The organism is Intestinicryptomonas porci, from assembly GCF_033971905.1.
GTDB classification, from domain to species: Bacteria; Verrucomicrobiota; Verrucomicrobiia; order Opitutales; family Intestinicryptomonadaceae; genus Intestinicryptomonas; species Intestinicryptomonas porci.
Genome location: NZ_JALBUT010000006.1, coordinates 57,672 through 115,166, shown reverse-complemented (window position 1 = coordinate 115,166; position 57,495 = coordinate 57,672). Strand labels below are relative to the sequence as shown.

General features: G+C 46.0%; 51 protein-coding genes, 2 tRNA genes, 1 other RNA gene and 1 pseudogene (2 of these 55 running past the window's edge). 26 read left to right on the top strand and 29 right to left on the bottom strand.

Annotation, left to right across the window (positions count from 1 at the left end; translation table 11 throughout):
* On the top strand, positions 1-602 hold the 3' end of the coding sequence (locus MOX91_RS06285) for an alkaline phosphatase (protein ID WP_370397229.1). 769 nt of this gene lie to the left of the window's left edge; only the last 602 of its 1,371 coding nucleotides appear in the window; its start codon lies off the left edge, out of view; its stop codon occupies positions 600-602.
* Positions 603-1,721, top strand: coding sequence for a YibE/F family protein (locus MOX91_RS06280; protein ID WP_370397228.1), 1,119 nt, complete (start codon positions 603-605; stop codon positions 1,719-1,721).
* Here MOX91_RS06280 and MOX91_RS06275 read toward each other — a convergent pair.
* From MOX91_RS06275 to MOX91_RS06265, 3 genes are read right to left on the bottom strand one after another with little or no spacing between them, the layout of a single operon-like run.
* Positions 1,718-1,843, bottom strand: a complete 126-nt coding sequence (locus MOX91_RS06275) for a hypothetical protein (protein ID WP_370397227.1) — start codon at positions 1,841-1,843, stop codon at positions 1,718-1,720. The genes MOX91_RS06280 and MOX91_RS06275 overlap by 4 nt on opposite strands.
* A gap of 19 nt (positions 1,844-1,862) precedes the next feature.
* On the bottom strand, positions 1,863-2,816 hold the full coding sequence (locus tag MOX91_RS06270; protein WP_370397226.1) for a phosphotransferase: 954 nt from the start codon (positions 2,814-2,816) through the stop codon (positions 1,863-1,865).
* The gene (locus tag MOX91_RS06265) at positions 2,813-3,508 is read right to left on the bottom strand and encodes a nucleotidyltransferase family protein (protein ID WP_370397225.1); all 696 of its coding nucleotides are present in this window, start codon (positions 3,506-3,508) and stop codon (positions 2,813-2,815) included. The genes MOX91_RS06270 and MOX91_RS06265 overlap by 4 nt, the downstream gene beginning before the upstream one ends.
* A gap of 122 nt (positions 3,509-3,630) precedes the next feature.
* Here MOX91_RS06265 and MOX91_RS06260 point away from each other — a divergent pair, with 122 nt between their 5' ends.
* From MOX91_RS06260 to MOX91_RS06235, 6 genes are all read left to right on the top strand, one after another.
* Positions 3,631-5,277 (top strand): peptidylprolyl isomerase, encoded by a 1,647-nt coding sequence (locus MOX91_RS06260; protein WP_370397224.1) that lies wholly within the window; start codon positions 3,631-3,633, stop codon positions 5,275-5,277.
* A 222-nt stretch (positions 5,278-5,499) separates the two neighbouring features.
* On the top strand, positions 5,500-8,745 hold the full coding sequence (carB, locus tag MOX91_RS06255; protein ID WP_370397223.1) for a carbamoyl-phosphate synthase large subunit: 3,246 nt from the start codon (positions 5,500-5,502) through the stop codon (positions 8,743-8,745).
* Between the two features lie 4 nt (positions 8,746-8,749).
* Positions 8,750-9,868, top strand: coding sequence for a carbamoyl phosphate synthase small subunit (locus tag MOX91_RS06250; protein ID WP_370397222.1), 1,119 nt, complete (start codon positions 8,750-8,752; stop codon positions 9,866-9,868).
* A gap of 147 nt (positions 9,869-10,015) precedes the next feature.
* A complete protein-coding gene (shc, locus tag MOX91_RS06245) occupies positions 10,016-12,004 on the top strand; it encodes a squalene--hopene cyclase (RefSeq protein ID WP_370397221.1) in 1,989 nt (662 codons plus the stop codon).
* Positions 12,001-12,570: a TetR/AcrR family transcriptional regulator gene (locus MOX91_RS06240; RefSeq protein WP_370397220.1), complete on the top strand. Its 570-nt coding sequence runs from the start codon at positions 12,001-12,003 to the stop codon at positions 12,568-12,570. The genes shc and MOX91_RS06240 overlap by 4 nt, the downstream gene beginning before the upstream one ends.
* A gap of 101 nt (positions 12,571-12,671) precedes the next feature.
* Positions 12,672-12,765, top strand: a tRNA-Ser gene (locus tag MOX91_RS06235).
* A 133-nt stretch (positions 12,766-12,898) separates the two neighbouring features.
* Here the strand turns inward: MOX91_RS06235 and MOX91_RS06230 are convergent.
* Complete coding sequence (locus MOX91_RS06230; protein WP_370397219.1) at positions 12,899-13,315, bottom strand: transposase; 417 nt, start codon at positions 13,313-13,315, stop codon at positions 12,899-12,901.
* 265 nt (positions 13,316-13,580) lie between these two features.
* Positions 13,581-13,657, bottom strand: a tRNA-Val gene (locus MOX91_RS06225).
* Positions 13,658-13,990: 333 nt separating this feature from the next.
* Here MOX91_RS06225 and MOX91_RS06220 point away from each other — a divergent pair.
* Together MOX91_RS06220 and MOX91_RS06215 are read left to right on the top strand one after the other, a co-directional pair.
* Positions 13,991-14,668, top strand: coding sequence for a glycosyltransferase family protein (locus MOX91_RS06220; protein WP_370397218.1), 678 nt, complete (start codon positions 13,991-13,993; stop codon positions 14,666-14,668).
* 164 nt (positions 14,669-14,832) lie between these two features.
* Complete coding sequence (locus tag MOX91_RS06215) at positions 14,833-15,891, top strand: acyltransferase (RefSeq protein WP_370397217.1); 1,059 nt, start codon at positions 14,833-14,835, stop codon at positions 15,889-15,891.
* Between the two features lie 434 nt (positions 15,892-16,325).
* On the opposite strand, the gene MOX91_RS06210 is transcribed toward MOX91_RS06215, so the two are convergent.
* Entirely contained in the window at positions 16,326-18,242 is a 1,917-nt protein-coding gene (locus MOX91_RS06210) for an autotransporter outer membrane beta-barrel domain-containing protein (RefSeq protein ID WP_370397216.1), read from the bottom strand.
* 211 nt (positions 18,243-18,453) lie between these two features.
* Here MOX91_RS06210 and MOX91_RS06205 point away from each other — a divergent pair, with 211 nt between their 5' ends.
* Positions 18,454-18,678, top strand: coding sequence for a hypothetical protein (locus tag MOX91_RS06205; RefSeq protein ID WP_370397215.1), 225 nt, complete (start codon positions 18,454-18,456; stop codon positions 18,676-18,678).
* Positions 18,679-18,692: 14 nt separating this feature from the next.
* Positions 18,693-19,007: a thioredoxin gene (gene trxA / locus MOX91_RS06200; RefSeq protein WP_370397214.1), complete on the top strand. Its 315-nt coding sequence runs from the start codon at positions 18,693-18,695 to the stop codon at positions 19,005-19,007.
* Between the two features lie 49 nt (positions 19,008-19,056).
* Here the strand turns inward: trxA and argA are convergent, their stop codons facing one another.
* The 4 genes from argA to MOX91_RS06180 all read right to left on the bottom strand — a co-directional run bounded on the left by argA (position 19,057) and on the right by MOX91_RS06180 (position 22,378).
* Entirely contained in the window at positions 19,057-20,364 is a 1,308-nt protein-coding gene (argA, locus tag MOX91_RS06195; protein WP_370397213.1) for an amino-acid N-acetyltransferase, read from the bottom strand.
* A 4-nt stretch (positions 20,365-20,368) separates the two neighbouring features.
* Positions 20,369-20,926 carry an elongation factor P gene (efp, locus tag MOX91_RS06190; RefSeq protein WP_370397212.1) on the bottom strand — a complete coding sequence of 186 codons (558 nt, stop codon included), beginning with the start codon at positions 20,924-20,926 and terminating at the stop codon, positions 20,369-20,371.
* A 70-nt stretch (positions 20,927-20,996) separates the two neighbouring features.
* Complete coding sequence (locus tag MOX91_RS06185; protein ID WP_370397211.1) at positions 20,997-21,893, bottom strand: EamA family transporter; 897 nt, start codon at positions 21,891-21,893, stop codon at positions 20,997-20,999.
* Between the two features lie 2 nt (positions 21,894-21,895).
* Positions 21,896-22,378, bottom strand: a complete 483-nt coding sequence (locus MOX91_RS06180; RefSeq protein WP_370397210.1) for a hypothetical protein — start codon at positions 22,376-22,378, stop codon at positions 21,896-21,898.
* Positions 22,379-22,602: 224 nt separating this feature from the next.
* Between MOX91_RS06180 and MOX91_RS06175 the strand changes: the two genes are divergently transcribed.
* Entirely contained in the window at positions 22,603-23,394 is a 792-nt protein-coding gene (locus MOX91_RS06175) for a TorF family putative porin (protein ID WP_370397209.1), read from the top strand.
* Between the two features lie 73 nt (positions 23,395-23,467).
* Here the strand turns inward: MOX91_RS06175 and MOX91_RS06170 are convergent, their stop codons facing one another.
* The 8 genes from MOX91_RS06170 to MOX91_RS06135 all read right to left on the bottom strand — a co-directional run bounded on the left by MOX91_RS06170 (position 23,468) and on the right by MOX91_RS06135 (position 32,807).
* Positions 23,468-25,105: a hypothetical protein gene (locus tag MOX91_RS06170; RefSeq protein ID WP_370397208.1), complete on the bottom strand. Its 1,638-nt coding sequence runs from the start codon at positions 25,103-25,105 to the stop codon at positions 23,468-23,470.
* Between the two features lie 84 nt (positions 25,106-25,189).
* The gene (prmC, locus tag MOX91_RS06165; RefSeq protein WP_370397207.1) at positions 25,190-26,032 is read right to left on the bottom strand and encodes a peptide chain release factor N(5)-glutamine methyltransferase; all 843 of its coding nucleotides are present in this window, start codon (positions 26,030-26,032) and stop codon (positions 25,190-25,192) included.
* A 6-nt stretch (positions 26,033-26,038) separates the two neighbouring features.
* Positions 26,039-27,127 carry a peptide chain release factor 1 gene (prfA, locus tag MOX91_RS06160; protein WP_370397206.1) on the bottom strand — a complete coding sequence of 363 codons (1,089 nt, stop codon included), beginning with the start codon at positions 27,125-27,127 and terminating at the stop codon, positions 26,039-26,041.
* Positions 27,128-27,211: 84 nt separating this feature from the next.
* On the bottom strand, positions 27,212-28,264 hold the full coding sequence (locus MOX91_RS06155) for a haloacid dehalogenase-like hydrolase (RefSeq protein ID WP_370397205.1): 1,053 nt from the start codon (positions 28,262-28,264) through the stop codon (positions 27,212-27,214).
* A gap of 110 nt (positions 28,265-28,374) precedes the next feature.
* Entirely contained in the window at positions 28,375-29,670 is a 1,296-nt protein-coding gene (locus MOX91_RS06150) for a PEP-CTERM sorting domain-containing protein (protein WP_370397204.1), read from the bottom strand.
* A 416-nt stretch (positions 29,671-30,086) separates the two neighbouring features.
* Entirely contained in the window at positions 30,087-30,257 is a 171-nt protein-coding gene (gene rpmG, locus MOX91_RS06145; protein ID WP_370397203.1) for a 50S ribosomal protein L33, read from the bottom strand.
* A 78-nt stretch (positions 30,258-30,335) separates the two neighbouring features.
* Complete coding sequence (locus MOX91_RS06140; RefSeq protein WP_370397202.1) at positions 30,336-31,319, bottom strand: hypothetical protein; 984 nt, start codon at positions 31,317-31,319, stop codon at positions 30,336-30,338.
* A 6-nt stretch (positions 31,320-31,325) separates the two neighbouring features.
* The gene (locus MOX91_RS06135; RefSeq protein WP_370397201.1) at positions 31,326-32,807 is read right to left on the bottom strand and encodes a butyryl-CoA:acetate CoA transferase; all 1,482 of its coding nucleotides are present in this window, start codon (positions 32,805-32,807) and stop codon (positions 31,326-31,328) included.
* 282 nt (positions 32,808-33,089) lie between these two features.
* Here MOX91_RS06135 and MOX91_RS06130 point away from each other — a divergent pair.
* Positions 33,090-33,470 (top strand): annotated as a pseudogene (locus tag MOX91_RS06130) (DpnI domain-containing protein); the annotation flags it as partial.
* 59 nt (positions 33,471-33,529) lie between these two features.
* Positions 33,530-33,763: a hypothetical protein gene (locus tag MOX91_RS06125; protein WP_370397200.1), complete on the top strand. Its 234-nt coding sequence runs from the start codon at positions 33,530-33,532 to the stop codon at positions 33,761-33,763.
* 78 nt (positions 33,764-33,841) lie between these two features.
* Here MOX91_RS06125 and MOX91_RS06120 read toward each other — a convergent pair whose 3' ends face one another.
* The 5 genes from MOX91_RS06120 to mce form a co-directional block, all read right to left on the bottom strand.
* On the bottom strand, positions 33,842-35,401 hold the full coding sequence (locus MOX91_RS06120; RefSeq protein ID WP_370397265.1) for a sodium ion-translocating decarboxylase subunit beta: 1,560 nt from the start codon (positions 35,399-35,401) through the stop codon (positions 33,842-33,844).
* Between the two features lie 181 nt (positions 35,402-35,582).
* Positions 35,583-35,978 (bottom strand): biotin/lipoyl-containing protein, encoded by a 396-nt coding sequence (locus MOX91_RS06115; protein WP_370397199.1) that lies wholly within the window; start codon positions 35,976-35,978, stop codon positions 35,583-35,585.
* 24 nt (positions 35,979-36,002) lie between these two features.
* A complete protein-coding gene (locus tag MOX91_RS06110) occupies positions 36,003-36,479 on the bottom strand; it encodes an OadG family transporter subunit (protein WP_370397198.1) in 477 nt (158 codons plus the stop codon).
* 21 nt (positions 36,480-36,500) lie between these two features.
* The gene (locus MOX91_RS06105; protein WP_370397197.1) at positions 36,501-38,054 is read right to left on the bottom strand and encodes an acyl-CoA carboxylase subunit beta; all 1,554 of its coding nucleotides are present in this window, start codon (positions 38,052-38,054) and stop codon (positions 36,501-36,503) included.
* 52 nt (positions 38,055-38,106) lie between these two features.
* Positions 38,107-38,538, bottom strand: coding sequence for a methylmalonyl-CoA epimerase (mce, locus tag MOX91_RS06100; protein ID WP_370397196.1), 432 nt, complete (start codon positions 38,536-38,538; stop codon positions 38,107-38,109).
* Between the two features lie 282 nt (positions 38,539-38,820).
* Between mce and MOX91_RS06095 the strand changes: the two genes are divergently transcribed.
* The 6 genes from MOX91_RS06095 to MOX91_RS06070 all read left to right on the top strand — a co-directional run bounded on the left by MOX91_RS06095 (position 38,821) and on the right by MOX91_RS06070 (position 45,308).
* Positions 38,821-39,861 carry a sugar phosphate isomerase/epimerase family protein gene (locus MOX91_RS06095; RefSeq protein WP_370397195.1) on the top strand — a complete coding sequence of 347 codons (1,041 nt, stop codon included), beginning with the start codon at positions 38,821-38,823 and terminating at the stop codon, positions 39,859-39,861.
* Between the two features lie 273 nt (positions 39,862-40,134).
* Positions 40,135-40,674 carry a hypothetical protein gene (locus tag MOX91_RS06090; protein ID WP_370397194.1) on the top strand — a complete coding sequence of 180 codons (540 nt, stop codon included), beginning with the start codon at positions 40,135-40,137 and terminating at the stop codon, positions 40,672-40,674.
* Positions 40,675-40,692: 18 nt separating this feature from the next.
* Positions 40,693-42,048, top strand: a complete 1,356-nt coding sequence (locus MOX91_RS06085; protein ID WP_370397193.1) for a Gfo/Idh/MocA family protein — start codon at positions 40,693-40,695, stop codon at positions 42,046-42,048.
* A 54-nt stretch (positions 42,049-42,102) separates the two neighbouring features.
* Positions 42,103-42,750, top strand: a complete 648-nt coding sequence (locus MOX91_RS06080) for a discoidin domain-containing protein (RefSeq protein ID WP_370397192.1) — start codon at positions 42,103-42,105, stop codon at positions 42,748-42,750.
* A gap of 117 nt (positions 42,751-42,867) precedes the next feature.
* Complete coding sequence (locus MOX91_RS06075) at positions 42,868-44,346, top strand: sialate O-acetylesterase (protein WP_370397191.1); 1,479 nt, start codon at positions 42,868-42,870, stop codon at positions 44,344-44,346.
* Between the two features lie 65 nt (positions 44,347-44,411).
* Positions 44,412-45,308, top strand: coding sequence for a DMT family transporter (locus tag MOX91_RS06070; protein WP_370397190.1), 897 nt, complete (start codon positions 44,412-44,414; stop codon positions 45,306-45,308).
* A gap of 49 nt (positions 45,309-45,357) precedes the next feature.
* On the opposite strand, the gene MOX91_RS06065 is transcribed toward MOX91_RS06070, so the two are convergent.
* From MOX91_RS06065 to malQ, 5 genes are all read right to left on the bottom strand, one after another.
* A complete protein-coding gene (locus MOX91_RS06065; protein ID WP_370397189.1) occupies positions 45,358-46,311 on the bottom strand; it encodes an N-acetylmuramoyl-L-alanine amidase family protein in 954 nt (317 codons plus the stop codon).
* Positions 46,312-46,483: 172 nt separating this feature from the next.
* Positions 46,484-47,125 (bottom strand): translation initiation factor IF-3, encoded by a 642-nt coding sequence (gene infC / locus MOX91_RS06060; protein ID WP_370397188.1) that lies wholly within the window; start codon positions 47,123-47,125, stop codon positions 46,484-46,486.
* Positions 47,126-47,250: 125 nt separating this feature from the next.
* Entirely contained in the window at positions 47,251-48,528 is a 1,278-nt protein-coding gene (gene lepB, locus MOX91_RS06055; RefSeq protein WP_370397187.1) for a signal peptidase I, read from the bottom strand.
* A 4-nt stretch (positions 48,529-48,532) separates the two neighbouring features.
* Positions 48,533-50,329: a translation elongation factor 4 gene (lepA, locus tag MOX91_RS06050; RefSeq protein WP_370397186.1), complete on the bottom strand. Its 1,797-nt coding sequence runs from the start codon at positions 50,327-50,329 to the stop codon at positions 48,533-48,535.
* A gap of 101 nt (positions 50,330-50,430) precedes the next feature.
* The gene (gene malQ, locus MOX91_RS06045; RefSeq protein WP_370397185.1) at positions 50,431-51,990 is read right to left on the bottom strand and encodes a 4-alpha-glucanotransferase; all 1,560 of its coding nucleotides are present in this window, start codon (positions 51,988-51,990) and stop codon (positions 50,431-50,433) included.
* Positions 51,991-52,083: 93 nt separating this feature from the next.
* On the opposite strand from malQ, the gene MOX91_RS06040 reads away from it, so the two are divergent.
* A complete protein-coding gene (locus MOX91_RS06040) occupies positions 52,084-53,601 on the top strand; it encodes a hypothetical protein (protein WP_370397184.1) in 1,518 nt (505 codons plus the stop codon).
* A 73-nt stretch (positions 53,602-53,674) separates the two neighbouring features.
* Here MOX91_RS06040 and ffs read toward each other — a convergent pair.
* Positions 53,675-53,774, bottom strand: an RNA gene (ffs, locus tag MOX91_RS06035) — signal recognition particle sRNA small type.
* An 82-nt stretch (positions 53,775-53,856) separates the two neighbouring features.
* On the opposite strand from ffs, the gene MOX91_RS06030 reads away from it, so the two are divergent.
* The 4 genes from MOX91_RS06030 to ppdK all read left to right on the top strand — a co-directional run.
* Positions 53,857-54,390, top strand: coding sequence for a nitroreductase family protein (locus MOX91_RS06030; RefSeq protein ID WP_370397183.1), 534 nt, complete (start codon positions 53,857-53,859; stop codon positions 54,388-54,390).
* Between the two features lie 3 nt (positions 54,391-54,393).
* Entirely contained in the window at positions 54,394-55,677 is a 1,284-nt protein-coding gene (locus MOX91_RS06025; RefSeq protein ID WP_370397182.1) for an SGNH/GDSL hydrolase family protein, read from the top strand.
* 81 nt (positions 55,678-55,758) lie between these two features.
* A complete protein-coding gene (locus MOX91_RS06020; RefSeq protein ID WP_370397181.1) occupies positions 55,759-56,061 on the top strand; it encodes a hypothetical protein in 303 nt (100 codons plus the stop codon).
* Between the two features lie 381 nt (positions 56,062-56,442).
* Positions 56,443-57,495: the 5' end (the start) of a pyruvate, phosphate dikinase gene (gene ppdK / locus MOX91_RS06015; protein ID WP_370397180.1), read on the top strand. Its footprint extends 1,740 nt past the window's final position; the window shows 1,053 of its 2,793 coding nt (coding positions 1-1,053); it begins with the start codon at positions 56,443-56,445; its stop codon lies off the right edge, out of view.

The following is a 57,495-nucleotide window of genomic DNA, read 5'->3' as shown; positions in this document are numbered from 1 at the left end:
AAATAGACTGGATGTGCCACGCAAACGATGTAGCAACCACCATTGGCGAAATCTTGGAGTTTGACAGGGCGGTTGGCGAAGCCTTTGCGTTTGCAAAAAAGCATCCTAATGAAACGCTGATTGTAATAACCGGAGACCACGAAACGGGCGGGCTTACTCTTGGCTTTGCGGGCACGGGCTACAAGCTCTATCCCGAAAGGCTGAAAAACCAGAGTTGCTCTTACGACTCTTTTAAAAACAAAATAAAAGATTTCGTAAAATCAAATTCCGAAGCGGTTTTTGACGATATTAAGCCGATAATTGAAAAAAGCTTCGCTTTAAAATTTGGCGCGCCCAAAGATGAGCCAATGCGTCTTTCGACTGCTGAAACGAACGAATTGAAGTCGGCTTTTGAGCGTTTGAAAAAAAATCCCGATTCCTCCGCGCTTGCCAATTCCGCCCTTAGAATTTTCAACAACAAGGCGGGAATTGCTTGGACTTCAAACGCGCACACAGCCCTGCCGGTCGCGACTTCCGCTTATGGGGTGAATTCATCAATTTTTAGCGGAATGTTCGACAATACCGACATCGCGAAAAATTTAAAGGCAGTCTTGGAAAAATAGATGTCGCGTAAGATAAAGGCGCATGATTTTATTTCCGTAATTATTTTTGCGGGAATTTGTGTTTTTCTGTATTTTTTGGATTTATATCCAAGCGTGGAAGACGGGCTTGGGCAGAAATGCAGTGCAAAGGTCGTTAAAGTTGACAATTCTTCGATTGACGAAATCGGGATTTTGAAGAAGGGCTACCAGTCGCTCAAAGTTGAAATTCTCGGCGGTTCCTTCAAGGGGGAAATTTTTGAGGCACGCAACATTTTGCGCGCTCAGATGGATCTTGACAAAATGTTCAAGGAGGGGGACGTAGTGTGGGTTTCGATTTTGAACGGCTCAGACCCCAAGGCTGACGTTATAAACGCGCAGGATTATTACAGGAAGGATTTGACAATATGGCTCTTTTTAATCTTTGCAGTGCTGCTTGTGATTTTCGGTGGATTTGTCGGGTTTAAGGCATTGGTTTCGTTTGTGCTTGCCTGCTTTGTCATTTGGAAGCTTGTTGTTCCGCTTTGCCTTATGGGGTACAGCGCGATATGGGTTTCGCTTTTTGCAGTGTTTATTTTGACGGGGGCGATTTTGTTTTTGGTTGCGGGATTTACGCGCAAAGGGCTTACTGCGTTTGTCGGGGCCATGGCGGGAATTTTTGCAAGTTGCGTGATGGCGTCAGTCTTTACAAAATTATTTTCGATAAACGGGGCGGTTATGCCGTTTTCGCAAGCCTTGCTTTATTCGGGCTTTGAGCATTTGAACTTGTCGGAGCTTTTTATTGGCGGGATATTCTTGTCGTCATCGGGGGCGGTGATGGATTTAAGCATGGACGTTGCCGCTGGAATGCAGGAAGTTTATTTGCGCGACAAAAGCATTTCTTTTAAGGAGCTTGTGTCGGCGGGGTTCCGCATGGGAAGAAGCGTTGTGGGCACGATGTCAACCACTCTTTTGCTGGCATACGCGGGTGGGTATTTGACGCTTATGATGGCTTTTTTGGCTCAGGGCACAAGCCCCGACGATTTCATAAACAATCCCTACGTGGCTTCCGAGTGCGTAAAAACGATAGTAGGCTCTTTCGGTCTGGTTTTGGTTGCGCCGCTTACCGCGCTTGCGGGCGGATTTTTTATAAGAAAGCTTTAGCTGAAAAATTCCATCCACGCGATAAGCGCAAACTGCATTATTGCCATAATCGCCACGAGCGTGTAGCAGAATATGAAAAAATAACTGCGGCGCATTTTGCGTTCTTTTACTGTTTGAGACATGGAATGGAAGTTTTGGCTTTTATTTCGTTTCTTCAAGCTTTTTTTGCGCAATTTCGGCGATTTCAAAAGTTTTGGCAAGATTTGCGTTTCTTGCGCATTCCTTTAAATTTTTCAGCGCAGGGGCGATGTAGTTTAAGTATTCGGGCTTGTTTTTGACGCCGCTTAGGTAGGCGTACGCTCCAAGAGCCTGCATGAGCCTTTGCGAAGACGCCGCATAAAAGGCGTTTTTGTCGAAAGCAATTTTACGCGTTTCGCAGTAGAAATTGGCAAGCTCCTCGCGGAGTTCGCCTGCCATCTTTTCGCAGTATGGGTCGAACAAAAGAGAGCCCAAGTCGTACCAAAACGAGCCTAAGCGCATTCCTTGAAAATCGATGAAAAACACATTTTCGCCATTTACAATCACGTTTTGCGACTGTAAATCGCGGTGTATCAAAGCCTGTTCTTTAAGTATTGGGCTGATTTTCTTCCACTCTTCAAGAGGCCTTTCCAAGTTCAGCTTTAATCGGTTTTCAATCAGGTTTTCAAAAAAATAATTTCTCTCCCATTCGTAAAGGCTTTCGTCAAAACCCGCCATGAGTTTTACGGGATTTTTTAAGTGCGCTTTTGTGGCTTCTTCGTGTAAGATTGCGGCGTTTAAAAGGGCTTTTTTGTAGAATTTCGATATGTCGGATTTTTCCGCGGTTTTGCAGAAATCGAGCAGGTCGGTTTTGCCAACGTCCTGCATTACAAGCATTCTTTTATGCTTGTCGTGAAAATGTATTTTGGGGACGCTCACACCGTTTCGGGATAGAAATTCGGCGATGTCGGCGTACAGAAAGTTTTCTTCTTTTTCTCCCGAATACTCGCAGAAAATGAGACTACCCAAATTCTTGTCGGAGAATCTGAAAAACGCGCGCGCGCTTCCCCCTTTTTGGATTTTTTCAAAACCGCCAAGCATCTCAAACCCAATAGACTTCAAAAAATCAGCGTTCATTTTATTTTTTCGTATTCCGACGGAGTGCCTATGTCTGTCCAGTTTGAATTGTCCTCGTATGCTTCGACGGAGTTTTCGTAAAGCTTTATCATTTCAAGAAGGGATTTTACTGTAGAAAACTTCTTTTGCGGTGTATTCTTTACGATGTCCAAAAATTCTTTTTTGCAGGCAAAAATTCCCGTAAACTGCATAAGTTTATCGTATCTTGCGCCGATTTCAAAACGCATATCCGAAACGCAGCCGTTTTTTACCGCCACGTTTTTGTTTGCGCCTTCGCTTCTTAAAATAAGAGAGGCGGATTTTTTGCTTTCTTCAAAATGCCTTATGAATTTTGAAATGTCGCCTTCCCAAAAAATGTCGCCGTTATAGACCAAAATTCCGCTTTCGCGACAAAAGAGCGGAAGTATGTTTTTTAAGCCTCCGCCCGTGTCGAGCAATTCAGGCTCGTTTACAAATGTAATTTTTGCTCCGCCGTAATATGGAGACGCAAAATATTCCAAATACTTTTGCGGGGCGTGGTGGGTGTTTATGATTATGTTTTTTATTCCCGCCGCCGTCAGCTTTTCAAAAATATGCTCGATTAGCGGCTTTCCCTTCACTTTGAGCATAGGCTTAGGGGTGTCTGCCGTGAGGGGGCGCAGGCGCGTTCCAAGCCCCGCTCCGAGAACAAATGCCGTTTCCAATTTTGCCATTTGGTAAGTCTTTTTTATAAAGGCGTTTTTTTCAAGCAATTTTAAACGATTATGATATTTTGTTTTGTTGACATATCTTAAAAAGCCTTTAAGTTTTACCGTTTAAAATTTATATTGCATTTATGATTACTTGGATACAGGTTTTACTTCAAAAGCACCATAAAGTTGTTTTTTCTGTGCTGCTTTTCGTGATTATCATAGCTTTCGTGTTTACGATTGGCTCTTCCATTCCGTTCTTCGGCGGCAACGAAGCGTCAGCGACGGTAAATAGAAAGAATTTTTACGGCTACAATCTCGACGACCAGTACCAGATGGCTCAGCTCCAACGCCAGGCTGTTTTGGATTTGCGCCTTTCGGACGCGAGGATTGACCAGAATTCGCTTACGGAAGCAATGCTTAAAAGCGCGTATTTGGGCTATGTCGCGAAAAAAATGTGCGTAAACCGCATTTCAAATTCAGAATTTGAAGCTTTTGTAAAGTCTTTGCCCAAGTTCCAAAAAGACGGCAAGTTTGACGCCGCCGCATGGAAGGAATTTTCAACCGCGTTTACAAAGAGCATGGCACTTGACGAAGACAAGTTCGCGGCGATGATGGCTTCTGTCGCGGTTGTGCGCTCGATGGAAAAGCTTTTTGCGGGTCCGGGTTATGTGTCCGACGTTGAAGTTTCGCGCTTTTACGAAGAGCAAAACGGCGTTTGGAATGTTTTGGTCGCGTCTTTAAATTACGAAAAATTCAATCCTAAGACAAAGGCGACAGAGGAAGAATTGCAGAAGTATTTTGAGCTTAACAAGGAGTCTTTCAGAGTTCCAGCCGCGGTTGCTTTGGATGTCGCGTTCATTCCCGCAAAGGATTTTGCGGTTGCAGATGAAAATTTCAGCGAAGAAGAAATCGAAAAGTTTTACCGTTCCACAATCCGCAAGTATTTGACGCAGGACGAGAAAGGCATTAAAGCCAAGGACTTGAAGGACGTAAAGGCGGAGGTCGTAAAGGACTTGAAAAATGCAAACGCAGTAAACCGCGCTCTTTCCAAGGCTGACGAAATTTTGACCGGTATTTACGATGCCGACGTCAAGTTTGCTTCGGCAGAGTTTAAGAAAATTCTGTCGGACGCCAAGCTCGGCTTGAAATCCCTGCCCTTGGTTCGCCCCGACGAAAAGAAGCCCGACGGCATTCCCGCCGAAGTGTTTGACGCAGGCTTTGAGCTTAACGAACAGAAGTTTTACTGCGATCCCGTTGCCGCCGAAGACGGGGCGTACTTGGTGTTCTTCCGCGAAAGCAAGGCGTCTTATCTGCCTGAATTTGCGCAGGTTAAAGCGGAAGTGGAGCGCGCTTATTTGGCTCAGAAAAAATCCGAATTGTTCTCCAAAAAAGGGCAGGATTTCGCCGAAAAAATGAAGGCTTCCAAAGCTGACGCCAAGGCATTTGAAGCGGCGGCGAAAGCGGACGGCTTTGAAGTAAAGGACATTGAAAAGTTCTCGTTTGCAAATCCGATGTCAATGGGCATGGAAAACGCGAAGTTTTACGGAGCATTGGCAAGAACTTTGCCCATGATGAAGGCGGGAGAAGTTTCGCCTATGGTTACTTTGTCGGGCGAAGGCTTTGTTGTTTTTGCAAAGTCTTTTGCCGCTCCCGATAAAAACGCTTCAAAAGCCGAAATCGAAAAACTTGCCCGTCGTGCCCGCGCGGAATTTTCGCAAGTCTCTTCGGGCTTTATCATAAACCACTACATAAATGCGGGAATGCCCAAAAGCGCGGTTCCCGAGGAATAGTTTTTTAGTTTTTTCAAGCCCCGTTTTTTTCGGGGCTTTTTTTGTGCCCGCATGTTTTTTCGCGAAGAAATTATTTTTTTTGCGTATAATTCCATTTTTGTAAAAACATTACAATTTTGTAAGTTTTTCAAAAAATTAAGACATATTTGTATTAGTGTGTTGACATTGTTTTAAAAAGCTTTCCAATACATTTTTCAACGGAATTATAAGCGTTGAAAAAATATGGCAAAACGTACAGATATTAAAAGTATATTGATTGTAGGCTCAGGGCCTATCGTAATCGGCCAAGCTTGCGAATTTGACTATTCGGGAAGCCAAGCCTGCAAAGCATTGAGAGAGGAAGGGTACAAGGTAATTCTTGTAAATTCAAATCCCGCCACAATTATGACCGACCCCCAGATGGCGGACGTAACCTACATTGAGCCTCTCACTCCCGAATCATTGGAAAAAATCATCGCAAAAGAACGCCCCGACGCGCTTTTGCCGACTTTGGGCGGGCAGACAGGCTTAAATCTTTCCACGGAACTCTACCGCATGGGCATTCTCGAAAAGTACGGCGTGGAAATGATTGGCGCAAAGGCGGAAGCCATCGAGAAGGGCGAAGACCGCGAAAAATTCCGCGAAGCGATGATAAAAATCGGTCTGGACGTGCCTAAGAGCGCAGTTGTCCACACTATGGAAGAGGCGGTAAGCTGGATTGAAGAGCACAAGCGTTATCCTGTAATTATAAGACCGAGTTTTACTTTGGGCGGCACGGGCAGCGGCATCGCCTACAACCGCGACGAATTTGAAAGAATGGTTGCATTCGGTTTGGAAGCCTCTCCCGTCACTGAAATTTTGATTGAAGAAAGCCTTATAGGCTGGAAGGAAATCGAAATCGAAGTAATGCGCGACAAAAAAGACCAGTGCATCGTAATTTGCTCCATTGAAAATTTCGACCCCATGGGCGTCCATACGGGCGACTCAATCACCATTGCTCCCGCGCTGACTTTGACGAACAAAGAATACCAGCTTATGCGCGACGCCTCTTTTGCAATCATTCGCGAAATCGGAGTTGAATCGGGCGGCTCGAACATCCAGTTTGCGGCTGATCCCAAGACGGGCAGGATTGTCATTATCGAAATGAATCCGCGCGTATCGCGCTCATCCGCGCTCGCTTCTAAGGCTACGGGTTTCCCCATCGCAAAGATGGCGGCAAAACTCGCGGTCGGCTACACGTTGGACGAGCTTAAAAACGACATTGTAAAGACAATTCCCGCAAGCTTTGAGCCTACGGTTGACTACATCGTAGCAAAATATCCGCGCTTTGCATTTGAAAAGTTCGTGGGCGCGGACGACACTTTGACAAGCTCCATGAAATCCGTCGGCGAAGTTATGTCGATTGGCAGGACTTTCAAGGAGGCTATTCAAAAGGCAATCCGCTCCTTGGAAATCGGCGCGCGCGGCTTGGGCGGCGGCGGAAAGTTCGGCGGCTTTGAAGTTTCGGACATTTCTGAAATCACAAAGAATTTGGTGCGCCCGACGGCAAACAGAATGTTTTATATCCGCTACGCGCTTTTGGCGGGAATGGCAGAGGAGCAAATTTGCGAGCTTACCAATATCGACCCGTGGTTCATACGCCAAATATCAGAAATTGTCGAAACCGAAAAGAATTTGCGTAAATCGGGTCTTTTGAACATGACAAAAGAGCTTTTGCAGGAGGCAAAATCTTCGGGCTTTACCGACTTGCAGATAGCCGACATCTGCTCCACGAAAATCCGCAACATCAAAAAATTGCGCGAAGAATGGGGTATCAACACTGTTTACAGGCTTGTTGACACTTGCGCAGGAGAATTTAGCGCGGTAAATCCGTATTACTATTCCACCTACGGCGCGGAAAGCGAAATCAAGCATTCCGACAAGAAGAAAATCATGATTATCGGCGGCGGTCCGAACAGAATAGGGCAGGGCATCGAGTTCGACTATTGCTGCGTCCACGCCTCGTTTGCGCTCCGCGAAGCGGGATACGAAACAATCATCGTAAATTCAAACCCCGAGACCGTTTCAACCGACTACGACACTTCCGACAAGCTCTTCTTCGAGCCTCTTACTCTTGAAGACGTTTTGGAAGTTTACAAGCAGACAAATTGCGACGGCGCAATCGTCCAGCTCGGCGGGCAGACTCCGCTAAACTTGGCGAGCGAGTTGAAGGCAAACGGCGTAAACATCATCGGAACTTCCCCTGAATCCATCGATGCCGCCGAAGACCGCGAAATATTCAAGGAAATTCTCGACAAGCTCCATTTGAAGCAGCCCGTAAACGCGACTGCAATGAATCCCGAGCAGGCTTACGAACTTGCGGGCAAGATAGGTTTCCCGATTTTGTTAAGGCCAAGCTTCGTTTTGGGCGGAAGAGGCATGTTCATCGTCTATAACATGGACGATATGAAAAAGGTAATCCGCGAGGCATTTGAAGCGGCGCCAGGCAAGCCGGTTCTTCTTGACAAATTCCTTGAAGACGCAATCGAGCTTGACGTTGACGCAATTTCAGACGGCGAAACAACCGTTGTTGGCGGAATGCTTGAACACATCGAGTACGCGGGCGTGCATTCGGGCGACGCGGCAATGGTGCTTCCCCCGCACACGCTCTCCGAAAAAATGCTTGAAGAGGTGCGGCAGGCAACTTACGCCCTCGCAAAGGAATTGAAGGTTGTCGGACTTATGAACATACAGTTTGCGATAAAGGACAACGAGCTTTATTTGCTTGAAGTAAATCCGAGGGCATCGCGCACTGTTCCGTTCTGCTCGAAAGTAATCGGCGTTCCGCTTGCGAAAATCGGCGCGCGCGTAATGGCCGGCGAAAAGCTGAAAGACTTGGGCTTTACAAAGGAAGTGAAAGTTCCTTTTGTCGCCGTAAAGGAATCGGTGTTCCCGTTTGTGCGTTTCAGGGGCGCGACTATTATGCTAAGCCCCGAAATGCGCTCCACAGGCGAAGTAATGGGCTTGGGCCCCGACTTGCTGACTGCCTTTGCAAAGAGCCAGGACGCCGCCCAGCCTTCTCTTCCAAAGTCGGGCAACGCATTCTTGTCGGTTAAAGACCACGATAAGCCTATGGCTTTGGAAATTGCAAAGAGGCTTGTTGCTCTCGGCTTTAAGCTTTTCTCGACTTCGGGAACTGCGAAGCTTCTTTCTGAAAACGGAATACCCGTAACCCGCACATACAAGTTGAACGAAGGGGCGCGCCCGAACGTCATCGACATGATTAAAAACGACGAAATGGATTTAATCATAAACACTCCGTCCGGAATGACTCCGCGCCTTGACGAAAACAAAATCCGCCAGGAGGCATTGCTTAAAAAAGTTTGCACAATGACTACAATGATGGCGGCAAACGTCGCGGTAAAGGGCATAGAGGCAATGCGCGAAAAGGAAATGAGCGTGCAGTCTTTGCAAGATTATATGAAAATGGTTAACGGTTCAAAGGAATAATTTTATGGGTAAGGCAATTTTGGCATTCGCCGACGGAACAGTGTTTACAGGCTCTTCGTTCGGCGCAAAGACAACCAGAGTGGGCAAGGCGACCTTCAACAGCGCGGTTATGGGCTATCAGGAGCTTATAAGCGACCCCGCAAGCGCAGGGCAAATCATGGTGCTTACCGCGGTTGAAGTCGGAAACTATGGCGTAAATTCAGCCGACGCGCAAAGCGGCAGGGTTTGGATTGAAGGCTTGGCTGTTATGCGCAACAGCTCCATTGTAAGCAACTGGAGAAGCGAAGGGTCATTGAACGATTATCTCGTTTCAAACGGCATTCCGGGCATTGAAGGCTTGGATACTCGTGCAATCGCAATGAAAATTGTGCGTGACGGCGCAATGGGTGCGTGCCTCTCAACCGAAGATATTTCGGAAGACAAGGCGGTTGAGCTTGCGAAGTCGTGGAATGGCTTTGGCGGCAAGGATTTTGGCGCGTCTTGCAAGTCTCAATACAAGTTTGACGATTCAAACATCGCTCCGTTTTCGGTAAGCGGCACCGATATTTACAAGTCTGTCCGTAAAACGCCCCTGAAAAAATGCGCAGTCATTGATTTGGGAGCGGCAAATTCAATTTTGCAGACGCTCGCGTACAATGGCTTTGACTTGCAGGTTTTCCCGTCAAGTGCGGAAGTTTCGGAAATCGAGGCGTCAAATCCCGACTGCGTGTTTGTTTCAAGCGGAGCGGGTTTGGTTTGCGCCTCTGTTTTGGAAAACATAAAGGCTCTTCAAAAGAAATATCCCGTTTTGGGCATCGGCTTGGGGCATTTGGCGATTGCCATGGCAAACGGCGCGAAAATCCGCGAACTGAAATTCGGGCGCAAAAACAGCCAGCCTGTAAAGAATGTCGCAACCGATTTAGTGAGGGTTTCGGCGCACAACATAGATTTTGTGGTTGATGAAAATTCGCTCGAAGGCACAGGTTTGGAAGTTTCATATGTCAATATAGACGACAATTCCATCGCGGGGCTTAAAAGCGAAAACACAATGTCGGTTATTTTCTATCCCGAAGGCACGAAAGGCCCTAAAAATTCAGATTCGGTTTACGAGGAATTTTATAAATTCGTTTCCGAAAGGCGTTAATTTTTTTATTGCAAATCAAAAACGCCCCCTGAATCGGGGGCGTTTTTTTTTGCATTAAAGCGGAAAATTTGCGGGTTAAAAAAAGTGAACGATTGTTCACTTTTTTATTTGACAAGTGAACAATCGTTCACTTTTATTTCCCGAATAATGGACAGTGTAAAATCAGAAAATTTAAAAGAATGTTTGAAACGCGCAATCGACTGGCTTTATAAGAACCAGTACGAAGAGGGATACTGGAACGCACCTCTTGAAACCAACTGTTGCATGGAAGCGCAGTGGATTATGGCTTCGGTTTTCTGCGGCTTTGAAAATCCCAAAAATGCCGCGATTTTGGAGTACATCAAAAACAACCAGAGGCAGGACGGCTCTTGGGACGTCTATTTCAACGCCAATAACGGCGACATAAACACGACCGTTGAATGCTATTACGCCCTGCGCATAACGGGGTCTTCTCCCGACGAGCCTTATATGAAGCGCGCGCGCGAATGGCTTTTGAAGCACGAATGGCAGAAGCACATAAGGGTTTTCACAAAATATTGGCTCGCGCTCTTTGGCGAGTGGGATTGGGACGAAACTCCCGAACTTCCTCCCGAAATAATATTTCTGCCGAAGTTTCTGCCGATTAACATTTACAGGTTTGCATGCTGGGCTCGCGCGACAATGATGCCGCTTACGATAGTCCTCTCGCAAAAGCCCGTAAAAATTCTCGATGAAAAATTAAGGTGCGACGAGCTTTTCCCGAACGGCAGAACATACAAGCAGTGGGGATTTTCAAACCGCGACACAAAATTCTTTTCATGGGAAAATTTCTTTTTGGCAAGCGACAAGCTTTTGCGCGCCTACAATAAATTTCTCGGGTGGAATCCGTTCAGAAAACAGGCAAAGCGCAAGGTTATGGAATGGATTTTGGAGCATCAGGACGAAGATGGTTACTGGGGCGGCATACAGCCTCCGTGGATTTACGGAATAATCGCAATGCACATAAGCGGGTTCGGCTTTACGCAGAAAAATATGGAGCTTGCCTTGAACGCCGTCAATTTGCACTGGTCGGAGCCGAATGAAAAGGGCATACGCATAAAGGCGAGCGAAAGCCCCGTTTGGGACACGATGCTTGCGCTGAACGCGCTTCTTGACGCGGGCGAAAGCTGGGAAAGCGAGGGAGTCGCAAAGGCGGTCGATTATCTTTTGAAAAAGGAAAACGACCATTACGGAGACTGGGCGGTGCTTGTCGGGAACCAAGTTAAGCCGAGCGGATGGTCTTTTGAAAGGGCAAACAAGTTCTACCCCGATATCGACGACACGGGAGTCGCGATTTGCGCGCTGAAAAAATTCCGCAACATACTGCCCGATGGCGACGCGCGGATTGAAAAAATTGATTCCGTCATTGAGCGCGCAATAGGCTGGATTTTGGCAATGCAGTCCGAAAACGGCGGCTGGGGCGCATTCGACAAGGACAACAACAAGGAAATCGTGATAAAAATCCCCTTTTGCGATTTCGGGGAAGTTTTGGACCCCCCAAGCGCGGACGTCACTGCGCATATTGTCGAGGCTCTTAGCATGTGCGGATATTCCAAGGAGCATACCGCAATGAAAAATGCCCTGAAATTTTTGTACGACGAACAGGAAAAAGACGGCTCTTGGTTCGGCAGATGGGGCGTCAACTACATCTACGGGACATGGTGTGTTTTGACCGCTTTGGCAAGAGTGGGAGAGACAGTCGAAAATCCGCGCGTAAAAAAGGCTCTCGACTGGATTTTATCAAAGCAAAACGAAGACGGCGGTTGGGGCGAAACCGCGGAAACTTATATGAGTCCGTCAAGCGCGGGAAAATCGGGTGTTTCAACGGCGTCGCAAACCGCTTGGGCTTTGATTGCGCTCGGATCGTTCGGCTATGGTGATGAAGCGTTCGCAAAAGGCATAAAATTTCTGGAAAATTCGCAGACAAAAGAAGGCACTTGGGAGGAATTTGAATTCACTGGGTCGGGCTTTCCAGGCTACGGCTTGGGGGCGAAAGTCGATTTGCAAAACGGCGCGCCCCTGCCGCAGGGCAAAGAGCTTTCGCGCGGATTTATGCTGCGTTACGGCTATTACTGCCATTACTTCCCGATTATGGCAATTTCAAAGGGCTTGAAATGAAAAACACGAAAGATTTAATACTCGCAAACACTTTCGTATTGCTCTTAAAAAAAGGCTATGACAGCGTTTCAATAAGCGACATTGCCGCAAAAATCGGTATATCGCGCGGCTTGATTTACAAGTATTTCGACGACAAGTCCGAATTGGTTTTCGAGTCGTGCAAGAAATTCTTTTTGGAGGAATTTTTAACGGACATCGGGGAAATTTCCTTGGAGCAGTGCATAGAGCAGTTCATAAAAAACTTGAAACGCGTCATTAAAATGCTTTCTGAAATCGCGGGCGAAAAGATAGACGTTCTGAAATATAACCTGCTTTACGCGGAAGTTCTCATGCGGGATTCAAGGCTGAAAAACTCCGCGCGAGAATGGTCGCTGTTTCTGAAAAAAAATGTGCTAAACAGGGCGAGAAAAAACGGAGAAATAAAAAATATTTCCGATGTGTTTATACAGAACGTGTTTTTGGACATACTTGGCAGGGTTTCATGCCTTCACGAAACTTTGCCTGAAAATTGCATAAACTCAATCATAAGCGACATTCGGACTTTTTATAAACTCATAAGGGCGTAGATTTTTTTGGAAAATCGAAAAATTTTGCTTGCGTAAAACGTCAATATATTGTTTTCTTTAATACTTTCAAATTTGCTAAAACAGATTTGGGAAATTAAGACGGAGAGGTGGCAGAGTGGCCGAATGCGCTGGTTTGCTAAACCGGTATAGGGCTTTAAAACCCTATCGTGAGTTCGAATCTCATCCTCTCCGCCATTTTTAAAAGCCGCAATTTTTTTGCGGCTTTTTTGTTTTCGGGCATGGGGCGCGAGAATTTTATCTGATAAAAAACAACAATGACAGATTGTAATTGAGAGAAAATATGGGTCAACACCAAAGAGAGTGGATTTTAGTGAAAGACGCCGCATAGAACCAAGACCCTCAATCTGTAATTTTGGAAGTTTCGATAACTATAAGCCATTCGTTGTATCAGTTTCATTTTCCTATGGAATCCCTCGGTTATTCCGTTATTTTTCGTAAATCTCCACATTCGGATTATTGGCGTAAACCACTCGCTTATCGTCCCTGCTAGCCGCTCAAACTCTTGTGTCGCTTCGTATTTCATCTGTTTCATCATTGTTTTCAGTTCTCTTATATTTCTCTTACATTCCTTTGCCGTTTGATGTTTCCTGTTCAGCAACTCGCACAACCTTTCCTTAAACTCGTAAGCCAGCTTTATCGCTGGGTTGTTCTCAAAAAACTTTTTCAATCGCTCAAGCTCTTCGGCTTTCAACCTATCTCCACGTTTTCGCAATGGGTATGTCAACTTTCTATTCCATTTTACTTCTTCTTGGGCAGCTTTGCAATTCAAGCGAAGTGCGAATGAGATTTTGCCGTAGGCAAAAGACCCGAAGGGCGAGACGGTTTGTGCATGCAAACGCGAGTCAAAACTATCGACTGAGAGTGCTCGTAGAATGCGGAGTCAAACTATGAAAAACAAATCGTCTAAAAATCGATATTCCACAACCTCTGGCGTTGACCCATAAAAAACCGTTGCTTGTGATAAGCAACGGTTCAATGCGGTTTTAAAATGGTGGGAGTACGCAGACTCGAACTGCGGACCCCTTGCGTGTCATGCAAGTGCTCTAACCAACTGAGCTATACCCCCTTGTATGTGCCACAATTTAAACTTTTAATGCGCTTTTCCTAACGAAAATCAAGCAACATCTCATTTAATTTTTTGTGGACCATCTTCAGGTTTTATCCCGTAGAATTTTTAAAGTGTTTTATTCAATGGATTTTTTTATTTCTTGCAAGCTCTTTTTGTTAAAATTTTCGATTTTTTGTATTTTCTCTTTTCGCCGCGGCTTTTCAGACGGGGCAGGGTGGTAGCGCGGCGATTATTTAACTTGCTTATCAGGCGGTTTTTTTACAGCATTTGATTATGGAAAAATATACTGTTGTCTGTATGAAGTGGGGGACAAAATATTCCCCTGATTATGTGAATAGGCTATACAATATGGTTGTGCGCAACTCCTCTTTGCCTTTCAGCTTTATTTGTTTTACGGACAACGACGAAGGTATAAATCCGCAAATAGAAATCCGCCCGCTCCCCGAAATGCCTTTGCCGCCCGACAAAGAGCGCGGCTGGCGCAAGCTGTCGCTTTTTAAAAAGGATGTCGGGCTTGAAGGGCGCATTTTGTTCTTGGATTTGGACACCGTGATTGTCGGCAACATAGACGAGTTTTTCACGATGGAAGGCGATTTCATTTATGTGAAACGCTATTGGAACAAGTCGAAAACGCAGGGAGTCGGGCTTACGAGCGTTTACAGATTTGAGGCGGGCAAGTTTTCGGATTTATACGATAATTTCATTGAACACATCGACGAAGTAAAGGCTAAGTACCGCCACGAGCAGGCTTATGTCGGCGGGGTTTTGGGCGCGCAGGGTAGGCTTAATTTCTTCCCTTCTGAATGGATGCCGAGCTTCAAACACGGCTGTATTTTGCCGTTTCCTCTCTGCTTTTTTAAAGAGCCTCGTTTGCCGAAAGGGGCTAAAATGATAGTTTTCCACGGCAATCCCACTCCGCAAGAGGCTATGGAAGGCAAGGTTACGGGATTTAAAAAATTTTTCAGGCATGTCATCCCTCCAAAGTGGTTGGCAGAGCATTGGCGTTAGTACTAATGCTGAAAAACAGGGTTTTTTGTCACGATTTTCGTTTGTTGAAATTCGTAAAATTATTGTTTTTGCGAAGTAAAACAAAATATTTATAATTATAGGAAATATCCATAAGTTCGCACATAAAATACATTGACGGTTTAAAGGCAATATCATCTATCTGGGTGACTTTGTTTCATTATGTTTTGGCGTTTTTCCCGATAGGGTATGTCGGCTGGGAGTGCGGAATTGCGGACTCCGATAAATCTGAATATTTTTTTAACCATTTCCCCTTGTCCGTTTTTACAAACAGTTCGTTTCCGCTATATACGTTTTTCGCCTTGATAGGCTTTATTGTGGCGACGGTTTATTTCAAGGGGGACAGCCCGAAACTGCTGATAAAACAGTCCGTAAAAAGATATTTCAGACTTATGCCGCCAGTGCTTGCTTGCACGATGATTTGCTATGTTTTCCTTGCATGCGGATTGTTTTTTAACGGCGAATTGGGAAGAATCGCCCCGTCGCATTGGTCGTCGGTTTATTATCAGGGCGGATATTCTTTTTTATCGGCGTTGAAGTCTTCTTTTTATACGGCGTTTATACATGGCGACAGATATTATTGCAGCATCCTCTGGTGTATGAACATAATTTTTATTGGCTCATATCTGACATATTCATTTTTGGCGTTGTTTGGAAATTCAAAATTTCGCTTTTTCGCATACGCCGCGGTATTTTTCCTGTCCATGGCAATAGATGGAAATTACGCGTCGTTTATCGCGGGAATTGCGGCGGCCGATGCCGCCTCATGCTGTTCAAAACTTAAAGCTTGCAATGCGCTTTCTTTGGCGTTGATTTTTGTTGGCGTTTTGATAGGTAATTTCATTCCCGTTGTTTCGCTACCTGTATGGCTTCATTTGGGCGTCGTCTATGCGGTTGGAAATTTTCTGATGATATTGGGATTTGCTCTAAATCCCGGCATGCAAAGGCTTGTAAGCTCCGATACTCTTTGCAAATTGGGCAAATGGTCGTTTTCTCTAATACTGATACATTTCCCGATAATGATGTCGTTTTCGGCATGGATATTCGTAAAGATGAGGGAAGCCGGTTTCGGATTTGGGTTTGGCACGACAGTTTCATGGATGCTTTCTTTGCCCGTTCTTGCCGCCGCAACAATGCTTTTCTACCGCTTCGTTGAAATCCCGTCTGAAAAATTTGCCGACTTAATCTGGCGCAAATTCCAATAAGCCCATGCAGGGTAGATGACTTATCTATTCTTTCAGTTTGTATATTTTGATAAGTTCGATTAGCTTTTGTAATAGCGGTATTTTTTAAGGTAAAATAAAAGTTCGAAGTGGAAATAAAAAAAAAAGATTTTCTTTAAGTAGAAAAGGGGCAATAAAAAGGGCTTCACTATTTTTTAGCGAAGCCCTGAAATTAAAGTTGAAAACTACCTTTTTATTGCCGTTCCTATTTTGATTTTAATGATGCTTTCGAGATGGAGGCTTGTGAGGTATAGGCGTAAAAAACGGGCAGGAAGCCCGATGCTCTTTTGCTTTACGAGGCGTAGCGACCTTGTGGTCGTGAGTCCGAAGTAAAACAAAGATGGAGGGCGAGGCAATAAAAAGGACTTCACTTGTTTTGAAGCGAAGCCCTGAAATTAAAGTAAAAAACTACCTTTTTATTGCCGTTCCTGCCCGTTTTTTTGGCGTTTGTAAATTGCAAGCCCCAAAACCAGCGCGCCGAAGATTGCCGCATATGTTGCGGGTTCCGGTACTGCGGTGTAGGCTATCATCAATGTGCCGTCTTCAAAGTAAATGTCCCAAGCGTCGCCTTCATTGCGTGTGATGACATCAACTTTTTCCAGTCCGCTTTCACTTGTTCCGATATATTCGTTAAACGTGAAAATGTCAGCAGTCGTGATGATGGCGGCGGTAAGCTCTTCACCCAGGAATCTTGAGAAGTCGAGGATGAGCATTCCGCTCATATCGGTTATTTCAGAGGTAACATTTACTGTTGAAATACCGGTTGTGTCTGCAACAAACGAAAGTGTGCCCGCGGAATTTAGGTTGTAAATAGAGACAGTGTTTTGCGAACCTTCAATTTTGAGTGTTGCGCCGCTTTCCATTGTAAATACGCCTGCCTTGAATGTATTTGCTCCGGTGCCGATATTTAAACTCGCAGTGCCGAGTATGTCAAATTTGCGATTATTTGCAGAGAAATCTAAAGTAGAGCCGCCTGTTAGGTTTACTTTTGCGCTTCCTTGAATGCCAAAGCCGAGATCTGCATATCCCCCGTTATGTTTGATTGTAGAACCGTTTTGGATATTCAATACAGAATTTTCCGAGAAGTTGAATGTATATTTATCTGAATTTTGGGTGTGAAATACTTTGCTAAAGTTTGAAGCGTCAACAGTCATAACTGCGTTTCCACTGAATATGAAGCTACCGTATGAACCACCGAGAGAGGCATTCTTAAATATTAGCTGTCCGTTTCCTTCGCCGCTAACTTTTGGGTATGTTGCAGTTTTAAGAGTTGAATTGTCAAATGTGACAATCGCATCTTCCGTTACGGCAAGGCTATGGTTGTGCTGACCGTTAAATGTTGCGCCGTTTATGAAATTTAATTTTGTGCTACCACTTACGGTAATTGGGGTTGCACCCGACAAATTGCGCGTCATTGTGGCGCCGTCAATATTGATTGTTGCGGATGCGCCGCTTGCCTTAATTCCCGTGTTTGAATAAGAAAAATCGCTCAAGAAATTAATGCTTGCACTGTCGTTGATTTCCACGTCTGCAAGACTTACGGTGCCGCCGTTTTTAACGTCGATTTTAGCACTGTTGTTTAATTGCATTGCGGAAAAGTTTAATGCGGAATTTGTGCCATCGACAGTGGCAACTGCATTATTTGACATAACAAGCTTAACACCGTTTTGACCTATAAAAGATGAGCCGCCTGAAATGTCAATGCTTGCATTTTGGTCGAACAGGACTTCGTTTAAGGCACCCCAGAAGTTAGTGTAATTTAAAGTAGCCGCATTTTTTAGAACCAACTTCGAGCTGTCGGTATATATATTCATGCTATTGGCATTTTGCCACATCGACTTGTTCCAAGTAATTCCGTCAAACGTGAGTGCAGATGAACCTGCCAAATTGATGTTGATAAAACCGCTATTTAAAACAGTGCCGGAGTTAAAGTTAATTTCAGAATCTCCACGTGCTTTTACAATTAAAAAATTGCCAAAAGTAAGAGTTGCTTTTGATGAGTTAAAAATACCGTCAACTACTTCGAGAGTCGGAGGGTTTTCGCCTGCACCGAAATTGTAAGTTGCAGGAGTTTCTGCCGTGCCTTGCATATTTACCGTTGCATTTGTAACAAGCAATTTATTCTCATTCGTTTGCGTGCCGGTGTAGTTTAGTATGCTCTTATCTGCGCTCACGCCGGTAACAGAAACCGTGCCGGCATTATTTGGGGCGGTGTCCCAAATTTCATCTGTCCAGTTATATGTACCTTCGCCGAGTGTTGCGTTATAATTTGCACCGTAAGCAGACATTGCAAACAATGCAAGTGGAGTTATCGGTAATATGATTTTTTTCATGATAGGGTAATTGGGTATAAATCTAAGATTTAACAAGTTATACAACTTTTTTATAGAAAGCTTTTTCCAAGTCAAGATGTTTTTTATAAAAGTAAAAATTTTTTACGGCGGCGGACTTTTATGCTTTTTTGTCTTGAAATGTTTATGTCTTTTTTATAACTTTTAAAAAATTTCAAATAAATTATTTAAATTGAATAAAAAGGAAGCAGAAATGTCCGAAGAAGTAAATATTCCCACAGCGTCAAATGTTCAAACCCCGCAGGCGTCGGCTCCGACAGTCAAAATAAGCGCGTCTTCGCGCCCTGTTGACTTCGGCGCACCTGTTGCTGAAAGTAAGGAAAGCTCGGTTATGGTGCTTTTGGACGCGGTAAGCGCGGTCGTAGCCATTTCCTTTGCGGCATTGGTTTACATAGACAACGCATTTAAGCTTTTTTAATCTAAAAAACAGATATGGCATTGGTTCATCTTAACAAGAGCAATTTTGACGAAACAATATCGGCAAACAAAGTTGTGCTGGTGGATTTTTGGGCGACTTGGTGCGGTCCTTGTAGAATGCTTGCGCCCATTCTCGACCAGGTTGCGGCGGAAGTTCCCGATGTTTGCATCGCGAAGGTCGATGTTGACGAAAATCAGGAATTGGCGCAGCGTTTCAACGTGGCGAGTATTCCGACCCTCGTATATTTCAAAAACGGAAAAGTTGTTGAAATGTCGCAGGGGTTGACGGGCAAAGACGCAATCAAGGCGGTTCTTGCAAAATTGAAGTAATCGGTTTGAAACAAAATTTTAAGGCGCGCTTATTTTTGGCGCGCCTTTTTTATTGCAAGACGTATTTGAAAACTTTTGAGTTGCGCTTTGACGCCTCATACTTTTTTTGCCGCAAAATCGGCAATTCGGAAGGCGGAACTTCTTCAAATTCGCATATATCTTTAAAAAACGGCGCACTTTTGGTTGACAGCGCAAACAGGGTCTTAAAGTTGCGCTCTTTTGCCGTTTTGCAAACGTATTCAACCATCGTCTTCCCTACATGGTGCCCTTGGTAAAACGGCTGTACATGTAAAGACGCAAGCTCTGCTGCACCCTCTGTAATGTCTAAGAGGCTTACAAAAGCGATTATGCTGCCGTCCATTTCATAGACGAAGTAAGTGTTTATTTTACTTCTGATTTCTTCAAGAGAACGTCGGACGAGGTTTTGCTCTTTCGTGGAATTTTGCGAAAGGTTGTAGATTATGTTTGCGTCGGCTTCGGTTGCGGGGCGTATTTTTTGGTATTCATCGGCATAAATCATTGTACCTGAGCCGACTTTTTCAAATACCTCGGTAAGGATTGCGGCAAATTCTCTGCCGTCCAAAATATGGGCGCGGGGGGTATTGCCGGAGCGCAGGGCTTTAACCGCGAATTTAACCTTGTCGAAAACCCTCGTGTCCAACTTGTTTTTGCGGAGCTCAAAAGTTTCCTCCGCCTTGTCGAGCGGAATAGAAACGGCTTTTTCGTTTTCAACGGCAAGACCTTTTGTTTCGGTCATATAAATCAGTTTTGACGCTTTCAAAGCGATGGCAGTTTCCGCCGCAAGCTCGTCGGAATTAAGCCTGAACACCTTGCCTTTTCTGTTTACCGCGATTGGGGATATTATCGGAATTATACCCAGACCTAAAAGTTGTTTTAAGGTGTCGAAATCTATTTTGTCTATTCTGCCCGCGTTTAAAAAATCGACTCCCGAAATTATGCCGACTTCGGTTGCGCGAATTGCATTTGTTGCCGCGGTTTTTATTTCTAAAACCGCGAACGCCTCTTGGATTTTCTGCATCGCGCTTGCGGAAACTTCGCGGGCAAGCTCCAAAGTGGCGTCATCAACGGGATTGTTGCCGTAAACGTCAGTCAGTTGTATCCCGCGCAGTGAGCCGAGCTGTTTTAGCTGTTTTCCTATGCCGTGGACTATCACGACGTTTATGTTCAGACTGCGCAAAACGGCGATGTCGGTTGCAAGGTTTGAGAAATTGCCGCAATCGACAACGCTGCCGTCAATGGATATTACGAATATCTGGTCGCGGTAAAGCGGGACGTATTCGAGAATTGACCTCAAATCCGCCGCCTTTATTTTACGGCTGCCCGATAGCGTTTGCATGTTTTTATGCGCGGCTTACGTAGGAATTGTCTTCGGTGCGGATTTTCAAAACATCGCCTGTCTTGATGAAAAGCGGAACCTGCACGACAATGCCGTTTGCCAATGTAACGGGTTTGGTCGGGGCTGAGGAGGTGTCGCCTCTCAAACCTTCGCTTGCTTCCGCGACTTCAATGTTGATGTTTGCAGGAAGCTCCAATGACACCGGTTCGTCGTTTACAAAAAGAATTGTGTATTCATGTCCTTCGACGAGCCATTTTTTGTCCTCGCCCAAAATCGATTCCTGAATTGAATAGTCTTCAAATGTTTCGGGGTGTATGAAGTGGTAAACATCGCCGTCTATGTATGAAAATTCCAGCCCTTTGTTCGTGGTGTGGCAAAATTCCACAGAGTCTGTCGAGCGGAATTTAACAGTTGTTGACGAGCCGTTTGCGAGGTTTCTTAAAACTGTCTGCACAAACCCCGCACCTCTTCCCTGCGTGCGGTGGAGCATGCTCATTACAACGTGCGGAACGTTGTTGTACATAATAACGTTGTTTTTTCTTATGTCTGTCGGATTTGCCATGGTGTTTATGTTATGTTGCGATTGAAATAATTTAAATATATGCTTTAAGAAACCGTTGTAGTCAATATTTTTATTGCCGCCAATAAAGCGCGGCGAATATTGCGGTTAAAATCATTATCGCCCCCAATGCCCTGCGAAGTGCGGAATTGCCGTCAAGCTCGCGGAGCTTCATTGATTTTGCCCCGAGAGCGTAGATTAGGGCAATGGCGATTATTCCGCGCGTGTTGAAAAGTATGTTGGACATGGCGGCTCCGACTTTTCCTGTTATGGAAATGAACATCAAAAAGCTTTCGCCAACTAACATAATCGACGATATTGCGCCGAATGCCACGGTTTCGGCGTTTGATTTTTTAAGCTCGGTGATTAGTTTAGGTATAAACGGAATTACGGAAACTGGCATCGCAACCGTCGTAAGCGCAATCATTGAGCGCGTTGAAAAATTCGGCGCGTATTTTTGCATAAGAACATCGCATGCGGCGTACGAGGCGCAGGCGCAGAGCGCGAGAAAAACCGTAAAGCGGAACTTTTGCCTGCCCGGTTTTCCCTTTGACTTTCCCATTAGAAAAACCGCCGCACAGCACATCGTACCCGCAAAGATAATCGAACTTGGCAGTTTTGCATGCAACATGATGTTTGAAAACATCAAGACAAAGAGTATTTTTACGCCCATAATCGGGGTCATCAGGCTGACTTCTCCGCGTTCGGCGCAAATGAAAGTAGCGAGGTTTCCCGCCGCGCAAAACACCCCCGCAAGCAGGGGTTGCCATATTATTGAAATTTCGGGAAGGGTGGGGGCAAAAAATATTTGAGGGATAAAAACCGCTCCTGAAAGCAGGTTGTTCATCGCAAGAAGCGACATTCCCGAAATCGTCTTGTTTTTTGAGGCGCACTTTACGGCTATTACTCCGAATGCGTAACATGCCGCCGCGAAAACGGGAAACAATATGTCGGGGAAGGGCGGTTGCATTGTCAGGCCATTTCAAGCGCGCGCATGAGCGTCAGGGCTACGTTCATATTGGGAACAAGCCTCGGATAGAAAAAGGAATTATAAAACTGCTTGAAATCTTCGGGATTGTTTTGAAGCACGCGGTTTGCGTAGTCGTTCAAGACTATGCCGATTGCCCCGCTTCTGCTTACACCCGCATGGCAGTGGATAATCAAGTCGCGCTTTTGGGTTAAAGTCAGCCTTGTGAAATCCCGAATTTGCAAGGCTTTTGTCTTGTCGAACAGGAAGCGGCTGTCGGAATTTTTGTCGAGGCTTGAAGCGTCGTCAAAATGCAAAATCAAAGTTTGGTTGTGGTATTTTTCAGGTATTGGAGACTCTGTAAAAATCGGCGGCTCCGCAAAGTGCATCACGTTGTTTATGGATATGAAGTTGCAAGTTTTCGCAATGCTTTCTATTTGCGGAAGCATATTTTCAATTTCCCGCCTGCTAAAAACAGATATTTTCATAAGAAATATAAAGCAATGTTTTATCTGTATTTTGTAAAGGCAAAAAAATATGGCATTCAAAAATGTGCGCAAAACAACAAATGCAAACAAATTTGTATCGGGAGATTTTTTTGTATTTTTGAAAAATCCTTTGTTTTAAAGGGAATTCGGACGCTTTCCCAACTGGCACGAAAATTGCTTACTATTTTTTATGGGCTAAAAACCCGAAAACCAAAACAAGCAATATGAAAACAAAATACATTACGCCGTTATTTTTATTAACTTCGATTTTTGCGTTCGCCGCAGAAATTTCCGCCGCCGAATGCGAAAAGCCTGCCGAACCTGTGTCGGTGCTTTTAAGCGAAGATTTTATGTCTTCGGTAAAAGACAAACTCTCCGTAGGGGTGGGCATCGCTTATGAATCCGAATACGTTTTCAGGGGCGCAAAATGTTCCGGAGCTTCCATAGTTCCCACCGTTGACTTGGGCTATGAACTTGGCGGAGGCTTAGGTTTGAGTGCGGGATTTTTCAACAATACGGAATTAAAGAACGACAACTTCATCGAAAACGATATTTCTGCGGGCATTACCTATTCGGTGATGTCGTTTAGTTTCGACTTGGGCTACTGCGCGTATCTTTATCCGCATTCCGAGGACACGCACGAGTTTTCTTTCGGAGTTTCCTACGACACTTCCGAACTTCTCGGCGATTTTGCAATTACTCCGTTTATAACGTACTATTACGATGTTGTTTTGTATGTAAACACACTGGAAGCGGGGCTTTCTTATTCCGCGCCCGTAACGAAGTGGATTATCGGCAGCGAATGGGGTTCTGTTGACTTGGCGGCAACATACGGGCATGTCTTTTCACACAATGCGAAAGACTACGACTATGTGATGTTTTCCGCCGACTTTTCAGTCGCGCTTACCGACATTGCATCAATTTCCGCCGGCGTTCGCTATTCAAACAAGAGCGCGGGCGGCGATAGAAGCGAGGACAACTGCTGGTTTGGAACAGGGCTTTCTTTATCTTTTTAAGCGGAACGCTTTATTCTTCTAAACAAAAAACAACGCCGGCAAATTTTGTTTGTCGGCGTTTTCTTTTATTTGGCTATTTTAATTCTTTTAGAATTTGAACCGCCTTTTCGTAATCAATATCTTGGACTGCTTCGCAATTTATTATCACGGCAAAATCTTCAATTTTAAGAGACATCGCCATTTGCGATTTTTTTGTGATGTCGTTCATAAATTCGTTCATCGCCAAGTAAGATTTTGCGGCGGAATTTATGTCCGAGTCCGAAAGCTCTTCGATTTGCTTCATTTGCATTTTGTTTATTTCTTGCAATAAATCTTTAAATTTATTGCCGTTTAAGTAGAGCTCTATTTGGTTGCCGCTTGCAAGCCTGCTTAGAATTTGCACCGCGTCTTTGTTGTCGGCGAGGCTTTCTCCCGAATTTTTTGCAAGCGACATGGTTTTTGAAAGGTCGGGAATTGTTGAAATAAATGCGCCCGTATTTGCAATGGGTGCGAATTTTATATTAGCCATTGTTGTATAAATCGAATTTTCACCGAATTGCATTTGCGATATGAAAGGCGTGTTTAGCATTTGAGAAACCATCGGATTTTTGAAGAATGCGTCCGCATTTTCGCAGTCGATTTTAAGGAACATTTCCGGCGGCTGCATTGTTTCTTGGATTTTTAAAATTTGCTCCGCTTTCAATTCTCCGCAAGAAAAGCAGACGCTTTTTAATCCGATGGATTTTAACATTTGAATTGCAATTTTGGAAGCTTCTAAATTGTCCGCCATCATGAGGCTTGCCAGCTCTGATACTTTGTCGGAGATTTCGGGAATTGCCGCCGCGAATGCAACGGAAGAGTCTTTTACGGAATTTTTAAGAAGGAAGTTGTTTGGAAGCGTTCTTTGCGCAAACATTTTGAATGTGTCTTTTACTTCCGCGATTGCGTCTTTGCCAAGCTCAATTTTAAAAGTCATTCCGAATTCGCTCGGCGAATAATATTTTGCAGATATAAATATTTCCGAAAAAGATTTTTCTTCTTCTTTTGCGTCAATGAAGCATATAAAGTTTGCGTCTTTTTTTATCGAAGTTAACTTTGCAAATTTCGGCGTTTTTGCGAAAGGTTTTTCCGCGGGAGTTTTAATGTTTTTGATTAAGGCAATCGCGGTTTCTTCGTTTTTTGCAACTGAAATGATATTGCCTTTTACGATAATCGCGACATCATCTGTTTTATATACGGAAATGCCGTCTTTTTGGCTTTTTTGAAGTTTTAATTCGTCTTTTGCGCTTTCAACAAAATCTTCAAAAAGCTCCACTGCCAAGGGCGAGTCGATTATGAGCTTCATGTTTGCATTTTCTGAAAGCTCGTCAATGCTTGCGCCAAAAAAGAAAGCTTCTTTCGCGTTTGCGGATTTAAGAAGGATTTTGTTTATGAAGTCGATTTTTATGAAATTTTGACCGGTTTCTTGCGTAATTGCGCCTATACATTCATTGAGGGCTTCCTGAATTTTTTTGTTTTTTGAAAGCTCTTCAAAAAATTCTTTCACGCCTTTTTGATCTGTGGTTTCCTTTACAAATTCGGCGTCCATGCTGTATGTTGCAAAAAGGGCGACATTTTCGGAAGTTGCATTTGCAAAATCTTCCGTTGAAATTTTACATTCGTTTTGCTGTTTTGAACAGCCGAAAGCAAAAAGCATAAACGCGGCGAGCGCGGACATTAAAATCTTTTTCATAATTGCTCCTTTATTTTGTATTATTTACGCAAAGTTTAATTTAATTTGGATTTCTTGTAAAGAAATAAAATATTTTTATCGGATTTAGGCGCGGGTCAGCATCAAAAATCTGTCGCGTCCCGAAAAATCTTTGATGATTTCAATGCTTGAAAAATCTTTGTTTTCGCGATTTTCGTCTTTTAGCATTGTGGGGTGGTCGATGCCGCATTCAAGCGCAAGAATACCGTTTTTTTTCAAAAACTTCGGAGCTTCTTTTATGATTTTTCGCAAGTCTTTGGTTCCGCCTTCGGGGCTTGAAAGCGCGGCGGGCGGGTCAAATTCTCGAACTTCTGCTTCGGCGTTCGAGACTTCTTTTTCTGTCAAATAGGGCGGGTTTGACACAATGAGGTCGAAAATTCCGCCGATATTTTCAAACCAGTCCGATTTAAAAAAACTTGCGTTTAGGTTTGCAAGCTCCGCGTTTTCTTTGGCGAGGGCAAGCGATTTTTCTGAAATGTCGCATGCTGTGCATTCCGCGTCTTGAAATGCGTTTTTAAGCGACAAAATTATTGCGCCCGACCCCGTTCCCAAGTCCAAAATTTTTTTTGGAGGATTTTCTTTCAGGCGCGAGATAATGATGTCGCAAAGCTCTTCTGTTTCGGGGCGGGGAATAAGGGCGCGGGCGTCGCATTTCAAGTTAAGCCCGCAAAAATCAACGGAGCCTAAAATGTGCTGCAGCGGCTCTCTCTTTGCCCTGCGCTTTACGTCTTCCCTGAATTCGTCCAAAACTTCTTTTTTTAAAGGCTCGTCAAAGCGCAGGAACAAATCGAGCCTCTTGCATTTCATCGCCTTTGCAAGCAGAAGCTGGGCGTCGATTTTCGGGTTCGGAACGCCTTTTTTTGCGAAAAATTCTTCGCATTTGCCTAAAATCTCAATGACGCTTTGCACGTTTTTTTACGCGCCTTCCGCAATGAGGGTTTCAATGCGCTTGTTGTAGTAAGCCTCTTCGAGTGCGCGCACGATTTCCTCTATTTCGCCGTCCATAACCTGCGTGAGGGAGTGGACGGTAAGCCCTATGCGGTGGTCTGTCAGGCGGCTTTGCGGGAAGTTGTAGGTGCGTATGCGCTCCGAGCGGTCTCCGCTTCCGATTTGTTCGCGGCGGTTTTGCGCGTACTTTTCTCGCTCTTCGTTTTGCTTGTGTTCGAGCAGGCGCGAGCGCAATACTTTCATCGCCTTTTGCTTGTTTTTAAGCTGGGAGCGTTCGTCTGCGCATTTTACAATCATTCCCGTGGGTTTATGCAGAATTTGCACGGCGGAGTCTGTGGTGTTGACTCCCTGTCCGCCCGGGCCGCTTGCGCGCGCGATTGAAATTTCAATGTCGTTAGGGTCGATGTGAATATCGACTTCCTCTGCTTCGGGGAGAACCGCGACGGTTGCCGCCGATGTGTGTATTCTTCCGCTTGCTTCCGTGACGGGCACGCGCTGGACGCGGTGCGTCCCGCTTTCGTATTTCATTGAGCGGTAAACGTCCGTTCCGCTTAGAAGAAAGCAGACTTCCTTAAATCCGCCGGCGGGTGATTCGCTTGAGCTTAGCTGTTCAACTTTCCAGCCCTTGCGGTCGGCATATCTCGAATACATTCTGTAAAGGTCGGCGGCAAAGAGCGACGCTTCGTCTCCGCCCGTTCCCGCGCGGATTTCAACCACCGTGTTGCGCGAATCCGTCTCTTCGGGCGGAATCATGTAGCGCAAAATTTCTTTTTTCAGCGGTTCCACGCTTGATTCGAGGCTTTGCAAATCCTCTTTGGCAAGCTCCTTGAATTCTGCGTCGGCTGATTCGTCTTCGATTATCGCCTTATTTTCTTCAATTTGTGCGAACAGCTTTTCAAGCTCTTCATATTTCGCCTTTAAATCCGCAAGCTGTTGATGCTCGCGCGAGACTGCCGAGGCGGTGCGCTGGTCGTTGTAAAAATCGGGCGCGTTCATTTTTTCGGTAAGCGCGTCGAGCCTTTGTAAAAATGGTGCGATGGGTGGAATTCCGTCCATATTGCTGATTTATTATTATTTTTTTTTTTTTTTTTTTTTTTTTTTGTAGTTAAATGATTGAAATATAGGGCTTTAAAAAATCGTCTATTTCAAGTCGAGGGGCATATTTTCGTCTTCTGTTTTCGAAGAGTCCGTGAAAGTGGGCAGGTGGATTTTGTCGCGTTTTCTGATGTGTTTGGGAACTCCTCCCACGCGGTTTAAAATCATGCTTTCGTTTTCCGATACAATGCGTTCGCAGAGTTTTCTAACGTGCATTTTAAGCCATGTGTGTGTAGGGCTTTTTTTAGTATAGTCGGCCGGACCGTAAGAGTCTATTCTGCCCGACTGCAAAAGCATATCGTTTTGCTCGAATTCCTCTTCGCTTTCTGGACCGTACACCGCGAAAGTCTTTCCGCCGCCGTTTCTTACGACTGAAAAAACGGGGACATCGCTCGGGCCGTCCGCAATGTAAATCATATTTTTTATTGGAATTCGCCTGTCTTGGGGCGACATTTGCGCGTTTACGTCTATGCTTGAATTTATGTTGACGCCCTTGTTGATTTCAAAAATAAAACGGGTTTTTATGGTGTTATCGACAATCGCGCCGATTTGGTTTATTTGGTTTGAGAGCGAATTTAAGTCGAATTCGGGCTGTTTTGTGAAATTCGGCGGGAACGGCTCTTCGATAAATTCGCAGGCAAAAATACCGTCAACTTTTTTTGCGACTTTGCTGCCCCTTATCATTTCGGCAATGCCTGTGCTTATTATGTAGTGCTCAAGCTTTATGTCGAGCTTGCGGTATTTTTCCTCTGAAAGAGGGATTGCGCGAAGTTCGTCCAAAAAATCGAGTATTCCGTCGCAAAACTCTATTTTTCCGCCGAGCTCGCGGAGTTTTGCGTTGCCAAGCCCGCGCATAAGCCCTGATTTCACAAAGCTTAGCAGGTGGTTTAGGTAAACGGTTTCGGGCGAGACCCTTATGCCTTTTTTTGCGTATAGCTCCGGAAGCATATTGACTTCCGTCCAAAACAGGTTTTCGTCTATTCCGTATTCTTCAAAAATCGGACGCTGCATATAGCTTGGTATCAGCGTCTTGTCGAAATCCCAAATACAGGCGATAACATATTTGCTGCGCAGAGAATCTTGGCTTTGCCCTTTCATAATTTTTAAATGTGTTATTTTTAGCAAAAAAAATTTTTTCGTCAACACTTGTGTAAAAATAAAAAAGGCGCGAAAATGAATTCCGCGCCAAATTTTAAACTTTATGGCTTTTAGCGTTTGTGCCTGCGGTACGCCGCGAATGCGATGGCGAGCGCGCCGAAAATTGCGGCGTAAGTAGAAGGTTCCGGAATAGACACGCCTTGAACCGTTACCCACCATGTGTTGTTTTCATGGACAAGGCTTCCTTCGACAAAGTCCGCAACTGCGGAGTCGTCAACCAAATTAAATATGCTTTCCCAACCCGAAATGTTCGCGTGTTGAGAGCAAATCAGCGCGATTTTATATTGTTCGCCGTCAACAAAATCTTCGCCCAAGACAAAATCGCTCAGATATACATTGATTTTTGCGCCTTCGCCCGTCTGTCCCTCGCCCGCTTTCCCATAGAGCGTAAAAACAAGGGCTTTGAAACGGTCGTTTACCGCCGCAAGAGAGTTGTTTCCAAGATGAATGTTTAAAGTCGAATCGGCGTCAAACCAATAATCCACGCCCGTAGAAATCGCCTTTGTGCCGGCGTTATTGAGAGTTATGGTATTCTTCTGGTGGAAATAGTCTGCAATCTTTACAGATGCGCCGCTGTTTACGGTAAGCGAATTTGTGTAGCTTATGTTTCCGCTGATTGCCGCGCCCTTGTTTATTATAAGGTCGGTTGCTTGCAGGTTGCCGTTGATTGTCGTGCTCTGGCCGACTTCAAACGTATTTAAGATATTTAAGTTCGCGTTGATTGTGTTGTTGTTGCCGAGCGTAAAATTCTTTACCTTAATGGTTTGGCCGCTTGCGTTGATTTTTGCGCCGTCGCCCATTGTGAACGAAAAGCCTGTTTCTTTTTCGTACAAGGCTTGGAACGCGGACACGTTGAGCGTAGAGTTTGCGCCCATATTTACGGACGCCGTAAAGTGCATTTCAAGCCTGTTGCCGGCGTTTAAAGTTGCGTTTTCGTCCAAAGTAAGCTTGCCGCCCGATTGGAAAATCCATTTGCCCGAGCCGTTTTGCGACGATGTTCCCGTAACGAAAATTTCGCCAGGAGCGTACATTGTATTGATGTCGCCTGTAACATTCAAATTTGCATTGTCAAGCGTTGTTCTGCCATAGATGGTTTCCATTTTGCCGCCAACAACCAAATTGTTTGCGCCTGTTATAGAAATGCTCGACCCGTTGCCGTAGTTTTGCATATTACCCGTGACAGTCAATACGCCGCCGGTAGTGTCTATGGAGTAGTTTACAAACTGCAGCTTAAGCTCTTCTTTTGTGTTCGCGCTTGTATCGACAGGGTCGTATTCCCAGCTCGCCGCAAACGCAAGCGGAGATGCAATTACCGAGGATATAATGAGATAGGATAGCTTTTTCATGGCTGATATTTTTTTAAATTTGCGGAAATCCTAGCGGAAAGTTTTTACATGTCAAATAGTTTTTTAATTCTGTATAAAAAACTGTCGAAAGCGCGGGCAGGAAAAAAACGTTTTAACTTCGCATAGTTCCGGGATCAAAAAAGCCTGCGTGGTCGAGTATGTTCAATACACTCCCGTGCAGGCTTTTTTGCTGTCCTCACCTGCCTTGTTAAAACGTTTTTTTAACCTCGCGCGTCTCCATGTTTATATTGTTGGCAGTTGGCGCACAGAAAGCTCTCAAATTGGGCGAGATGCGAGCACAAAAAAGGGAAAGGCGAACGGAGTGTATTAAAACATACTCGACTGAGCCTTTCCCTTTTTTCGCGGAGCAGATTGCCCCATTTCAGAGCTTTATGCTGCCAACATCCCCATGTCGCTTACTTTTTGATTTCGCGGTGCAATGTGCGGCGCTTGAGCGAGGGGTTGTACTTCATTTTTTCAACCTTTTCAAGCTGTTTGCGCGGATTGCGTGAAGTTAGATAGCGGGAAGGAGACTTGCCTTCTTTGCGTGCTTCTGTGCATTCTAAAATTACTGTTTCTCTTGGCATAATATATCTTGTTAAATTGTTAAAGCTTAAAAGTATGACAGGGGCGTTTCAAAAAGCAATACATTTTTTTGCGTATTTTTATTTGAAAAGCGCATTCCAATTTTTGTCAAAATCGGACGTTTGGTAAACCTTGTATTTTATCGGGGCTAAAATCCGCTTGTCTTTCGGCGGATTTTTGTCTTCAAAATACTTTTCAGCAACGGCGATGGCGGACAAATATCCGTAGCCGAAGTAGTCCCCGCCTATGCACATTGAAATTTCCTTGTTGCGCAGGTATTGACCAAGATGCGGGCGAAGAGACATCACAATTATGAAGTCCCTGTCGGAATCGCGCTTTATCGGCACTGAATTTATAAGGGGAGAGGCGCTCAAAAATATGATGCCGTAGTTGTCCAAATCTTCAATTTCCTGCTGAAATTTCTTTGCAAATTCGGAAAAGTAAACAGACGAGGCGTATTGGACGTATGGCTTGCCTTTAAACGCGTCGAGCAGGGCTTTTTGTGAAACCATCGACGGTTTTGGCTCTGGCGCGTTAAAAATATCTTCCTTCCCCGAATAAATAACCAAAAGCTTAAAATTATTTTCCCTTAAATGCGGATTTATTTCGTCTAATATTGTTTTAACGATTGCGCTGGTGTCGCTTTCAACAAAGAAAATTCGCTTGCTTTCCGGAATGTCGGTGGAAATTAGCGCGACGGGCTTTTCCTTTTCGGCAAGAGCATTTATTGCCTCGGAAAGCTTTTCATTTTTGGAAAGATTTGGAATTACTATTGCGCCGATGTTTTCCGATGACTGCAATGCGCTTGAAAGAATGTCGGCTTGGTTTTCTATTCCCGTGGAATCCGCCGTGAGGGGAGTTATGTTTTTTATGGCAAATTCCGTGTTGTAGCGCGCCCCCAAATCTTTAAAGGCTTCGCGCGCTCCGTTTGAAATGGCGTTTTGAACCATGCTTTCATGGTTGTTTGCCAGAAATACAATATTCTTTGCAGGCAAGGGCTCTGCATTGGCGCAAATTTGCGCCAATGCAAAAACCGTTATAGCAAAAATCAGTTTCTTAAACATTATTTGTTAGAAAACAGCTTTATGCATATCGCCTTCTTTTACGAAAGCTTCGTGCATTGCATACGCCTTTGAGAGCGTCTGCGGAGTGTGCCCTTTGGCGACGCTTGCCATGTACGCGCGGAGCAAGTCGCGGTATTCGGGAGCGGCGCAGTTGTTTATGATAAGCTCAGCTCTCTGCATCGGGGTTTTGCAGCGCAAGTCGGCGACGCCGTATTCCGAGACAACAACGTTTACGGAGTGTTCGCTGTGGTCGGCGTGCGAAACAAGCGGAACAAAAGCGGAAATCAAGCCGCCTTTTGCAACCGCGGGAGTCGTGAAAATCGAGATGTACGCGCTTCTTGTGAAGTCTCCCGAGCCGCCGATGCCGTTCATCAAGTTTTTGCCCATGATGTGCGAGGAATTTACGTTGCCGAACAAGTCCACTTCAATCGCGGTGTTGATTGAAATAATGCCGAGTCTGCGCACCAATTCAGGATTATTTGAGATTTCCTGCGGGCGGAGAACGATTTTATCGTGGAAGAATTTGATGTTGTCGTAAATTTCTTTGAGCTTGGGCGAGGTAACCGTAAGCGATGTCGCGCTCGCAAATTTCATGTGCCCGTTTTCAAGCATGTCGATTACGGAGTCCTGCAAGACTTCGCTGAACATTGAAAACTGCGGAATGTCGGGATTTGAACCCATTGCGCCCAAGACAGCGTTTGCGATGTTGCCCACGCCGCTTTGAATTGGCAGAAATTCCGCGGGAATTCTGCCCGCCTTCATTTCAGCGGCAAGGAAATTCGATACGTTTTCGCCTACTTTTGTCGTGATTGCATCGGCTTCTTTAAATCCGCCGACTTCGTCGGGGCGGTTTGTGAGTACAATGCCGACAATTTTTGACGGATCGACTTTTACCGTTTCCGTGCCGCAACGGTCGGAGCAGGTGTAAATCGGAATTTCGCGGCGGTAGGGCGGGTTTGCCGTTTCGTAAATATCGTGCATTCCGCGCAGCTTCGGCGAATGGTATTCATTAAGCTCGATGATTATTTTATCGGCGAGCTTCAATCCCGTCGGAGAAATGCCTACGGAAGTAGTAAGCAGGATTTCGCCGTTTTCGGAAACTTCCGCGGCTTCGACAATCGCCCAGTCGAACTTGCCCAAAAAGCCGTAGTTCATGTACTGCGGGGTCATCGAAAGGTGCATGTCTGTAAAGTTTATAGAACCTGCATTGATGCCCTTTCGCATGTCGGCATTCGACTGATAGGGGGCGCGGTATTCGAGTGCGTCTGCCTGAGCCAATACGCCGTCCAAAGAAGGGCCGCCGGATGCGCCCGTGATTGCCTTTATCTTAAATTCCCTGCCTGCCGCATGTTCTGATTTTGCTCTTTCTGCGATAGCTGTTGGGATTGCCTTTGCCGCACCCGCAGGGGTGAAACCGCTGAAAGCAATGTTGTCGCCGTTTTTGATGAGGCTTGCCGCCTCTTCCGCTGTCATTGTTTTGTAAGCCATAGCTGTTTTGTGTTTTTGAGAAAATTACGAATAATTCAATACCTAACTTTTTTTTTCTCAATTAAAAAACGCAGAAAAAATCAATTTTTTCGCAAAGAAGGCTTTGCTCAAACGATTGATTCCATTTTTCTTTCCATTTCGATTTTCTTTGAAAAAGACCAAAAAAACATTTTCATTAAACCCGAAAAAATGGTTTTATGATTTTAAAATTTAACACATCGCTTGCGGAGAATTACCATTCAAATTCGCAGAAAATAAGAGTAATGAGCGAAGTGGGTCGGTAGGTTTTGTTTTTGCACAAAGTGCGGAAGTTCTTTTTCCAAATTTAAGGACAATATACCAAACAGGGATTTTTGTTGCCCTGAATGCGGAAGTGTTTTTGAGCTTAAAAGCAAGATGGGCGGATTTTCAAGGACTATTGTTGACGGCAGTTATTGCGCGATGATGGAAAATATTCGAAAGGGGCTTGCCCCGAATATTATGCTGTTGGAATACGGCAAATTTTTTGAAGTTCGCAATTTGATTGTTATTCTGAAATTTTATATTACAGAAAATATAATAATAAAAAGATCTTCTTTGAGGGAAGACGCGTGCAGAACGGGGTGGATTGGGTGCAACATCCGCTACGGGGAATTCCGAAGAGCGGAAAGCTTTTTGTTGTGAGAAACGGAGAATTGTAAAACAAAAGCCAAATTATCGGAAGTTTCAACAAAATGTCATTTTTGGGAGAAATCGCATGCGCTAAGAAAAAATGGCTTATGGATATTTTAAAATGTCTTGAAAAATTGAATATGAAAAACTTTTCATTAAATGACATTTATTCATTTGAAAATTTTTTGCGCGAAAGACATCCTTTAAATAAAAACATAAAAGCAAAAATAAGACAACAACTGCAAATTCTAAGGGATTTTAATTATTTGAAATTTGTCGGAAGCGGAAACTATGAGATTTTATAATTGTTTTTTGCGAAAATTTTAAACAACAAAAAAAGGGACGCCGTTTGAGCGTCCCTTTTGGTTTTGTGAAATTTTGTATTACAGCCCTTTCAAGGTCGAGATGAAGTAGCCCGCGACAACCGCTGTTCCGATGACGCCCGCGACGTTTGGTCCCATTGCGTGCATCAGGAGGAAGTTGCTTGGGTCTGCCTTCTGTCCTTCGACGTGCGAAACGCGTGCCGCCATAGGAACTGCCGATACGCCCGCAGAGCCGATTAGCGGATTTATCTTGTCTTTTAAGAACAAGTTCATTGTTTTCGCCATCAGTATGCCTGCCGCTGTCGAAATCGCGAATGCGACAACGCCCAGTCCGAGAATGAACAGCGTTTTTGAGTTCAAGAAGCGGTCTGCCGTCATTGTAAGACCTACGGAAGAGCCCAAGAATATCGTTACGATGTTTATGAGTTCGTTTTGGGCGCACTTGCTTAGTCTTTCGCAAACGCCGGATTCTTTGATGAAGTTGCCGAACATGAGCATACCTATCAAAGCCGAGCAGTCGGGAACGAGCATGATTACGAAAATTGTGACGAACACGCAGAATATGAGCTTTTCAAGCTTGCTTACCTTGCGCAAACTCGTCATCTTGATTTTACGTTCTGTTTCCGTTGTCAAAGCCCTCATGATAGGGGGCTGAATAACGGGAACAAGAGCCATGTAGGAATATGCCGCAACGGCAATCGGAGCCATCAAATGCGGGGCGAGTTTGTTCGACGTGAAAATCGAAGTCGGACCGTCCGCGCCTCCGATAATGCCGATAGAGGCGGCTTCGGGGGCTGAAAAGCCTATTGCGATTGCACATGACAAGGTTGCCAAAACGCCGAATTGCGCCGCGCCGCCCAAAAGAAGTTTTTTCGGGTTTGCGATAAGCGGGCCGAAGTCCGTGAGAGCGCCGACGCCCAAGAAGATTATCGGCGGGAAGAGCTCAAGAAGAACGCCCATCGAGATGTAGTGGTACAAGCCGCCCGCGTGGGTGTTTGTAAGCTCGATTATTGTTTGGTTCTTTGCAACTTTGTCGCCTTCCTTGAAGTTTATCTTATCGACAGTTCCGCCCGCGTTAAGCCAAATGAGCTTGTCGTTTGGCATAATTGTGAGCTTTCTGCCTTGGAATTCGACTTGGCATGATTTGTTCATCCATTCGCGTTCGCCTTCCATGGGCTTGTCGGGGCGCACGATTGCCAAAAGTTTCGGCGTTCCCGTACCCTTGTAGGACAAGTCCACCTTGCCTTCTTCCTTTACTTTGGGAGCGGTTTCCCTTTCGATTTTTGCGAGATATTCTTTTACTTTTGTTTCAAATTCCGCAAACTTTGCATTTTTCGCCTCGGCAGTGTTTTCCCTTACTTTTTCGTCGGAGAAAATGCGCCACAGGGTATCGTACTGGTCTTTTATCACTCTCGAAGTGGAAAGGTTTTCCTGCTCCGATGTGAAGATGTATTCCACGATGCCTGTTTCGGGAGACAAGATGGGACCTGCCGGCTTGTTAACAACGCCGAAAGTCGGCAAGTTTGCAAGCAATGCGCCAAATGCGATTGGAATGAGGAGCAGTGGTTCAAACTGGTGTTTTACCGCCAGATAGAACAAAACTCCAACCACAACCCACATCACAATCATCTTCCAGTCCGTATAAAACAGCCCCGAGTCTGTGAGAAGTTCTAATAATTGGTTTAACATTTGCATTTAAATTTTTTTGACACGCAATGCGCATCAAGTTGTTGTCTTGCTTTTTTCGATAAAAAGCGTTGATTTCCGAAACCGCCGCTTTCAGCGGTTTCGGAAGCGAAACTTACGCCAATGTCACCAAAACGTCGCCTTCCGCAACGCTCTGACCCGCGCTTACGTGGATTTCTCCGACGGTGCCTGCCTTGGGGGCAAAAACAAAAGTATTCATTTTCATGGCTTCCAAAGTCAAGAGCTTGTCGCCTTCCTTGACCTGTTGACCCTGCTTTACGTCAACAGATACAACGACTGCCGCGAGCGCGCTTGTGACTGCGTTGCCGCCTGCGGGGGCAGCCTTTGGAGCCGCGGGCTTGGGTGCCGCAACGGGAGCTGGAGCCGCAACAGGAGCGGAAACAGCCGCAACCGGAGCTGCCGCTGAAGCGGATGATTTTGATACTTCGCCGAGAACTTCTACTTCTACGTCGTATGCGTTGCCGTTAATTGTGATGCGTAATTTTTTCATATGTGTGTCTTTCTTTTTTAAATTTTATCTTTTTGGTGATTTTGATGAGAATATTGCGTTTCTGCCCGAGCTTGCCCAGTTGAAGTCGGGAGCGGCTCTTTTTATTGAGGAGACGGCGCATTCCGAGCCTGCCGCCACTGCTGCCGCCGCGCTTATTACTGCCAAAAGTTCGGGTGTCAAACCTTCCGCAGGCTTTACCGAAACCACCCTGTGGGGTGCTCCGTCCAACGCGGCATAAACCGCGGAACTTATGACGCCCGCAATTTCGCGGGATTTTTCCTTTTCGAGCCGAGCTTGCTCTTCCGCTTCAAGGCGAGCCTTTTCTTTGGCTTGCGCCGCTTTTTTTGCGGCTTTTTCGTCTGCCATTTTAAAGGGCATGCCCATCAGTGTTGTGGCAAGCATCAAACATGCAAGCACCCCGACTACCACAATAAAACCTATCAGCATGAACGATACGGTTTCAGAGGCATTGGGATACAGTGCTATTGCCAGTGTATTCATATGTCGTCTTTCTATAAAATCTTACAGCGGAATGTTGCCGTGCTTCTTGGGCAGGCGCGTCTGGCGTTTTGAAAGCGTTGCGCGGAATGCCTGTGCCAATACGCCGCGGGTTTCGGCAGGTTCTATTACGTCTGTAATCATGCCCTTGGTTGCCGCCTGGTAGGGGCTTGCGAACTTTTCCCTGTAGTCTTCGCGAAGCTCTGCTTCCTTTGCCTTCGGGTCGGCGGCTTCTGCAATTTCCTTCTTGTAAAGAACCTTGCAAGCTCCTTCCGCGCCCATGACGGCGATTTCTGCTGTCGGCCATGCAAATACCATGTCTGCGCCCATTTCGGTGTTGCACATTCCGATGTACGCGCCACCGTAAGCCTTGCGCATTATGAGCGTGATTTTCGGGACTGTCGCCGAAGCGTAGGCAAAGAGCATTTTTGCGCCGTGCCTTATTATGCCGCCCTGTTCCTGCGCCAAGCCCGGCATAAATCCCGGAACGTCAACCAAGTTCAAAATCGGAACATTGAAAGCGTTGCAGGTGCGGATGAAGCGCGCCGCCTTGTCAGCTGCGTTGATGTCGAGGCATCCCGCCTTGAATGTCGGCTGGTTTGCGATAATGCCGATAACGACGCCTTGGATTTTCGCAAATCCCGTCACCATGTTCTTTGCCCACATGTTCTGGATTTCAAAGAATGAATCCGCGTCAACGATGCGTTCAATCACCTTGTAAACGTCGAGGGCGATTTTTGAAGATTCGGGGACGATTTCGTTTAAAGTTTCGTCGTAGATTTTTTCAACGGGCATCGACAAGTCGTGCGGAGCTTCCTGCATATTGTTTGAAGGAAGGTAGGAAAGCAGCTTTTCGGAAAGCTCGATTGCGTGCTTGTCGTCTTCCGCTACAAGATGGATATTGCCCGAAATTGTTGCGTGCGCCGCCGCAGAGGCGAACGATTCGGGGTCTGCCTTTTCGCCCGTTGCCGCCGCAATAACCTGAGGACCGCAGATGAAGAGGTTTGAGTTGGACTTTGTCATGATGATGAAGTCCATCAAAGCGGGGCTGTAAGCCGCGCCGCCCGCGCATGGACCCGCGATTATCGCAATTTGCGGAACGACGCCCGAAAGGTTTACGTTTTGCCAGAAAATTTTTCCGTATCCGCCCAAAGCTTCGACGCCTTCTTGAATTCTCGCGCCGCCGGAGTCGTTTATTCCGATTACGGGCATGCCGTTTTCGGACGCGAATTTCATGAGCTTGCAGATTTTTTCCGCGTGGGCGGAGCCGAGAGAGCCGCCGCTTACCATGAAGTCTTGCGCAAACGCCGCAACGGGTCTGCCATTAACAAGACCTATGCCGCTTACCAAGCCGTCGGCGGGGCAGCTTTTGCCCAAGCCGTCAAAGAGGTTGTAATTTTGCGTCACATGCATCCCGAACTCTTGGAAAGAGCCTTCGTCGAAGAGTGCTTCCAAGCGTTCGCGCGCCGACATCAAGCCTTTTGCATGGCGTTTTTCAAGCTTTGCATCGCCTCCTGATGCGATGATTTTCTTGCGCCTTGCTTTCAGGTCGTCCAATAATTTTTGTGATATTGCCATTTGTATTCCTTAAAAAAGAGTTGGAATTTAAGAAAGTTTGCAAATTTGTCAATTATTTGCAACCGCAACCGCATCCGCCTTTTGCGTCTTGGCAGAATTCAGTGAGAATGCCCGCCGTGGATTTCGGGTGCAGGAATGCGATTTCCTTGTGGTGTGCGCCCGGGCGCGGAGTCTGGTCTATGAGCTGTGCGCCTTCCGCCTTGACGCGTTCAAGCTCTTCGGGAACGGAGTCGGTAAAGAATGCCAGGTGGTGGATTCCTCCGCGCGGATTTTTTTCGAGAAATTTTGCAATGGGGCTGTCTTCGGAAGTCGGCTCCAAGAGTTCCAAATGCACGCCGCCAATAGTAAAGAAAGCCGTTTTCACCTTTTGGCTAGGTACTTCTTCAACGCCTTCGCATTTGAGCCCCAATATTTTTTCGTAATAAGGCAGAGCCTCTTCTATTGATTTTACCGCTATGCCCAGATGGTCGATTTTCTTTAACATAATTTTCCTTTTCTTGTTTCTTTGCTTTTTAAAAATATGCAGAAAATAATTCAATTAACTTTATACAGGGAAAAAATCCTGTCAAGATTTTATAAAAATAAAACGGAGGCTTGGTGTTGCGCGGTTTTCGCCGTTTAAAAAAGCTTGTTTTTTATTGACAGGCTGTTGGTTTTCGTATTTTGTTAAATTTGTTATTTGACCCGTTTATTTCGGCTTTTGCTTGTGCTTTGCCGCGAAACGGCGGAATTTTTTGTAAAATTAAACTTAAAAAAAGGAAATTATATGGGAAGACCTGTAACAATCTTCACAGGGCAATGGGCGGACATTCCGTTTGAAAAACTTGCGCCGATGATTAAGTCGATGGGCTACGACGGCGTTGAAATCGCCTGCTGGGGCGACCACTTTGACGTCGATAAGTTTGACGACGAGGAGTATTTGAAAGGTCGTTGGGCGATTTTGGAAAAGAACGGCTTGAACTGCTTTGCAATTTCAAACCACTTGATGGGGCAGTGCGTTTGCGACAACATCGACGTCCGCCACAAAGGCATTTTGTCTGCCGAAGTTTGGGGCGACGGCGAGCCCGAAGGCGTGCGCAGGCGCGCGGCTGAGCAGATGGTGAAAACAGCAAAAGCTTGCGCAAACTTCATGAAACTGCGTCCCGCTTCAATGGCGAAATCTCCGATTGAGCCGACCGTCAACGGCTTTACAGGCTCTTCAATCTGGCAGTGGCTTTACTCTTTCCCGCCGGTTCCGCCGTCGGCAATAGAGGAAGGCTACAAGGATTTCGCCGCGCGCTGGACTCCGATTTTGGACGAATTTGACAAGGTTGGCGTAAACTTCGCGTTGGAAGTCCACCCGACTGAAATTGCGTTTGACATTGCTTCTGCCGAAAGAGCGCTCTCTGCAATCAAGGGGCATAAGCGTTTCGGCTTTAACTACGACCCGAGCCACTTCGGCTATCAGGGCGTTGACTACGTTAAGTTCATCCGCAAGTTCGCCGACCGCATTTACCATGTCCATGTCAAGGACGCATGGTGGGGGCACGGCAACGGCGAAGCGGGCGTATTCGGCGGACATACCGAATTTACCGATCCGCGCCGCTATTGGGACTTCCGCTCTCCCGGACATGGCGATGTAAACTTTGAGGAAATCATAGTCGCTCTAAACGACATCAAGTACAAGGGTCCGCTTTCTGTTGAATGGGAAGATGGAAGAATGGACAGGGTTCACGGCGGCACGGAAGCTTGCGCATTTACTCGTAAGATAGATTTCCCGACTTCAGACGTCGTTTTTGACTCCGCGTTCGACAAGTCAAATCAGTAATTGTTTAAAAAAATCCCGAAAATCCGCGTAAAGTCCGATTGTTTTTTTGGATGGGCGCGGAAATTTCGGGATTTTATGTTTTTTTTGCAACATTCTAATAAAAACATATTTAACAGCATGCCTTGTTCGTGCGTATATTTGAATGTTTTTGGGCGTCCGCAAACCGGGCATTTTTTGCTTGAAAAATAAAAAAATTTAAAAAGAATATAAATCACAAATCTTAAAGAAAATATTATGCAAGAAGAAAATTGTAAATCATCATTCACACATACAATGGCGTTCTGGCTTTTGCGTTTTTGGCTCGCTGCCAGGGCAATCGGTACGGGGTTGGTAAAATTCCAGGGCGAAGGACAGACGGTCAAGGCGGAATATGCCGACCTTGATGCTGAAACATTGCAGGCAATGGGCGCGGAAGCTTTTGACAAGGCTCAAACTTTGGGCTTCCAGTTTTATCACGGCTTGCCGGCAAAAGGCCCTATGAGCATTGAAGGCTTTACTGCAAGCCCTCTTATGCCGTCATTTATGGTAGAGCCTTACGCCTATGTTTTGGGCTATGCGCTAATAGCTCTCGGCGTTGCTCTCTTGCTTGGCGTCTGCACACGAGTAACTCTTTTCTTGATGGGCTTGCTTTACATTTCTTTGACATACGGATTCATCATCTTGGAACCCACTTTGCGCGACGCTTCCGCGGCGGGCATCGCATATTTGGGCGTCCACATGATTATGATTGTTGCGGCTCTGCTTCTTGCAAAGCACAACAAGTTTGAACTTTTGCCCTGCGGCAAGCTTCCTTGCTGCAAGTGCAACAAATAACAAAAAGGGGGATAAAATATGGAATATAACAGACGTGACTTCTTGAAGCTCGCAGGTCTTGCGGGCGGCGGTCTTATGATGTCTTCGAGCGTTGCTCGCGCACAGGAGAAAAAGGTCGCACCAAGCGAAGAATTAAACATTGCGCTCGTCGGCATGGGTGCGGAAGGCGAAGTTCTTTTGAACAGCCTTATTAAAATTCCCGGAATTCGCTTCCGCGCGGTTTGCGACATTTGGGAATGCCGTCGCCGTTATGCACGCGGCCGCATCTTGGGCGCGACTGCAAAGGCAGGCAAGAAAACAGATCTTAAAGACCACCTTTACGAAGACTACAAAGATCTCATCGCAAATGAAAAGGACTTGGACGGTGTAATCATCGCAACTCCGGACTTCTGGCATGCTCCGCAGACGGTTGACTTCTTGAAGGCAGGCGTAAACGTTTACTGCGAAAAGATGATGTCAAACACTGTCGAAGGTGCACGCTCAATGGTTCGCGCGGCTCGCGAAACAGGCAAGCTTTTGCAGATTGGGCACCAGCGCAAGTCAAGCCCGCGCTATCATTATGTTCGCGACGTGCTTTTGCGCAAATTGAACCTTTGCGGTCAGATTACAGGCGCGAACGCCCAGTGGAACAGAGCTGTAACTAAGGACTTGACTGTCCCCGAAGGCAAGGCATTCGCAATTTCTGACGAAACTTTGCAAAAGTACGGCTTTGAAAACAAGCAGAAGTTCCGCAACTGGCGTTGGTACAAGGGCTTGGGCGGCGGTCCAATCTCCGACCTCGGCGCGCACCAAATCGACATCTTCGCCTATATGTTCGGCGGACGTCCCAAGAGCGTAATGGCAGGCGGCGGCAACAACTTCTACAAGAAGGATTGGTATGACGACGTAATGTGCATTTACGAGTTTGAAAAGACTTATCAGGGTTTCCCAGCGCGCGCTTTCTATCAGGTTCTCACAACCACGAGCGTAGGCGGATACTTTGAACAGTTCTTCGGTACGGACGGCTCCATCAAGATGTCCGAAAATCCTGCGCTCACAAAAATCTTCAAGGAACGCGGTCGCCCAGAACTCGACGCAAAGTGGGAGAAGTACGTTGCAGACGGATTGCTCGTCAAGAAGGCGGCAGTCGAAGTCAAGACGGAAGACGTACGCGAATCCAAGCCGCCGGAAGAATACGGCTTTGAAGTTGACTTCAAGGGCAAATTCATCCACCAGCCGCACTTGGAAAACTTCTTCAACGCTATTCGCGGTCAGGAAAAACTGAATTGCGACGGCGAGCATGCGTTTGAAGCGGAAGCCGCAGTTTACAAGGTAAACGAAGCGGTTGCCGCAAAGAAAATGCTGGAATTTACAGACGAAGATTTTAAGGCTTAACCGCCTTAAAGTCGGACTCGAATTTCCGTTAACATAAAAGAAAGGATTTTTATCATGAAAAAAACATCTATTATTCTTGGTATCTTGGCGTTTGCTTTTGCACAAAGTTTCGCTGAAATGAAGCCTCTTAAACTCGATGTTCCTCCCTCTCAGTTGGAAGGCACTCCCGTTCCCGTAAAACTCGCGGGGCAAAATCCCGTTGAAGAACCGAATCCGACGGTTATGGTTCCGGACGGCGTTAAGAACATCGCGCTTAAAAAAGCGGTGACAGCTTCCGACGACTTCCCCCTCTCGGGCGAGCTTGAATTCATTACCGACGGCGACAAGGGCGGTTCAATGGGTTCTGTCGTTTCCATTTCCGGCGGTTTGCAGTGGGTTCAGATTGACCTTGGCAAGGAATCGGAAATCTATGCCATCGCGGTTTGGCACTTCCATTCCCAGAAGAGGGCTTACAATGACGTTGTAATCCAAATTTCAAACGATGCCGAATTCAAGAAGGACGTTGTAACAGTTTACAACAACGACCACGACAACTCCGCAAAGATGGGCAAGGGTTCCGACAAGGCTTGGATTGAAACAAACGAAGGCAAACTCATCGACTTGAAGGGCGCGAAGAAGGCTCGCTATGTCCGCCTCTATTCAGACGGCAGCAGCACTGACGAAACCAACACCTACATCGAAGTTGAAGTTTTCGGCAAATAATCCGAATTGAGTTTATTTTGAAGCGGCGTTTAGGATTTTCTTGGACGCCGCTTTTTTATGCGTATTTTATTTTTTTTTGATTGAATGGAAGTTGTTTTGCGTAAATAATTTTTTATTATGAAATTAAAAATAATTGCAATGATTTTGGGGGCAATCTCCGCAATTACAACTTTTGCCGACGTCAGGTGCGCGGACATATTTTCAGACCATATGGTCTTGCAGGTGAACATGCCTATAAGAATTTGGGGTTCGGCAGATGCGGGCGAAAAGATAAATGTAAAATTTATGAATTTGAAAGGCTCTGCGGTTGCGGGTGCCGACGGCAAGTGGAGGGTCGATTTGCCCGCCCCAAAAAAGTACGTCAAAGAGGGTCAGGAGCTTGTTGTTGAAGGAAAAAACAAACTGGTTTTTAAGGACGTGCTGGTTGGCGAAGTATGGGTTTGCTTGGGGCAGAGCAATATGGACGTCAACATAACTTCGATGAATGACGCAAAGGAGTTTTTGGACAAAAATTCAAACCTGCCGCTAATCCGCTACTATTTCATACCGAAAGCCACTTCTGCAACTCCGAGGGGCGCGCATGATTTGAAAGACGCACAAAAATGGTTGCCCGTAACACCCGAAAACCGCAAACAGTTCAGCAGGGCGTCTGCGGTCGGCTCGAAGTTTGCGGTGGAGCTATTTGAAAATCTTAACGTCCCTATCGGCTACATCAGCGCGGCGGTTGGCGGTTCAAGGCTTGAATCATGGATGACGCGCGAAGCGGCTGCGGCTGCGGGCGAAACGGCGTATGTCGAACGCATGGAAAAGCTCTTTGACGAATGGCAGGCGCGGGACATCGCAAAGTGGGAAGCCTTGCCTGCGGAAGAAAAGGCAAAGAGAAACAAGCCCGACAACCGTTGCGGCGTGATTTCTTGGTGCCACAATGCGATGGTTGCGCCCCTTATGCCGCTTTCAATGCGTGGCGAGATTTGGTATCAAGGCGAAATGAACAATGGCACGCACGACAACTATATAAATCTATTCCCCGAATACGCAAAGATGATGAGAAAGTTCTTTGAAAATGAAAATCTTTACATCTTTACGGTTCAGCTTCCCGATTCCACCGACAAGGGTTGGGCGCCGCTTCGCAACGTGCAGCGCAAGCTTGGCGACATGGTTGAAAAGAGCGGGGTTGCGATAATCATTGACGGCGGCGAAACCGAGTTGCACCCGAGAGACAAAACCAAGCCCGCCCATCGCTTGGCAATTATGGCTCTTGCGGACGTTTACGGCAAAAAAATAATATCCCGTTCGCCCATGCCTTTAAAGCTTTCGCAAAAAGGCGATTTTGTGAGTGTGGTGTTTAAGAATGTCGGAAAGGGTTTGAAAATTTCCGACGGGCAAGGCGTGCGCTGTTTTGAAGTCGCCGGAGAAGACGGGAAATTTTACAACGCGGAAGCCAAAATCGCTTCAAAAAATTCCGTTAAAATTACACTTCCTTCCGAAGTTTCAAGCGTGAAAAAAGTCCGCTACGCGTGGGCGCCCGATCCCGACGTAAACTTGTATAACAGCGCGGACTTGCCTGCGAGTCCGTTTGAAGAACCTGTGGAATAGGGCGTTAAAAAAAACTTCATATTTTAATATGAAGTTTTTTATTTCAACATTGGCGCGGAGTGCAAATGAAAGTTGATGTCAAAAATTTTATTGGTTATTCTGCGGGGATTATCACGGGAATAGCCTATGGACTAAATCCGCTGTTTGCCGTGCCCTTGATGAGAAATGGAGCATCCATTGAATTTATATTGCTCTTTCGATATGCCTTTGCTGTATTGCTTTTGGGGATTTTTCTTCTTGCGCGCGGGCAAAGTTTCAAGGTGTCGTGGGGGCAATTTTGGGTGCTTTTGCTTCTTGGTTTGCTTTATGCTTCAAGCAGCGTGTTTTTGTTTGAGGCGTACAATTACATAGCTTCGGGATTGGCGACAACCCTTATATTTCTTTATCCCGTGTTTGTCGCAATTATAATGGTGTTTTTGGGAGTTGCGCCATCGCGGCAGGTGTGGTTTGCAATTTTTGCGACGTTTTTCGGGGTTGCCGTCATGGCTTGCGAAAATTCTTCCCAATCGGTAAATTTTACAGGCGTATGCCTTTCGATGGCTTCCGCTTTTGTTTATGCCGTTTTCATCGTCATAATCAACCGCAGTGGGGTAATAAAAAACATTTCAAGCTATATCATTACTTTTTATTCTCTTCTGGCGGGGGTTGTGATATTTTTCATTAAGACCGCATTTTCCGAAATGCCTGCAATAGGCGTCATTGATATTTGCGGATTTGGAAATCTTTTGGGGCTTGCAATTTTTCCCACGATTGTCTCTACGGCGACATTGGCTGTTTCAACACGAAAAATAGGGGCAACAAAAGCTTCCGTGCTTGGGGTTTTTGAGCCGATTACTGCAATAATCGTGGGAACATCCGTTTTCGGGGAAGTTTTGTCCGCAAATATTGTTGCGGGAATTTCGATTTCAATTTTTGCCGTGGTATTTATGATAGTTTCTGTATCTGCAAAAAAAGACGGCTGAAAATTTAAGATTTTCGGCGTTTGTCAGTGGTGAAAAACCGCATTAAATTTTAGGGCTTTTGATTGTTTAGCCTCTTCAATGTTTTCGAGTATCTGAAAATTCCATTCGCGATTGCTTTTGCCAAAGAATCCCGATAGCTTGCGGAGCATAGTTTGCGGGCTTCGGCATTATTTGATATAAAACCGCATTCGACCAAGGCGGCAGGCATTTTTCCGTCTTGCAAAACTGCAAATCGCGCGCGTTTCGAGCCTCTGTCGGAAGAAGATGCCGCTTCTTTCAATTCGCTTTGGATGTAATATGAGAGCAGGGTGTTCCAGCTGTTTTGGATTTCTCCGTTAAAATTGCGCTTGTCCTTTACCGACATGGTCGAGGCATTTGTTGAGTTCTGACCTTTGGGGGTGAGGGAGTACGTTTCAACGCCCGATGCGCTCGGCCCCGCCGCATTTATGTGTATGCTTAAAAATAAGTCCGCGTTTACTTTGTTTGCTTTTGCGGGGCGTTCGGGAAGTTCCAAAAATACGTCTTTATAGCGCGTAAGCGAAACTTTGAAACCCATTTTGCGCAGATATGCCGCAATTCTTGAAGAGATGTCGAGAGTCAAATTTTTCTCGAAAACCCCGAAAGTTTTGCTGATTGCCCCCTTATCTTTGCCTCCATGCCCGGGGTCTATCATTATGTGGCGCAGGGGCGGGGGGACGTTTGAAACTTTCGGAAATACAATGGGGGTTATTGTTTTTTCTATGTCGCGCGATGATACATATAGAAGCCCCCCCATTTCCACAACTGGGTCTCCGAGCCACACTTTTACGCCGTTTAAATCCATGTCGCGCCTGTGGACGTCGAAGGTCATTGAAAAGTTGGAGCTGTAAATTTGCTGGCGTTTTTTGGGAATGGTTGTTTTGTACTTCATCCCGAACCGCCTTGCGATTTTTGAAACGGGAATGTAATAGACCCCTTTTACATCGATTGCCGCAAGTTCCGCCGCACTTCCCAAAAAAAGCACACCAAGTCCAAGCGCTTTTAAAAAGCGTCTGCGCGAACAATCTTGGAAAAATGCGCCCTCGCTTTTGCGGCTTTTATTTGCGCTCCCGTCATAAATCTTGCTTTTAAAGGATTTAAACAGGGTTGCAAATAAATTTTTGGGCGCATGTTCCATCATTAGAAGTCTCCGAAAACTATTCGGAGTCTGACGCCGAATCGTCTTCTTCGGGGATGTCTTCGTCTTCGCCGGAATATTTCAGCTTGCGCTGGTTTTGAGCGACAGGAGAGATTGTGACCCCTATGTTTTTGCCCATGAGCTTGGGTTCTGAATCGGCGTGCCCCATGTGGTTTAGGTCTGCGATTGCGCGCTTTACGATGTCGAATGCTATGTTTTTAAATTCCATTTCGCGGCCGCGGAGCATCATTGTGATTTTCAGCTTGTTGCCTGAAAAAAGGAAGCGTTCGGCGTTGCGCATTTTTGTTTCGTAGTCGTGCCTGTCGATATGCGGGCGCAGTTTTACCTCTTTTACTTTTGCGGTGGAAGTCTTGTTCGACTTCTGCTTTTTCGCTTCTTCGTAGAGGTATTTTCCGTAGTCCAAAATTCTGCAAACCGGCGGCTCGGCGTTCGGCGAAACTTCTATCAAGTCGAGCTTGTACTTTCGAGCCAATGCCAAGGCTTCCGCCGTCGGCATAACTCCGACTTGCGTTCCGTCGGGACCGATTACGCGGACACGCGGAACTCTTATTCTTTCGTTTCTGCGCGGTCCGTAGTTCTTTGCGAATTTACTATTTTTTTGGTGCGGGTTTGGTTTGCCGCTTGGGTATTGGTTTGCCATTAATGTTTATTTGATATTTCTTTATTCGTTTAAATAGCTTTAATTAAAAATTTCAACAACTTTTTAACGGTATGTGTCAAAAAATCTTAAAAAAAGCATTGCAAGATTTTTTTGCGGGACGGGGATTACTTTGCCGCCCCCCAGCGGTTTGTGAACGGGTAGAATATTACGAGCGCCTTGCCCACCACCGCTTTTTCGGGGACAAATCCCCAGTATCGGCTGTCCCAGCTGTTTTCCGAATTGTCGCCCATGGCGTAGTAGCTTTTTTGCGGAACTTTTACGGTTGCGCCGTTTTCGAGCATTCCGAAAGGCTTGTAGCCGCAGTAGCCGTTTATCATTTGCGCGTTTTCGTCGAATGCTTCGGAGCCTTCCGCGGGCTTTTCGTTTACCATCAGGGTTGAGCCTTCTATTTTAAGGGAGTCTCCGCCGACGCCGACAAGCCTTTTGATGTAGTATTTGTCGTCGGGCACGCCTCCGTTCTTGGCGGTTATGCCTTCGCACATTCCCGTTTTAAATACAATGGGCTCTCCGACTTTCGGCTTTCTGAAATTGTAGGTAATGCGGTCAACAAACAGCATGTCGCCGCCAAGTATGTCGAAGTTTAGTATGCGCTCTCCCGCCTTTTTTTCGCCGAGGCTCAAATAGAGTTTGCCGTCGATGTTTATGATTTTTGCGCGCGTTGAGATGGCGTTTATGTATTCTCCCGCGCTTTCGTTTTTGGTCATGAAGGGATACGCCTTTTGAATTACGCCGTCCAAAGAAAAGTCGGCGGGAACAGACAGCTCTTCTGTTGCGCCCCCGACTTTAAACGAATAGACTTTTTCGCGCGATGGCAATACTCCGAGCCATCTTGAAGGGCGTATTTCGCTATGGAAAATCCCTCCGTTTGCCTCCATTTGCGACGGGTGGTTTATGCGTATTAGAACTTCGCCGCCTTTTTTAGCGTTTAATTCGTAATTGGACGCTTTTTTTGTTATGAGATTCCATGCTTTTTCCCTGAACGACGGGGCATCTTGCCCTTCGGCATATACATGCGATGTCATTCCGTAAAAGGACGGATACATCGAATTTGTGGGAATTTGGAAGGGCTGGAAGAAAAACGAGCGCAGGCTGAGCGCGAGTATGCCCGCAACAAATACGACGTCAACGTTGTCCGCCCAAAAGCCGAGCGGATAAATCGTCCCGCCGCATTTTTTCATTTGGCATTCGAGTTCATTACACGCCTCTTTAAAGCGCGGCAACCTTGTTTTGCCGTCGTCGAAAAGGTTTTCGACTTCCTCTATCAAGGCATGCAGCTTTTCCGCGTTTTCGCTTCCGATTACGTCGCGCCTGTAATTATAGACGTTGTATGCGGCTGAAACCAGCTCTTTTATGTGTTTGTCTTTTCTTGAAAACGGGAACATTTTTTTACTTGTTTGATTTTAAGACGTCGATGAACGCCTCTTGCGGAATTGAAACTTTGCCGATTTGCTTCATGCGTTTTTTCCCCTCCTTTTGCTTTTCAAGGAGCTTCTTCTTTCGGGTTATGTCGCCGCCATAACATTTTGAGGTGACGTCTTTTCTGAATGAGCCGAGGGTTTCGCGGGCGACGATTTTGCCGCCTATTGCTGCTTGGATTGCCACTTTAAACATTTGGCGCGGGAGAATGTCTTTTAGCTTTTCGCACATCATTCTGCCTTTCGCTTCCGCTTTCTCGCGGTGGACGATTGATGAGAATGCGTCAATTTGCTCCCCGTTTACCAAAATGTCGAGGCGCACCAAGTCGGAGGCTTCGTAGCCATTCATTTCATAGTCCAGGCTTCCGTAGCCGCGCGTGATGCTTTTCAGGCGGTCGTTGAAATCTATCAGAATTTCGTTTAGCGGCAGGTCTGCGGTTATCATGACGCGTGTCGGGTCGATGTTTTCGGTGCGTTCGCAAAAGCCGCGCTTTTCGGCGATAAGCGCGAGCATGTCGCCTATGGATTCGCTTGGAATGTGTATGTGCGCCTTGATTTTCGGTTCGTAAATTTTTTCTATCGTGGAAGGGTCGGGCAGGCGCACGGGGTTGTCGATTTCTATGTTGCTTCCATCGGTTGTGGTGAGTTTATAGACGACGCTTGGGTATGTTGAAATGATGTCCAAGTCGTATTCGCGCCTGAGCCTTTCCTGTATGATTTCCATGTGCAAAAGACCGAGGAAGCCGCATCTAAACCCAAATCCGAGCGCGACCGAATTTTCGGGCTGGTAAATCAAGGCGGCATCGTTTAATTGAAGCTTTGAAAGGGAAGTCTTTAATTTTTCGTAGTCGGCGGTGTCGATAGGGTATATGCCCGCAAAAACCATCGGCTTTACTTCCTTGTATCCCGGCAGCATTTCGCTTGCGGGATTTTCGGAAAGGGTGATGGTGTCTCCTATTTTGATTTCCGTCACGTCTTTTATGTTTGTTACGATGTATCCCGTACAGCCTGCCGTAAGCTCTTTTTCGACAACCATATTCGGCTTGAACCTGCCGACTTCCTTGACTGTCGTGCGCGCGCCGTTTGACATCATTTGAATGTCGGAACCCGCCTTTATTGTTCCCGAGAAAATTCTGACGTAGCAGATTACGCCTTTGTAGCTGTCGAAAACGCAGTCAAAAATCAAGGCGCGGGTTTGCGGGTAGTCTGCAAGGCGGGGGGAGGGGATTTTTTTTACAACCGCGTCCAAGATGTCCTTTATGCCGATGCCCGATTTTCCGCTTGCCAAAATAGCGTCGTCTGCGGGAATGGCAAGAACGTCCTCGACTTGTTGAAGGCATTTTTCGGGGTGCGCGCTCGGCAAATCCACCTTGTTGATTACGGGGATTATCGCGAGGTTTTGGTTCATCGCAAGGTTTGCGTTCGCTACCGTCTGGGCTTCTACGCCCTGCGCCGCGTCAACTAATAAAAGCGCGCCTTCGCAAGCGGCGAGAGACCTTGAAACTTCATAGGAAAAGTCAACGTGCCCCGGGGTGTCAATTAAGTTTAAAAGGTATTCTTTCCCTTCAAAAACGTAGTTCATCGAAACGGGATGGCTCTTGATTGTGATGCCGCGCTCGCGCTCCAAATCCATCGAATCGAGGAGCTGGTCTTGCATGTTGCGCTTTTCGATTGTTTTGGTCATTTCCAAGAGGCGGTCAGACAATGTTGTCTTGCCGTGGTCAACGTGCGCTATGATGCAAAAATTCCTGATGTGTGAAGTATCCATTCCCTTTTTAAAACATTATTCTCAAAAAGGAATTTATTTTCCAAAAAACATTTTGTCTTGCAACCAAAAAAGCCCGATATTCCGATGTTTTTAGCATTTTTTTATTTGATGAATTTCAGAAGGTCGGGGGGCAGGCTTTTGGGTTCTGTTTTGTTTTCCCTGCCGCTTAGCTCGCAAAGGCTTCGCAAAAAGGAGGAAGTGTTTTTTATGGCAGATTCAAGCTGGAAAAACGACATTCTCCACTGCCAGTTGCCGCTCGCAACTCCGGGCGTATTCATTCTCGATTCCGCCCCGAGCGACAAAATGTCTTGCATGGGTATGATTGCGAGGTTTGAAACGCTCGTCAGCGCGCCCAAAACCATGTTCCAGTTCGGCGACTGCGCGGGTGTTGCGAAATAACGCCGAAAATGGTCCTGTGTTTTGGGGTCAGCGTTGGCGTACCAGTCGTTCGTCGAGGGGTTGTCGTGCGTTCCCGTATAGCAGACGATGTTGCGCGAGAGGTTGTGCGGAAGGTAGGGGTTTGAAGCGTCCGAGCCGAATGCGAACTGGAGAACCGCCATTGTGGGAATGTTTATGTCCCTGCAAAGTTTTACGGCTCTTTCAGACAAGATTCCCAAGTCTTCTGCGATGAATTTTTCCGTTTTGAAAATTTTGCGCATTTTTTCAAAAAACTGTTTGCCCGGACCGATTTTCCACGAGCCGTTCGAGGCGTCTTGCGAATTTGCGGGAATTGCCCAGTAGTCTGCAAATCCCCTGAAATGGTCGAGGCGCAGGACATCGTAAAGTCCGAAGGCTTTTTCTAAGCGTTTTTCCCAAAAACCATACACTCCTTTTGGGTTAGACTTCCAGCTGTACAGGGGATTTCCCCAAAGCTGCCCCGTGGGGGAAAAGTAGTCGGGGCCTACTCCCGCGACGTTTCGCGGCGAGAGGTCTTTTTTTAAGTCGAAAAGTTCGGGGTTTGCCCAGACGTCGGCTGAGTCTTCCGAGACGAAAATGGGCATGTCGCCGATAATTTCGATGTTTCTTGAATTGGCTTTTCTTTTAAGGCGCATATACTGGCAGTAAAAGACGTACTGCCCGAATTTTACCGAAGATATTTCGTCTTTGTCTGCGTCGGATAATGTTATGTTTTTTCGCGTTTTAAATTCGGCGTCCCACTTTGTCCAGGGAAGCCCGCCGAAACGTTTTTTCAGGGCGCAAAACAGAGCGTAGTTTTCGAGCCAGTCTTTGTTTTCTTCGCAAAAATCATCAAAAGATTTATCGTAAAGGGAAGGCTTTTGGCTTTCAAAAAACTTGCGGGCGGCTTTTCTTAAAATGTCGGGAAGAGTCTGGTAGATTGCCCCGTAATCGCATTTTTTTGAGGGAAGTCCGCTTAGTTTGTCGGCATCGCCTTCGTCTATCAGCCCGAACTTTTGAAGCTCGAAAAAGTCTATGAAATATGTGTTGTACGCGAAAGCCGAAAATGACTGGTAGGGGGAGTCCCCGAATCCCGTGGGCGTAAGCGGGCATATCTGCCAGTATTTTATTCCCGAAAGCGTGAGAAAGTCCAAAAATTTTTCCGCGCCTTCCCCGAAAGAGCCGATTCCCTGCCTTGATGGCAGGCTCGATATGTGCATCAGTATTCCCGCCGCCCTCGATGTTGTCCAAGAATAGTCTGTCATTTCATTATCAACGCAAAATGCGGCATTTTTTACAACAATAAAACATCATAACTTGACAAAGATTAAAAATAATAAAATATAAGTTTAGTTTTTATGAGCAGTACGACTGAAAATCCAAACGCAAAATATGCCGTGTTTTTGCAGAATGCCTCCGAGCGGGCAATGTCTTTGTTTTCTTATATGGACAAGCACGCAAGCCCCGTTGTTTTTCTTGTTTCAGAAACGGAGCGCGAAGCAAAAGCGGAAGGCGGCGCGGAGCAGGTTTCGCAGAGTTTGAAAGAATTTGACTTCGACATAATTGCGCCAAAGGATTTTTGGATTTCAAAAGACGATTTTGCGGATTTCGGAAAAACATTCCAAAAAATTTCAAGCGACAAGCCTTCGCGCAGAATTTCCGACATGCCGTCTTCTTACACTTCGCCCGACTCTCCGTTTGCGAATATGAGGGAGGCGATTTTAAGGACGGTTGTTGCCTCCCCGAAAAATCCCCAAAACTTAAAGTTTTTTACTTCGGAAGCTTCGGTTTCGACAGGGCGCAACATATTTGTGGTGCTTGGGGTTGACGAAGACGTTTTAAGCGGCTATCCGTCTTTGGACGCCCAAAGCGACGCCGGCGATTTTTTAAGCACGTCTTTCATTATTTCGCTCATAGACGAATTTTTGGAAAAGCACCGCATTGAGCTTGACATGCCGCCCGATGCTACGGAGACGGGAGGCTTCCACTTCGGGTTGGACTCCATTTTGTATCAGGCGGGGCGCAATTTCGTTGGCGACATCGTTTACAGGGTTTCGGGCAAGCCGCAGTCTCTTTGGAAGGAGCGTCTCTTTACGATTTGCACCCAGATTTCGCGCACGTCCTACGAGCTTGGGGAGGCTGTTGGAACGATTCTTCTTGCTCCCCAGAACGCCATGGCGCGCTCCATCGAGTTTTCGGGAATGCCGAGACTTGGCAACGTGCGCTCTACGCGCAAGCTTTTGGAGCTTACAAAAGACGGAATGGTTTTGCATTCCGACACTGAAATCGTTTTGGGGCTTGCCAAGCTTCCGCGCAGGATGCCGAAAAACGCCAAAAGCTTTTTCATCGACTTTTTGGGAATGCACAAGTGGCGCATACGCTACGGTAGCAAGTCTCTGATAGATGTTTCCTACGGCATGCCCGTTCCTCCGCGCTCCACTTACGACGGAGGAGAGTTTGCCGCGGCGATAAAAAAGGTGTTTTCTTTCAAAGGCTCTCGCAAGGTTGACAGGCTTATCGAGCTTATCCAAGCCGCAATGCGCGAGAAAAAGGGGACGATGCTTGTCATATCAAAGAGGGCAAAGGAAGAGGCGAGGCGTTTGGCGTCGCAATCTACGGCGGTTGCGCCGATTCTTCTTTCCCGCCAGCTTTTGTCTTCGCTCACCCCGATTGACGGGGCGATTCTTTTGGACCCGAACGGAGTATGCTATTCCATCGGCACGATTTTGGACGGAATGGCGACTTCAAGCGGGGACGCCACGCGCGGGGCGCGGTACAATTCGGCGGTAAAGTACGTCGATTACAGGAAAACTTTGGGCGAAGTCTGCATGGCTGTCGTCATATCCGAGGACGGAAATGTGGATCTTGTGGCGTAATGGAAATGAATTTTGCAAACTTCGGCAAATGGCGCAAAAAAACTCTTTTATCCTTTCGGGCAAAAGAGTTAAAGGGGGTCAGGTTGCCTACGGCACATGAGGTTTCTGCTACCGTTGCTTTCTTCCGAATCTGGCGGGGTTCGCGGAAATCCGTCATTGCATAGGTCCCGACCTTGTCTTTATAAGCGCAAAAAAAACGCCTTAGAGCAAGCAAATTTTTGAATTTTTACGATAATATTTTAGGAAAGGCATTTTATGGATTTTGATGAAGTATTGTTTACGAGGCGTTCGGTCCGCAAGTTTGACGCTTCAAAAAAGGTTTCAAAAGCGCAGATGGAAAAAATTCTCGAAGCCGCGATGTCGGCTCCGAGCGCGTGCAACTGCCGCCCGTGGAAGTTTATCGCTGTAAACGATTCCTTAATGCTTTCAAAAATCGCTAAAATACATCCGTATTGCGGCTTTTTGAAAGACGCAGGCTCCGCGGTAATCGTGTGCGCGGACGCGCTTTCCCAGTACAAGTCGCCTGACGGAGAAGGCTATTATCCTGCCGACTGTTCAGCCGCAACGCAAAACATTTTGCTAAAAGCCCGCGAAATGGGCATCGCTTCATGTTGGTGCGGAATTTATCCCGTCCAAAGCAGGATGGAAGACTTCGCGTACCTTTTTAATTTGCCCGAAAACATTCTCGCTTTTTCGCTTGTCGTTTTGGGTTTTTCCGATGAAAAATTCTCGCGCTTGCAATCGAGAACCGAATGGGACAAGGTTGACTTCTCGAACTGGAAAGAATAAATTTTGATTAAGAAAAAATTTTTCTCTTTGCTTGCTTTTCTTTTTCTGGCGTATCCCGCATTTTCATACGACATGCTTTACAGGCAGTTCGAGCCTGAAAATCCTGCGCCAAAGCCCCAGGAGAACATAGACTGGTCCGACTTCGTTGCCTTTAACTCTTACGATGAAAAGTCGCCGAGAGTTCTTTTGATAGGGGATTCCATTGTGAGGGGGTTTCAGTCCGACTTGCAGGAAGAGCTGAAAAAAGACGGCGTAAACGTTTCCGCGTGGGCATCTTCGATGTGCGCGAGCGACCCCGACTACATTTACGCGCTAAACATAGCTCTCGAAGAGGGAAAGTTTGACGTCATCGGCTTTCACAATGGCGGGCATTTGCATATCCCTTCTTGGAAAGACAGAAAGGAGCGTATTGTAAACGCGATAAACTTCATAAAGGCTAAAGCACCGTCAAAAAAAATGTTTCTGATGAGCCGCACTCCGCTAAAAGACAATCGCCCGATAGAAGACGTCGCCTTGTATGAAATTTCAAAAGAGATGGGGTTGCCGATAGTCGATTTTATGGGCGCAATGCAGGGTCTTGACATAAATGAGTGCTGGGCGGATGACGGCGTTCACTTCAAGCCTGCGGGAACAAAATTCCAGGCTTTGCTCGTCGCCAAAACTATTCGCAATCTGCTAAGGCAAGGCGGTATTTCAAACCCTGATGGGCGTTTGGATTCTCCCTTGGATTTTAATTTGTGCATGGGGTTTAATGCAAAGAGCAAAGAGGGCAGACGCATCGTTCTTGTCGGAGGGGAGCTTCGCCACGTTTCGCACAGGCTTCGCGAAAAATTTGCAAGCGTCGCTAACTTCACTTATTGGGATTCATCAAAAGGCGTTTTGCATCCCGATTACAACAGACTCGTTTCGTACGCGCTAAGCCTTCTGCCTTTCGACGCGGTTGTTTTCAAGCCGCAGTTTTCTCAAAATAAAGACATTAAAGCGTGGTCTGAAGCCTATGTTAAAGCCCTTGATTTAATTTCAAAAAAACATAAAAGCGCAAAAATCATATTGGCGACTAACGAAACAGGCAATCCTTCAACGCGCGACGCCGCTTTAACTCAAAACAAATTCATAAGAAAAATCGCAGCTGAAAGAAATCTTTTGCTTGCGGATTTCGACAATTCCAAATCCCAATTTGAAGTGTTGCAAGACGCCGTTTGCAAGGCGTTTGGATGGTCCGAAGACGAGAGGGGCGGGGTTGTACAGCTCGGCTCTAAATATGGTCCGCAGGGTGAAATAAAATAAAAAAACATTCTTTGGGAATGTAAAATGTTGACATTTCATTAGCGTAATTGTAAGGAATTTACTCTTTTTATATTAAGGGGTATGTTTTTAATTTTCACGCTGAATAATTTTCAATGCGTATGCGTTGTCATGTGTATATCGTGGCTATGCGTTTCTTTGTTTTGTCTGCGCAAATTTTTTCAGGCAATATTTTCTCCTGACGTTTTCTTGGACAGGTTTATCACAAAACTTGGCAAGAAAAATATAGATGGGGAATTTGAGCGTTATGTGCTTCGCAAGAAGGGGCATTTTTTGAAGATGTTTTTTGTGGGCGCATTCTTTACTCTGCTTTTTGTGTTTCTATTTATATTCGATTTTTATAATTTGGCGAGGTTTCTTGGTTAAATGGCGGTTTTTGCTCTGTTTTTATGTTGACATCTACCGCTTTTTTATGTCATATTATACATAGAAAAATTCGACCTTTGGCATTATAAATTTCGCAAAATTGTTTTTGGGGGCGGCATTATTGAACAAAGCGTATTGCTTTTGATAATTTGTCGCGGCTGTTTTATGGTACTTTTTAATTTACCCCAATAAATAATTTTTTTACATAAATCAGCTTCTGTCAAAAACAATGAATTTGCGCAATGCGCAATGCGATTATATTTTGCCTGCCGTCGGGTTTGAAATGTCCTTATGCCTCGTTGCCATTGTGTTTTTTTTGCAAGGCTCATCGCGGGGTCGGGGCGTTTTTTTAGTATGAGTATAATCAATCAATAAAAGGTTATGGCAAAAAAAGAAAATAAACCCAAAGCCAAGAAACAGGCATCATCGAAAAAATCGCCGGTTGCAAAAAAATCGTCGGTTAAAACCTCAAAAAAATCCCCCAAGTCCGTAAAATACACATATTTGTTCGGCAAAAAGACCGACGGCGACGCCAAAATGCGAAACCTTCTTGGCGGCAAAGGCGCAAACCTCGCTGAAATGGCGCGCATAGGCTTGCCCGTTCCTCCCGGATTTACAATCACCACGGAAGTATGCGCTTATTTTTACGCAAACGGCAAAAAATATCCGACGGCATTGGCGGCATCGGTCAAGGAAGGCGTCGCGTCTGTTGAAAAGCAGATGGGCAAATTGTTTGGCGACGCTTCCGACCCTCTGCTTTTCTCGGTTCGTTCGGGCGCGCGAGAATCCATGCCCGGCATGATGGACACAATTTTGAATTTGGGCTTGAACGACCAAACGGTTGAAGGTCTTGCCGCAAAAACTTCAAATCCGCGCTTCGCCTACGACTGTTACCGCCGCTTCATTCAGATGTATGGCGACGTCGTTATGGGCGTGCAGGCGCGCACGGAAGCCGAAACCGAACCTTTCCACGAAGTCATGGAAGGCTTGAAAAAGGAAGTGGGTGCCGTTCTCGATACCGACTTGGATGTCGAAAACTTGAAGGAGCTTGTTTCGCGCTACAAGGCGTTGATTAAAGAGCGCACGGGCAAGCAGTTCCCGCAGGACGTTTATGAGCAGCTTTGGGGCGCAATCGGCGCGGTCTTCGATTCTTGGATGAACGAGCGCGCGATTATTTACCGCCAGAAATACGGCATTCCCGCAGATTGGGGCACAGCCGTAAATGTTCAGACAATGGTGTTCGGAAACAAGGGCGAAACTTCTGCAACGGGCGTTGCATTTACACGCGACCCTGCAAACGGCGAAAATGTCTTCTATGGCGAATACTTGATTAACGCGCAAGGCGAAGACGTTGTGGCAGGCGTGCGCACTCCTCACAAAATCGCGATGCTTTCAAAGGAAATGCCAAAGGCGTACAAGGAGCTATTGGCAATA

What these genes read in the sequence shown, in the direction of transcription:
- MOX91_RS06280 (WP_370397228.1), top strand. Translation starts at nt 603, where the DNA reads ATGTCGCGTAAGATAAAGGCGCATGATTTTATTTCCGTAATTATTTTT.
- MOX91_RS06275 (WP_370397227.1), bottom strand. Translation starts at nt 1,843, where the DNA reads ATGTCTCAAACAGTAAAAGAACGCAAAATGCGCCGCAGTTATTTTTTC.
- MOX91_RS06270 (WP_370397226.1), bottom strand. Translation starts at nt 2,816, where the DNA reads ATGAACGCTGATTTTTTGAAGTCTATTGGGTTTGAGATGCTTGGCGGT.
- MOX91_RS06265 (WP_370397225.1), bottom strand. Translation starts at nt 3,508, where the DNA reads ATGGCAAAATTGGAAACGGCATTTGTTCTCGGAGCGGGGCTTGGAACG.
- MOX91_RS06260 (WP_370397224.1), top strand. Translation starts at nt 3,631, where the DNA reads ATGATTACTTGGATACAGGTTTTACTTCAAAAGCACCATAAAGTTGTT.
- carB (WP_370397223.1), top strand. Translation starts at nt 5,500, where the DNA reads ATGGCAAAACGTACAGATATTAAAAGTATATTGATTGTAGGCTCAGGG.
- MOX91_RS06250 (WP_370397222.1), top strand. Translation starts at nt 8,750, where the DNA reads ATGGGTAAGGCAATTTTGGCATTCGCCGACGGAACAGTGTTTACAGGC.
- shc (WP_370397221.1), top strand. Translation starts at nt 10,016, where the DNA reads ATGGACAGTGTAAAATCAGAAAATTTAAAAGAATGTTTGAAACGCGCA.
- MOX91_RS06240 (WP_370397220.1), top strand. Translation starts at nt 12,001, where the DNA reads ATGAAAAACACGAAAGATTTAATACTCGCAAACACTTTCGTATTGCTC.
- MOX91_RS06210 (WP_370397216.1), bottom strand. Translation starts at nt 18,242, where the DNA reads ATGAAAAAAATCATATTACCGATAACTCCACTTGCATTGTTTGCAATG.
- MOX91_RS06205 (WP_370397215.1), top strand. Translation starts at nt 18,454, where the DNA reads ATGTCCGAAGAAGTAAATATTCCCACAGCGTCAAATGTTCAAACCCCG.
- trxA (WP_370397214.1), top strand. Translation starts at nt 18,693, where the DNA reads ATGGCATTGGTTCATCTTAACAAGAGCAATTTTGACGAAACAATATCG.
- argA (WP_370397213.1), bottom strand. Translation starts at nt 20,364, where the DNA reads ATGCAAACGCTATCGGGCAGCCGTAAAATAAAGGCGGCGGATTTGAGG.
- efp (WP_370397212.1), bottom strand. Translation starts at nt 20,926, where the DNA reads ATGGCAAATCCGACAGACATAAGAAAAAACAACGTTATTATGTACAAC.
- MOX91_RS06185 (WP_370397211.1), bottom strand. Translation starts at nt 21,893, where the DNA reads ATGCAACCGCCCTTCCCCGACATATTGTTTCCCGTTTTCGCGGCGGCA.
- MOX91_RS06180 (WP_370397210.1), bottom strand. Translation starts at nt 22,378, where the DNA reads ATGAAAATATCTGTTTTTAGCAGGCGGGAAATTGAAAATATGCTTCCG.
- MOX91_RS06175 (WP_370397209.1), top strand. Translation starts at nt 22,603, where the DNA reads ATGAAAACAAAATACATTACGCCGTTATTTTTATTAACTTCGATTTTT.
- MOX91_RS06170 (WP_370397208.1), bottom strand. Translation starts at nt 25,105, where the DNA reads ATGAAAAAGATTTTAATGTCCGCGCTCGCCGCGTTTATGCTTTTTGCT.
- prfA (WP_370397206.1), bottom strand. Translation starts at nt 27,127, where the DNA reads ATGGACGGAATTCCACCCATCGCACCATTTTTACAAAGGCTCGACGCG.
- MOX91_RS06155 (WP_370397205.1), bottom strand. Translation starts at nt 28,264, where the DNA reads ATGAAAGGGCAAAGCCAAGATTCTCTGCGCAGCAAATATGTTATCGCC.
- MOX91_RS06150 (WP_370397204.1), bottom strand. Translation starts at nt 29,670, where the DNA reads ATGAAAAAGCTATCCTATCTCATTATATCCTCGGTAATTGCATCTCCG.
- rpmG (WP_370397203.1), bottom strand. Translation starts at nt 30,257, where the DNA reads ATGCCAAGAGAAACAGTAATTTTAGAATGCACAGAAGCACGCAAAGAA.
- MOX91_RS06140 (WP_370397202.1), bottom strand. Translation starts at nt 31,319, where the DNA reads ATGTTTAAGAAACTGATTTTTGCTATAACGGTTTTTGCATTGGCGCAA.
- MOX91_RS06135 (WP_370397201.1), bottom strand. Translation starts at nt 32,807, where the DNA reads ATGGCTTACAAAACAATGACAGCGGAAGAGGCGGCAAGCCTCATCAAA.
- MOX91_RS06120 (WP_370397265.1), bottom strand. Translation starts at nt 35,401, where the DNA reads ATGTGGGTTGTGGTTGGAGTTTTGTTCTATCTGGCGGTAAAACACCAG.
- MOX91_RS06115 (WP_370397199.1), bottom strand. Translation starts at nt 35,978, where the DNA reads ATGAAAAAATTACGCATCACAATTAACGGCAACGCATACGACGTAGAA.
- MOX91_RS06110 (WP_370397198.1), bottom strand. Translation starts at nt 36,479, where the DNA reads ATGAATACACTGGCAATAGCACTGTATCCCAATGCCTCTGAAACCGTA.
- MOX91_RS06105 (WP_370397197.1), bottom strand. Translation starts at nt 38,054, where the DNA reads ATGGCAATATCACAAAAATTATTGGACGACCTGAAAGCAAGGCGCAAG.
- mce (WP_370397196.1), bottom strand. Translation starts at nt 38,538, where the DNA reads ATGTTAAAGAAAATCGACCATCTGGGCATAGCGGTAAAATCAATAGAA.
- MOX91_RS06095 (WP_370397195.1), top strand. Translation starts at nt 38,821, where the DNA reads ATGGGAAGACCTGTAACAATCTTCACAGGGCAATGGGCGGACATTCCG.
- MOX91_RS06090 (WP_370397194.1), top strand. Translation starts at nt 40,135, where the DNA reads ATGGCGTTCTGGCTTTTGCGTTTTTGGCTCGCTGCCAGGGCAATCGGT.
- MOX91_RS06085 (WP_370397193.1), top strand. Translation starts at nt 40,693, where the DNA reads ATGGAATATAACAGACGTGACTTCTTGAAGCTCGCAGGTCTTGCGGGC.
- MOX91_RS06080 (WP_370397192.1), top strand. Translation starts at nt 42,103, where the DNA reads ATGAAAAAAACATCTATTATTCTTGGTATCTTGGCGTTTGCTTTTGCA.
- MOX91_RS06075 (WP_370397191.1), top strand. Translation starts at nt 42,868, where the DNA reads ATGAAATTAAAAATAATTGCAATGATTTTGGGGGCAATCTCCGCAATT.
- MOX91_RS06070 (WP_370397190.1), top strand. Translation starts at nt 44,412, where the DNA reads ATGAAAGTTGATGTCAAAAATTTTATTGGTTATTCTGCGGGGATTATC.
- infC (WP_370397188.1), bottom strand. Translation starts at nt 47,125, where the DNA reads ATGGCAAACCAATACCCAAGCGGCAAACCAAACCCGCACCAAAAAAAT.
- lepB (WP_370397187.1), bottom strand. Translation starts at nt 48,528, where the DNA reads ATGTTCCCGTTTTCAAGAAAAGACAAACACATAAAAGAGCTGGTTTCA.
- lepA (WP_370397186.1), bottom strand. Translation starts at nt 50,329, where the DNA reads ATGGATACTTCACACATCAGGAATTTTTGCATCATAGCGCACGTTGAC.
- malQ (WP_370397185.1), bottom strand. Translation starts at nt 51,990, where the DNA reads ATGACAGACTATTCTTGGACAACATCGAGGGCGGCGGGAATACTGATG.
- MOX91_RS06040 (WP_370397184.1), top strand. Translation starts at nt 52,084, where the DNA reads ATGAGCAGTACGACTGAAAATCCAAACGCAAAATATGCCGTGTTTTTG.
- MOX91_RS06030 (WP_370397183.1), top strand. Translation starts at nt 53,857, where the DNA reads ATGGATTTTGATGAAGTATTGTTTACGAGGCGTTCGGTCCGCAAGTTT.
- MOX91_RS06020 (WP_370397181.1), top strand. Translation starts at nt 55,759, where the DNA reads ATGTTTTTAATTTTCACGCTGAATAATTTTCAATGCGTATGCGTTGTC.